The following is a 57,671-nucleotide window of genomic DNA, read 5'->3' as shown; positions in this document are numbered from 1 at the left end:
GATCAACGAGGTGGTGCACACGCTGATCGAGGCGATCATCCTGGTGTTCCTGGTGATGCTGCTGTTCCTGCAGAACATCCGCGCCACCATCATCCCGACCCTGGTGATCCCGGTCGCCCTGCTCGGCACGTTCCTGGGCATGCTCATACTCGGCTTCACCATCAACCAGCTGACCCTGTTCGGCATGGTGCTGGCGATCGGCATCGTGGTCGACGACGCGATCGTGGTGATCGAGAACGTCGAGCGCATCATGACCGAGGAAGGTCTGTCGCCCAAGGACGCCACGCGCAAGGCGATGGGCCAGATCACCGGCGCGGTGGTGGCGATCACCGTGGTGCTGGCGGCGGTGTTCATCCCCTCGGCGCTGCAGCCGGGCGCCTCCGGCATCATCTACAAGCAGTTCGCGCTGACCATCGCGATGTCGATGGGCTTCTCGGCCTTCCTGGCGCTTTCGTTCACGCCGGCCCTGTGCGCCAGCTTCCTGCAGGCGGAGCACGACAAGAAGAAGAACATCCTGTTCCGCAAGTTCAACCAGCTGTTCGACTGGACCACGCACACCTACACCGGCCATATCGGCGGCGCCGTGCGTCACGCGCCACGCTGGATGCTGGCCTTCGTGCTGCTCGCGGTGCTGGGCGGCTTCCTGTACACGCGCCTGCCCGGCAGCTTCCTGCCGGAAGAGGATCAGGGCTACGCGCTGTCGGTGATCCAGTTGCCGCCGGGTGCCACCAAGCAGCGCACCTCGGCGGTGATGGCGCAGATGCGCGAGATCCTGAAGAAGGACCCGGCGGTGGAAGGCGTGCTGCAGGTCACCGGCTTCAGCTTCATCGGTTCCGGCGAGAATGCGGGCATGGCCTTCATCAAGCTCAAGGACTGGGCCAAGCGCGACGTCACCGCCGCCGAATTCATCCAGCGCGCCAACGGCGAGATGCAGCAGATCCACGATGCACGGATCTTCGTGGCCAACATCCCCACCGTGCAGGGGCTGGGCCAGTTCGGCGGCTTCGACATGTACCTGCAGGATCGTGGCGGCGCCGGTCGCGACGCACTCACCGCGGCCCGCAACATCCTGCTGGGCAAGGCCAGCCAGGATCCCGGGCTGACCGGCGTGCGGCCCAATGCGCTGGAGGATTCACCACAGCTGCACCTGGATGTGGACCGCGTGCAGGCGCAGTCGATGGGCCTGCAGGTGGGTGACATCTACAACGCGATCGGACTGATGCTGGCGCCGGTATACGTCAACGACTTCACCTACGGTGGCCGCATCAAGCGGGTGATCATGCAGGCCGACGCGCCGTATCGCATGGGCCCCGAAGCGCTGCAGCACATCTTCACCCCCAGCACCCAGACCACCGCCAGCGGCACACCGGAGATGATTCCGCTGTCCACCGTGGTGCGCAGCCAGTGGGATGTGTCCTCGCCATCGCTGACCCGTTACAACGGCTACTCCGCCGTCGAAATCGTGGGCTCGCCGGCACCCGGACACGCCTCGGGCGAGGCGATGAACAAGATGGAGCAGATCGTCCACAACAACCTGCCCAAGGGTTTCGGCTTCGACTGGACTGGCCAGTCCTACCAGGAAATCCTGTCCGGCAATGCCGCCACCTTGCTGATGATCCTGTCGATCGTGATCGTGTTCCTGGCCCTGGCCGCTCTGTACGAAAGCTGGTCGATCCCGGTCTCGGTGATGCTGGTGGTGCCGCTGGGCCTGCTCGGCACGGTGGTGTTCACCCTGCTGCGCGGCCTGCCAGACGACATCTACTTCAAGATCGGCCTGATCACGGTGATCGGCCTGGCCGCGAAGAACGCGATCCTGATCGTGGAGTTCGCGGTGGCCGAACAGAAAGCCGGCCGCTCGCTGCGTGAGGCCACCATCGATGCGGCCCGCCTGCGCCTGCGCCCGATCCTGATGACCTCGCTGGCCTTCATCCTCGGCGTGTTCCCGCTGTTCATCTCCAGCGGCGCCGGCGCCAACGCGCGCCACGCGATCGGCACCGGCGTGATCGGCGGCATGCTGTTCGCCACCTTCCTCGGCGTGCTGCTGATCCCGGTGTTCTACGTCGTGGTGCGGCGATTGCTGGGCGACAAGCTGGATGGCGATACCGCCACACCAGCCACACCGAGTGGTCACGGCATGCAGTCGTTCGACTCGGATCCGCGGCGCGGAAGTTGAAATAATGTAGGAGCCCGCTCGCGGGCGATGCTGTTGCTCTGAATTTTCCTATCCAACATCAAAGCAACAGCATCGCCCGCGAGCGGGCTCCTACATGACACCGTCAGCGCAACCCGGTCTCGGCGCGCGCAATCACCAGCCGCTGGATCTCGCTGGTGCCTTCGTAGATCTCGGTGATCTTGGCGTCGCGGAAATAGCGCTCCAGCGGCATCTCCTTGGAATAACCCATGCCGCCGTGGATCTGCACCGCCTGGTGGCTGATCCACATCGCCGCCTCCGACGCGGTGAGCTTGGCCACCGCCGCCTCGGTGCCAAAGCGACCGCCATGCTTTTCCGCCTCACCCTTGGCCCAGGCCGCGCGCAAGGTCAGCAGGGTCGCCGCATCCAGCTTGCATTTCATGTCGGCGATCTTGGACTGGGTCATCTGGAACGTGCCGATCGGATGGCCGAACGCCTTGCGGTCACGCGACCACTGCAGCGTAGCTTCGTAAGCGGCGCGGGCGATGCCCACCGCCTGCGAGGCAATGCCGATGCGGCCGGCGTCGAGCACGCCCATCGCGATCGAGAAGCCCTTGCCCTCTTCGCCCAGCAGGTTTTCCTTCGGCAGCACGTAATCGGTGAATTCGATCTCGCAGGTCGCCGACGCACGGATGCCCAGCTTCGGCTCGGTCTTGCCGGCGTGGAAGCCCGGCAGTTGCGTGTCGACGATGAAGGCCGAGACGCCTTTCGCACCGATGCCCGGCGTGGAGATTGCGAACAGCACGATGTAGCGTGCCACCGGCCCGGAGGTGATCCAGCTTTTCTTGCCGTTGATCACCCAGTCGCCGCCGTCGTTCCTGGTGGCGCGGGTGTGCATCGCCGAGGCGTCGGAGCCGGACTGTGGCTCGGTCAGCGCGTAGGCACCGATCGCCTCGCCGGTGGCGATCGCGCGTACGTATTTCTGCTTCTGTTCCTCGTTGCCGTGCTTGAGGATGCCGTTGCAGAACAGCGAATTGTTCACCGACATGATGGTCGAGGTGGCCGCATCGGCCGCCGCAATCTCCATGACTGCCAGCGCATAGGCGATCGAATCCATGCCGGCACCGCCGTAAGCCTCAGGCACCTCGACGCCCATCAGGCCGAGTTGGCCCATCTCGCGGATGTTCTCCAGCGGAAACTCGCCCTTCGCATCGAGTTCGGCTGCCACCGGCACGATGCGCTTTTGCGCAAAGTCGCGGGCAATCGACTGGATCGACAACTGGTCTTCGGTAAAGCGGAAATCCATGGGAGTTCCTGCATGGGGAAAGCCGGCCATTTTAGCCGCGAAGCCGGGTCGACTGCGCATGGGTGCCGTGCCGACAACCGCCATCGCACCGCTTGACGACTTGGCAAACGACGCCTAGCCTGTACATCTTTATATCGCGATACAAGGATAATGATGGACCTGGCGACCGCCTCCAGCGTGCTCCGGTTGCTGGCCGACCCGACCCGGGTGCGGCTGCTGGCGCTGCTTGAAGGCGAGGAGTTGACCGTGGCCGAGCTCGCGGCCGTGTTGCATCTGGCGCAGCCGCGCGTGTCGACCCACCTGGCCAAGCTGAAGGAGGCCGGCCTGGTGCGCGACCGCCGTGCCGGCGTCTCTGCCTACTACCGCGCCAACAACGAAGGCGACCAGGCGCAACACGACCTGCTCGACTCGCTGCGCACCAGCATCGACGACGCGCTGCTGCGCGAGGATGCCGCGCGCCTGCCTGGCGTACTCGCCCATCGTGCCCGCGAGGAAGGCTGGGCCGACACCGTGGCCGGTGACATGGAACGCCACTACTCGCCTGGCCGAACCTGGGAGACGCTGGCGCGCTCGCTGCTGCAACTGCTGGAAACCGGCGACGTGCTGGATATCGCCTCCGGCGACGGCATCACCGCGGAGCTGCTGGCGCCGCATGCGCATTCCATCGTCTGCGTGGACTCCAGCGAGCGCGTGGTCGAGGCTGCCACCAGGCGCCTGAAGGCGTTTTCCAACGTGCGGGTCGTCCAGGGCGACATGCACGCGCTTGAGCTGGGCAAGCAACAATTCGACCTGGTGCTGATGCTGCACGCGCTGACCTACGCCGAACATCCCGCGCAGACGGTGGCCGAGGCGGCGCGCGTACTGCGCCCCGGTGGTCGCCTGCTGGCGGTAACCCTGGGGCAGCACGACCACCGCGCTGCGGTCGAACCGTTCGACCATCGCAACCTGGGTTTCAGCAGCGCCCAACTCGATGGTCACGCGCGTGCCGCCGGCCTCGAGGTATTGAGCTGCAACCGCCTCAGCCGCGAACGCAAGGCACCGCATTTCGAAGTGATCAGCCTGCTGGCGCGCAAGCCCGCCTGAATTTGAGTTTTTGTGAAAGGAAGTTGCAATGAGCACCCTGCCCTGGCTCCACCCCGACCGCGTCGCCCTGCTCGAACAGGCGCTGCGCCAACGCATCCTTATCCTCGACGGCGGCATGGGCACCATGCTGCAGGCGCATGAGCTGGATGAAGGCGGCTTCCGCGGCGAACGCTTCGAACATGGCCACGACGGCCACGCGCATGCCCACGATCACCCTGGCTGCGACCTGCGCGGCAACAACGACTTGCTCACGCTGACCCAGCCGCAGATCATTCGCGGCGTGCACGATGCCTATCTGGAAGCCGGCGCCGACCTGGTCGAGACCAACACCTTCAACTCGACCCGGATCAGCCAGGCCGACTACAAGCTTCAGCATCTGGCACAGGAGTTGAACCGCGAAGGCGCGAAACTCGCCCGTGCCGCCTGCGATGCGATGACCGCGAAAACACCGGAAAAGCCGCGCTTCGTGATCGGCGTGCTCGGCCCGACCAGCCGCACCGCCTCGCTGTCGCCGGACGTCAACGACCCGGGTTTCCGCAATGTCACGTTCGAGGAACTGGCGGAGAACTACACCGAATCCGCCAACGGCCTGATCGACGGCGGCGCCGACGTGATCATGGTCGAGACGATCTTCGACACCTTGAATGCGAAGGCTGCGCTGTTCGCGTTGAGCGAGCTGTTCCACCAGCGTGGTGCGCGGATGCCGGTGATGATCTCCGGCACCATCACCGACCGCTCCGGCCGCACCCTGTCGGGGCAGACCGCCGAGGCGTTCTATTATTCGGTGCGCCATGCGCGACCGCTGTCAGTGGGCTTCAACTGCGCGCTTGGCGCGGACGATCTGCGTCCGCACATCCAGACCCTGGCGAACCTCGCCGAGGTGTACGTCAGCACCCATCCGAACGCCGGCCTGCCAAATGCGTTCGGCGAATACGACGAGACGCCCGAGCACATGGCCGACGTGATCGGCGGCTTCGCCCGCGACGGCCTGCTGAACCTGGTCGGCGGCTGTTGCGGTACCACGCCCGCGCATATCAAGGCGATCGCCGAGGCGGTACGCGACTTTGCCCCGCGCGTCCTGCCATCCGCACAAGCGGAGGCTGCATAACATGGCCCGCCACACCCGCCTGTCCGGCCTCGAACCGTTGGTCATCACGCCCGACCTGCTGTTCATCAACGTGGGCGAGCGCACCAACGTCACCGGCTCGGCGCAGTTCAAGAAACTGATCAAGGAAGACCGTTATGACGAGGCGGTCGAAGTGGCCCGTCAGCAGGTCGCCAATGGCGCGCAGGTCATCGACATCAACATGGACGAGGGCCTGATCGATTCCGAGGCGGCGATGACCCGCTTCGTCAACCTGATCTCGTCCGAGCCGGACATCGCCCGCGTACCGTTCATGATCGACTCGTCGAAATGGACGGTGATCGAGGCGGGCCTGCGCTGCCTGCAGGGCAAGGGCATCGTCAACTCGATCTCGATGAAGGAAGGCGAGGCGGCCTTCCTCGAACAGGCTCGCAAGGTGCAGCAGTACGGCGCCGCGGCGGTGGTGATGGCGTTCGACGAGCAGGGCCAGGCCGACACCTGCGAACGCAAGGTGTCGATCTGCGCGCGTGCCTACGAGCTGCTGACGACGCAACTCGACTTCCGGCCCGAAGACATCATCTTCGACCCGAACATCTTCGCCATTGCCACGGGCATCGAGGAACACAACAACTACGCGGTGGACTTCATCAACGCCGCACGCGAGCTGAAAAAGCGCTTCCCCGACTGCCACATCTCCGGCGGCGTCTCCAACGTGTCGTTCTCGTTCCGCGGCAACAACACCGTGCGCGAGGCGATCCACTCGGTGTTCCTGTACCACGCGATCAAGGCCGGCATGGACATGGGCATCGTCAACGCCGGCGCGCTGGCGATCATGGACGATATCGATCCGCCGCTGCGCGAACGCGTCGAGGACGTGGTGCTGAATCGCCGCGAAGACGCCACCGAACGCCTGCTGGAGATCGCCGACAACTACAAGGGCAAGCGCGGCGCCGCCGAGGTCGAGACCCTGGCCTGGCGCGAGAAGGACGTGCGCGCGCGTCTCAGCCACGCGCTGGTGCACGGCATCGACCAGTACGTGGTCGAGGACACCGAGGAAGCGCGACAGATGTCCACGCGTCCGCTCGACGTGATCGAAGGCCCGCTGATGGACGGCATGAACGTGGTCGGCGACCTGTTCGGCGCCGGCAAGATGTTCCTGCCACAGGTGGTGAAGTCCGCCCGCGTGATGAAGAAGGCGGTGGCCTACCTGCTGCCCTACATCGAGGCGGAGAAACTGCGCACCGGCGACACCGGCAAGAACAACGGCAAGATCGTGATGGCCACGGTCAAGGGCGACGTGCACGACATCGGCAAGAACATCGTCGCCGTGGTGCTCCGCTGCAACAACTTCGAGGTGATCGATCTGGGCGTGATGGTGCCGGCGCAGAAGATCCTGGAAACCGCGATCGCCGAGAAGGCCGACATGATCGGCCTGTCCGGCCTGATCACCCCGTCGCTGGAGGAAATGGGCCAGGTCGCGAAGGAAATGCAGCGGCAGGATTTCCACATCCCGCTGCTGATCGGTGGCGCGACCACCTCGCGGGCGCACACCGCGCTGAAGATCGAGCCGCACTACAAGGCCGGCACCGTTTGGGTGAAGGACGCCTCGCGCGCCGTCGGCGTGGCGCAGTCGCTGGTCAGCAAGGATCTGGTCAAGGACTTCCTCGAAAAAATCCGCCTCGAATACGCCGACGTGCGCGAACGCCACCGCAACCGCGGCCCCGGCAAGAAACTGGTGTCGCTGGAAAAGGCGCGCGAGCAGCGCTTCCGCTGCGACTGGGCCAACTACGAACCGCCGCAGCCGAACCGGCCCGGCGTCACCGTGTTCGCCGACTACGACCTGGCCGTGATTCGCCAGTACATCGACTGGACGCCGTTCTTCCAGGCGTGGGAACTGGCCGGCCACTACCCCGCCATCCTCACCGACGAAGTGGTCGGCCCGCAGGCCAGCGAACTGTTCCGCGACGCCCAGGCGATGATGGACAAGATCATTGCCGAGAAGTGGCTCACCGCCCGCGCCGTGATCGGCCTGTGGCCAGCTGCCAATGTCGGCGACGATGTCGAGGTGTATTCCCTTCTCCCTCCGGGAGAAGGTGCCCAAAGGGCGGATGAGGGTACGGGCGGAGCGCAGCACTTCGCTCCGCCCGTACCCTCACCCACCCCTTCGGGGCACCCTCTCACCCACAAGGGGACTCCCTCTGGGTCGCCGAAGGGAGAGGGGAAACTGCTGGCCACGCTGTGCAGCCTGCGCCAGCAGGCCGACAAGCCGCCCGAGCGCCCGAACCTGTGCCTCGCCGATTTCATCACGCCGAAGGAGTTCAACAAGCCCGACTGGATCGGCGGCTTCGCCGTCACCGCCGGTCTCGGCATCGAGGAACATCTGGCCCGCTTCCAGGCCGACTATGACGACTACTCCTCGATCATCCTCAAGGCCCTGGCCGACCGCCTCGCCGAAGCGTTCGCTGAACACATGCACGAACGCATGCGCAAGGAATTCTGGGGCTTCGTGCCGGACGAATCACTCGACAACGACGCGCTGATCGCCGAGAAGTACCGTGGTATCCGACCGGCCCCCGGCTATCCGGCCTGCCCCGAGCACACCGAGAAGGCCACGCTGTTCAAGCTGCTCGATGTCACGAAGAACACCGGGATCGAACTCACCGAAGGCTTCTCGATGTACCCCGCCGCCGCCGTCTCCGGCTGGTATTACTCGCACCCGGACAGCCAGTACTTCGTCGTCGGCCGACTCGGCAAGGACCAGGTCGAGGACTACGCGAAGCGCAAGGGCTGGACGCTGGCCGAGGCCGAGCGTTGGCTCTCTTCCAACCTGGACTACGAGCCGCAATGACCACGCACACCATGCGCCATCAAGTGGTGGCGTCGCCGGTGATGCTGTTTTTCTGGTGGCGCAGGTGCACGATCAGGTTGTAGACCGACACGAAGACCGGGAAGAAATTGGAGAGGATGCCGACCGAGTCGTTCTTGCCGAACACGAAGTAGGCCAGCAACAGGAAGCTGCCGAAAACCGACAGCCACCAGAAGGACAACGGCATCACCACGCGCTTGTATTTGCGCGTGTAGTACAGCTGCACGAACCAGCGGCTGGTGAACATCAAGGTGCCGGCAAAGCCCACCATCTTCCACGGCGTCAACTCGAACTGTTGCAGCGCGTGGAGGATATGGGCGATCTGGCTGCTGAGGAAATCCATGGTGGCATGTCTGGGCTGGGGTAAACGGCAAGTCTAGCAAGCGTGCCGCACCCCGCGGATCGAGCCGACCCTGATACCCGGGGTCAGCAGGCATTGACCCGCCGTGCATCTCCCCACTAAAATCGCCCGCTCACCACGGCGGGCGGTTAGCTCAGCGGTAGAGCACTGCCTTCACACGGCAGGTGTCACAAGTTCGATCCTTGTACCGCCCACCAATCGATACTGAAACCGGCCCCCGCGGCCGGTTTCGTCGTTCGGATGCCATGAAAAGCGCAGCGTGCGTGTAGCAACGGGCACTTCACACGGCCGCTGTCACACAACGATCCTTGTACCGCCCACCAATCGATACTGAAACCGGCCCCCGCGGCCGGTTTCGTCGTTCGGACGCCATGAAAAGCGCAGCGTGCGTGTAGCAACGGGCACTTCACACGGCAGGTGTCACGAGTTCGATCCTTGTACCGCCCACCACTGGATTCAACGACAAAGGGCATCATTCTCGCGAACGATCAGGCCCGCTCCTCGCCCAGCACGTGCTCGGTCAGCAGCGCCAGAAACGCATGGCGTTCCTGGCGATAGAGCGGATCGGACGGACCGGCCATGGCTGCAGCGTGCATCGTCTCGTGCATGGCAGCGCATGCGGGGGCGCGTTCTTCGCGATGCAGGTATTCGCCCGGGCCGCAATTCGGCTGCGCATGCCTGGCCCAGAACACCGAATCCGCCGGCAAGGCAATGAATTGCTCTTCCCAGCGCAACTCGCCGGCAAGGGCGCCCAACGCGGTCTTCGGCACGGCTCGTGAGCCATGATATTGATGGTTCGCCAGCCAGTCGGGCAATGCCTCGACCGGCATCGGGCGCGCCAGCGCGTAGCCCTGGCCGAAGTCGGCGCCCAGGATCGTGGCCGCCTCGATCAGGCCGGGCGACTCCAGCCCCTCGACCACCACCTCGAGTCGCAGATCGTGCCCGATCCGGATCAGCTGACGGATGAAGCGCAAGGTGCCCAGCGGATCCTGCCGTACCTGGGTGACGATCTCGTGGTCGATCTTTATGCGGTCGAACGGCCATTGGCGCAGACGGATCAGCGAACTGTAACCGGCACCCAGGTCGTCCTCGACCAGTCGCACGCCAAGCGCCTTGAGTGACTGCATGCCGGGCTCTTCCAGCAGGGCAGCGTGCTCGGTGCCGATCGGCGATTCCAGTATCTCGAACAGCAGGGCCTGCGGCGGACAACCGCTGTTCGCGATCACCGCCGCGGCAACCTCCGCGTAGCGCGGATCCTCCAGCGCCGCCGCCGGCGCATTCACCGACATGTCCAGCGTGTGCCCCGCCTGTCGCAGCGATTCGCGGCAGGCGGCGGCCAGCGTCAGGCCCTGGCGGAACAACACGATCAGATCATCGGCGCTCAACGCCGGCAGGAACCGGGCCGGCGCCAGCAACTCCCCGTTTTCGTCACGCAGGCGCGCCAAGGCCTCCAGCTCGGTGATCCGGCCATCGGCGAGCCGGATCAGCGGCTGGTAGTGCATCTGCAACGCCGCGGTGGCGATCATCGCGCGCCAGCGTTCGCGCACGAAGAACGGCAGCAGTTCGGCGCCCTGTCGCGGCGGCGCCAATCGCGCCAGGGCCAGGTCGAGCACGGTCTTGATCTGTTCCACGAACGCCTGCTGATCCTCGCTGTGAAACCCGCCTGCATACGGGCTGTAAAGCGTCAGCACGACGGCCGGTTTGGACAGTGACGGGCACAACGGAATGGCGATGTTGGAGACCACACCCAGGCGCAACGCGATATCGCGCCAATGCGTCATCGTGGGGTCGCTGCCATAGTGCGCACAGCGCTGAATCGTCGCCGTGCGCCACGCGCGTCCACTCGGCCCCTCGCCCTCCGGGTAGCCCGCATCGACCCGGATCGGCGAGGCTTTGCCGGCGCCCAGCGCGCGCAGGTATTCGGCAAAGGCCACCCCGGCCACGGCCTCGTAGGCCAGCTCGCCCGATGCGTCGGGGCGCCCCACGGCGCAGGCACTGATCTCCTGATGCGACACCAGGATATCGACCGCACCTTGAATCAGCTCCAGATAGCCTTCGGCCGACCACGCCAACGCGTTGAGCCGGGCCAGCAGCGCCACCCGAAGACGCTGGAGTTGGCGCATGCTTTCCAGTTGCCATTGCCGTTCCGCGCTCAGCCGTTGCAGCACCACCGCCAGCGCGCGGCGATCACCGTGACCCAGCCCGACCAGCATCGCGGCCAGATTGTCGCGCAACTGCTCGACTGCCTCCAGCAGCCACACCTCTTCGAGCCCGCAGGCGGCGTGGAACAGGCCGTTCCGGATTGCCCTTTCGCGATGACTCGCCAGATCGAGATCCGCCCTCAGCAGATGCTGCAGGTGCCGCAGCATGTGACCCTTCAACGCACCGAACTCCACCGACGGCAACACACCCAGCAGGCTGCCGATACCCTCGTGCCCGAGCAGGGCGGCGCAATAGCTCTGCACGATCGCCGGCAGCTTCGGCACCCACGCCTGACGACATGCGTCCAGCAAGAGCGCAGCCGCCTCGCCATAGGGCGCCACGCCGGCGTCGAAGTCGGCCGTTGCCTCGACCTCGCCATCGGATCGCGCCACCGCCCACCAGCGCGCACGGCCCAGCTTGCGCGACTTCACCTGGTACATGGCCTGATCGGCCCGACGCAACAATTGCTCGCCGCTGGCGTGCGCGTCGCTGGAATACAGCGCAATGCCGAGGCTGGCGCCGACCGAGAGCACGATGCCGTCGATCGTCATCGGTTGCATCAGCGAAGCGCCGATCCGCTCCAGCAAATCGTCGAGATCCGACTCGCGTTCGAGATCCATTATCACCAGCACGAATTCGTCGCCGCCCAGCCGTGCGACGTAGTCGCCTTCACGCAGCATCTGCCGCAAGCGATCCGCCACCTCGACCAGGATGCGATCGCCCACCGCGTGGCCATGGCTGTCGTTGATCGGTTTCAGGTCGTCCAGGTCGAGCAGGCCCACGGCAAACCGTTGCCCGCGACGCCGCGCATGCGCCAGCACCTTGTCCAGATGACGATCCAGCGCGCGACGATTGGGAAGGTCGGTGAGGTCGTCGTGCGAGGCCAGCCAGGTCTGCCGCTCCTGTTCCTGCAACAAGGCATGGCGCTGCACGTGCTGTCGCAAAGCTAGGCCGGCGGCATCGGCGATCTCGTCCAGCAAGCGACACATCTCGTCGTCGAAGGCATCCGCTTCGACGGTCACCACGCCGAACACCCCGACCGGGACCCGCGGCACCTCGGCTACACCTGCCGGTGCATCAAACAGCGGCCAGCAACCCACCGCACCGGCATGCTCCAGCGACTCGCTGCGCCACATGCTGCCGGGCGCAGCGGTGTCGCTCGGGTGACGCCGGATCACCGGCGCCCCCTGCATGAAGGCTTCCGTCGGCGCCGGAATCACCGGCCCTTCGTGGTACCGCGGAGGCGATGGCAAGCCGAGCATCACGTCGGCGATCGGGCCGATCAGGGCGACCCGGCGCAGCATGCCGTCCGCGCCATCCGCCGCGAACACGTCGACCGCGGCGGCACCCGCGATATCGACCAACGCCCGCGCCAGGGTCTGGAATACCGCCTCCGGATCGGGCTGCTCGAGCAGGGCCCGCTGGATCGTGCGCTGGGCCTTGCGGTATCGACTCATCCGGAGACTGCGCCCGAGCAGGATCTGGTGATCCCAGAACCGGCTCAATTCGTCGACCAGACGCTGCGCCCAGTCGAGCAACTCCTCGCCCAGCGCCGGGCCGCCGTCGCGGGAATAGGTCGCCAGCACCAGCTGGCCGTTATCGCGCGTCCGCGATGCCGCCACGATGCAGGCGCCGAAGCCATGGCGGCCCGCGGCTTCCCGCCAGGACGCGAATTCCGGGGCAGCCACCGGCATCGCCCGGGCACGCCCCTCGCGCAGCACGATACCCACCGGCCCGCGGCCGCCCGGCTCGCGTTCGTCGTTACTCAATCGCAACGTCGATGCGTAGGCTTCGGCAGAACCTGCCGCGGCCAGCACATCCACCCCGGCAAGGCCAGGCGCACGCCGCCCGATCCATACCAGCGGCAGATCCATCGTGCTCGCGAGAATGCGGCTTACCTCAAGCAGGGTCTGCCGACGGTCGTCACCAGGTGCCGTCCGCAGCAAGCTCAAGGTTTCCGCCACGCTTCGATAGAAACGTTCGCGCAGCTCACCCGGCATCTGCTGTCGATTCGACATCGCCTTCCCCAGCCGCCCCTCGCAAACCGTGGAGTTTTCCGGCATCCCCGCAGCCGCCCTGCTGGTCGCCCCGATCCCGTTGCCTGTCCGCGTCGATCGCCGCCGCTGGCCGGACGACCAGCCTCCCCCGAATCCGCTCCGTGATCAAGCAAAAGCTCGGCGGAATCCGGTGCGGTCCATCGTCACCGGCGGCCTCGAAGGCTCGATCCCCCACCGATACGTGTTTCAGGCGATATCGGTTCCCTGATGCCCGTGGCGATGCTCCTCCGAAAGCGCGCGCTCGACCAGCAGGGAGAGGAACCGGTCACGCCGCAGGCCATAGTCCGGATCGAACGGTCCGTTCGCCGCTGCCTTCAGCATCGCGTCGTGACTGGTACGCAGGGCCGTGGAGACATCGTCCACGCCGCGCAGGTACTCCGCCGCGCTGCCACCGGCTTTTACATGGCGCTCGCGGGAATGGGGTTCGTCGAACAGTTCGACGAAGCGTTCCTCCCAACGCAGCGCGCCCGCCAGGGCGCCAAGCGCGCTGAGCGGGAACGTGCTGCGTACGACCGACTTGAAGCCGGCCAGCCAATCCGGCAGCGCCTCCGGCGGCATCGGGTGGGCCAGCGCAAAACCCTGGCCGAAATCCGCACCCAGGATTGACGCCGCCTCGATCATGCCCGGCGATTCCAGGCCTTCGACGACGACCTCCAGGCCCAGCGCATGGCTGGCGCGGACAAGCTGGCGGATCAGGCGCAGGACACCCAACGGGTCGTGCCTGACCTGGGCGATGATCGCCTGGTCGATCTTGATGCGATCGAACGGCGACTGGCACAGGCGGGCCACCAGACTGCGACCGAGCGCCACGTCGTCCTCGAACGAATGGATATCCAACGACTTGAGCGACTGCACGCCGGTTTCCGCCAGCAAACCCCAGCAGCCGACTCCTCCGGTCGAGTCGAGCGCTTCAAAGCGCAGCGATCCGACCGGACAGCCGCTGGCCTGCAAAATGGTCTCCACCGTCCGCGCATAACGGGCGTCGCGCAGCGCGGCCACCGGCACGTTGACCGACATGCCCAGCGCCAGACCGGTCCGCGACAGCGACTGCCGGCACGCCACCGCCTGGATGATGCCATCGCGAAACAATCGCATCAGGCCGCTGGCGCCGAGCGCCGGCAGGAAGTTGCCGGGTAGCTGCAGGCTGCCCAGGTCATCGCGCAATCGCGCCAGTGCCTCGAACCCGGCAACCTCGCGGTCGGCCAGCCTGACCATCGGCTGATAGTGCATCCGCAGCGCGCCGTCGGCGAGAACGGCGCGCCAACGCTCGCGCACGAACGCCGGCAGCAGTGCGGCGAGCTGGCGCCGCGGCGCCAGGCGTATCAGGGCAAGCTCCAGCACCGCCTTGATCTGGTCGACGAACGAGCGCTGGTCCTCGCTCTGGAATCCGCCTGCAAACGGGCTGTACAGGGCGAGTATCGCCACCGGCGTGCGCGGCGGCAGGCACAGCGCGATCGCGACATGCGAAACGACGCCATGACGCATGGCGGCATCACGCCACGGGGCCATCGTCGGGTCGCTGCCGTAGTGGGCGCATCGCTCGATGCCCGCCGAATGCCAGGCGCGAAGAATCGGCTCGTCGTCCTGTGGCGCGGCCCGGTCGAGCTGGACCGGCGGTGCCGCGCCACGATTGGTGATGCGCAGGTATTCGGCGGGAACCGCACCGGCCACCAGTTCCTGGATCATTTCGCCCGAGGGGTCCGGGCGGCCGGCGGCACAGACGATGACTTCCTCATGCGCAGCCAGCGCCGTCACCACGCCTTCAAGCAATTGCAGATAGTGGTCCGCCGACCAGGCCATGGCCTGGATCCTGGCGAGGATCGCGCCGCGGCGACGTTGCAGGTCGCGCATGCTCTCCAGTTGCCATTGCAGTTCCATGCCCAGTCGCTGCAGCACGATCGCCAGCGCCTGTCGATTCGCCCGCGCGCCCTGGCCCAGGGTGCTGGCGAGGACCTCGCGCAGCAGCTCGATCGCCTCCGGCAACCACGCCGGCTCCAGCCCGCAAGCCGATACGCAGACGCCGGACTTGACCGCAGCGGCGCGCTGGGCCTCCAGATCGAGATCGGGGTAGAGCAAGGTGTGCAACTGATGCGACAGGCGCGCCCTGAAGGTATCCAGCGCGTACGGCGGAAAGTGGGCGAGCAGCCCGGCGATACCGGGGTGCAGTCGCAGCGCGCCGTAAAAGCGCTCCACCACGGCGGGCAATTGCGCCTGCCACGCCTCGACGCACGGTCGCAGCAGCGCCGCGGCGTGTTCGCCGTGCGGCGTGGCCACGGCGGCATCCTCCTCAGGCACGACCCCCGCGTCGCCCCCGTTCTGCGCCAGTCCCCACCAGCGGGAACGCTGTTGCTTGTGTGCCTTGACCTGGTACATCGCCTGATCGGCAAGTCGCAGCAGTTGCTCGCCGCTGGCCTGGGCATGCGTCGGATACAACGCCACACCGAGGCTGACCGTGATGTCGATGCTGGACTCGCCGAGCACGATCGGCTGCTGCAACGATTGCCGCAACCTGTCCAGCAGCACGGCGAGATCGTCCTCGCTGGCCAGATCCTCGAACACCAGCACGAATTCGTCGCCGCCCAGGCGCGCCACCGAATCCTCGGAGCGCAGCGAAGCATGCAGGCGTCGCGCCACTTCGATCAGCACGCGATCGCCGGCCGCGTGCCCATGCTGATCGTTGATCGGCTTGAGGTCGTCCAGATCGAGCATGCCCACGGCGACCATGCGCTGATGCCGCGCGGCCCGGGCCAGCGCACGCTCAAGGTGATAATCCAGCGCACGGCGGTTGGGGAGATCCGTCAGCGCATCGTGCAAGGCCAGATAGGTCTGGCGCTCCTGTTCCTGGAACAAGGCCTGGCGATTGCCGTGCTGACGCAGCGCCAGGCCGACGGTGTCGGCGATCTCGTCGAGCAGACGGCGCATGTCGGCATCGAACGCATCGATCTCCGCGGTGGCCAGCAGCAGCACCGCCGCGGCCCGGCGCTCGACTTCCGGTTCACCCGTCGACGCCGAAAAGATCGGCCAGCATCCGATCGCGGCCATCTCCGCCAGCGGTGCGCTGCGCCAGGCCGGTGACACATCGGGATGCATCGAGGGTCGCAAACGCACGATCGGTGCGCCTTCCATGTAAGCCAGCGTGGGGGTGAGGATCGAAGGGCCGTCGGCGTGCGTCGGTGGTTCGGGCATGCCTTCGATGGCATCGGCAATCGAACCCACTACCACCGCCCGCCGCAAGGTTTCGCCGGTGGGAACGTAGACCACCACGGCCGCCGCCGCCGCGACGTCCACCAGGATCGTGGCCAGGGTCAGATAGATGGTGGCGGGTTCGGGATGATCGAGCAGCGCACGCTGGATCGTACGGTGGGCATCCCGGTAATGGCTCAGGCGCAGGTTGCGTTCAAGCTGCGCCTGGTCGTCCCAGAACCGGGCCATTTCGTCGGCCAGCCGCTGGGCCCAGTCGAGCAACTCGTCGGTGAGCGCCGGACCGCCTTCGTGCGAATAGGCCGCCAGCGCCAGTTGCCCGCCGTCGGCGGTCCCGGACGCCGCCACGATGATCGAATCGAGCCCGTGACTCCGGGCCGCCTGGCGCAGGGACGCATATTCGGGGTCGTCAACCGAGGCCAGCCGCGGGCGGCCCTCGCGCAAGGCCAGGCTCACCGGGCCGCGCCCACCCGGTTCACGCGGATCGTCGCTGATCCGCAGCGACAATCCGTAGGCCGCCGCGGGGCCGGCCGCAACGATATCGAGCATGGACTGGCCAAGCTCGCGTCGCCCGATCCACACCAGCGGAAGATCCATGGTGCTGACCAGGGTCGAAGCAACTTCAAGCAAGGCCTGCTTCCGGTCGTAGCCGGCGGACGGGTGCAGCAGGGTCAGCGTCTCCGCCACGCTCTGGTAGAAGCGTTCGCGAAGTTCGCCATGCCGCCGGTCATGCCCCTCCATCCCCATGTCAAATCCTTGCTCATAACACCCAAACCCGGCAACCTGAAAATCCGCCCGGCAGCTGGCGGACGGATCACGTCCGGATTGCTGGGGTCAGGCAAGGTTCCGGACCCGCCCACGGCAGGTCTCGGAAGACCTTCCTAGCAAGCATCAGGCCAATTGGCCATGGCCACCGCAAACCCTTGCAGCGCGGCCTTCTGGCGCCCCGCCGCCCCACGCGGTCAAGCGCCGGCCGACGGAATCGAGGCCTTTTCGGTCAAACTTGGGTAGGTCGGGGCCAACCACCCGGAGCGCGCTCAGGTGCGGTCACAGGCGCGCGCACGCTCACGCATCAGTTTACGCTCGCGCCGGTTCTGCGTCAGCGCGGCCGCCCTTTCGAACTCCTCGCGCGCCTCTGTCGCGCGACCCAGCCTGGCCAGCAGGTCGCCGCGCACCGCCGGAAGCAGGTGGTAACGCTGCAGGCTCGGTTCGTCGGCCAGCGCATCGACCAGTACCAGTCCTTCCGCCGCACCGTTCGCCATGCTGACCGCCACCGCACGATTGAGCTCCACGATCGGCGACGGCATCACCCGCGCCAGCACCGCATACAACGCGGCGATGCGCGCCCAGTCCGTGTCCGCTGCGGTCGGCGCACGCGCGTGGCAGGCCGCGACCGCCGCCTGCAAGGCATACGAACCGAGTTCGCCACCCAGCCTGCGCGCCTGTTCGAGGGCGGCCAGTCCGCGTCCGATCAGCAGGCGATCCCACACCGTCCGATCCTGATCGAGCAACAGCACCGGATTGCCGCGAGCGTCCGTGCGTGCCCGGGCGCGCGAGGCCTGGATTTCCATCAGCGCCACCAGGCCATGCACCTCGGGCTCGCGCGGCATCAGGCCGACCAGGACCCGACCCAGGCGCAGCGCATCCTCGCACAGGCTCGGGCGCATCCAGTCGTCGCCGGCCGTGGCGGCGTAGCCCTCGTTGAAGATCAGGTAGATCACCCCGAGCACCGCGGACAGACGCTCGACCAGTTCGTCGCCGCGCGGCACCTCATAGGCCACCGCGGACTTGGCCAGGCTGCGCTTGGCGCGCACGATGCGCTGGGCGATGGTCGGTTCGGGCACCAGGAAGGCCCGCGCGATCTCGTCCGTGGTCAGGCCGCCGAGCAGGCGCAGGGTCAGCGCCACCCGCGCCTCCATCGACAGCAGGGGATGGCAGGCAGTGAAGATCAGCCGCAGCAGGTCGTCGCCAAACGGATCGTCCAAGGCCATCTCCGCAGCGGATTCGGCGGATTCACGCTCATGCTCGAGTTCATGCATCAGCTGCACATGCTTGCGTTCGAGCAGCTTGTTGCGGCGCAGCCGGTCGATCGCGCGGCGCTTGGCCGTGGTCATCAGCCAGGCACCGGGGTTGTCCGGCACGCCGGTTTGCGGCCATTGCTCCAGTGCGATCACCAGCGCATCCTGGGCCAGTTCCTCGGCCAGTCCGACATCGCGCAGCATCCGCGCGAGGCCGGCGATCAGCCGGGCCGATTCGATCCGCCAGACGGCGTCGATGGTGCGATGGGTGTCGGTCACGCTCATGACGCCCGATCACACCACCCGCTCCACGCCGACGCAAGACCTGTCCTGCCGCCGGAAGGCGCCGGTCGCTCGCTACGGCACCATCTGACGCCGCGGCCACCGATACCGGAAGCCTTCAGCGCTTGCCTTCCAACTGCGCGCGCAGCCGCTCTTCCTGCTCGCGCAGCTCCGGGGTGAACACCTCGCCGAAGTCCTCTGCCTCGAATACCGGGCGAATCTCGATGACCGACTCGCCCGCCATCGGGTTCGGGCAACGCCTGACCCAGGCGATCGCCTCGTCCAGCGATCGCACCTGCCACAGCCAGAAACCGGCGATCAGCTCCTTGGTCTCGGCGAACGGCCCGTCGACCACTTGGCGCTGGCTGCCGGAAAACCGCACCCGCGCACCCTTCGCGCTGGGCGCGAGTCCCTCGCCCGCCAGCATCACGCCGGCCTTGACCAGCTCCTCGTTGAACTTGCCCATCGCGGCCAGCAGTTCCTCGCCAGGCATCACGCCAGCCTCGGAATCGGCGGTGGCCTTGACTATCACCATGCATCGCATCGTCGTGCCTCCTGGTGCTTGTGTGCGGGGAGCCGGAGTGCGCACCGGTCCTGTCCAGTCGACGAACGGGCCTCGCGCGGATCGACAGAACTTGCTCACCCGTGAAGAACAAATCTCGGGTGGTGCGACCGCAGCTCGCTATGCTGTGGCTCCTGATGTCTGCGGATTCCGCCGTGCCGCCACCGACCCTCGACAACCCGGGCCAGCTGATCGTCCATCGCGGCAGCCGCACCGAGCGGCTGGCGGATGAACTGGCCCGGCAACTGGAAGCGCAGCGGCCGGCCAATCCACTCGTCGCGCAGACCGTGGTCGTTGCGCACCCGGGGCTGCAGCGCTGGCTGCTGGGTCGGTTTGCGCAGCGACGCGGCGCGGGCGGCGCACACGGCATCGCCGCCAACTACGACATGATCCTGCCGTGGCAGTGGTTCGAGCGCAGCGCCCGCCGCGTGCTCGGCGACGAGGCGCTGGTCGGCGGCGCCTACCGGCATGAGCTGTTGCGCTGGCGTCTGCTGCAGGCGCTGCCCGCACTGAAATCCACCGAAGTCGCTGCCTATCTTGCCGGCGACGACGCCGCGCGCCGGCGTTTCCAGCTGGCCGAGCACCTGGCCGGCGTCTACACCCAGTACCTGCTCTATCGACCGGACTGGATCCTCGCCTGGGAACAGCCGGGCGCACACGGTCCTGACTGGCAGGCCGCGCTGTGGCGGCAACTGCAGGCCGGCATCCAGCGACCGCACCGGGCGCGGCGCAGCGCCGCCCTGCTCGATGCGCTGGCCGCCGAACCCGATCCGTCGCCCACACCCCTGCACGTGTTCGGCGTCAGCCACCTGCCACCGGACGTGCTGCAGGCCCTGCAAGTCACCGCGCAGCGCACGCCGGTGCACCTGTACTTCCCCGACCCCTGCCGCGAATACTGGTCGGACTTGCGCAGCCGTCGCTTCCAGCTGAAGCAGGCCGGCGACCCGGAGGCGCTGTACTACGAGATCGGCCATCCGCTGCTGGTGGCGCTGGGCCGCATCGCGCAGGACTTCTGCATCACCCTGGACGCCTGCGATGCGATCGAATTGCGCGACCCGCTGGACGAGGCGGAGCCGTCGGCCGATGCCGATACGTTGCTGGCTGCGCTGCAGTCCAGCATCCGCTGCCTGCAGCCGGATCTCGTCGGCGCGCCGATCCGCGCACGATCGATCGACCGCGACACATTGCGGGGCCTGCTGCCGGCACTGCGTCATGACGGCAGCCTGCGTGTACACGCCTGCCACACGCGCTTGCGCGAACTGGAAGTGCTGAAGAACGCCCTGCTGCGTTGCCTCGCCGACGATCCCGACCTGCAGCATCGCGACATTGTGGTGATGGCGCCGGACATCAGTGCCTACGCTCCCTACCTGGCCGCGGTCTTCGGCGAACCGGCAAAGTATCGCGATGAGCCCGCACACATCCCCTGGCACCTGGCCGATGTCGGCATGGCGCGCATGCATCCGCTGCTGGGCGCATTCGCCCAGGTGCTGGACCTGGCCGAGAGCCGCTTCACGGTCAGCGAAGTGCTCGACCTGCTCGACGTGCCCGCGCTGGCGCGCCGCTTCGCGATCGACGACGCTGCCCGCGATGCGCTGGAATCCTGGCTGCGTCGCGCCCGGGTCGCGTGGGGGCTCGACGCGACGATGAAGGCCGAGGCCGGCGCCGAAGCCATCGACGCGAACAGCTGGCAGTTCGGCCTCGACCGCATGTATGCCGGCCTGATCGTCGGCGACGATGGCGGGGATCGACTGCTCGACGACATCCTGCCGCTCAAGGGCGTTTCCGGCGGCGCAATTGAGGCGCTGGGCCAGCTCGATCGCCTGCTCGGCGAGCTGCGCCGCGCACGCGCCGCGTTCGCCGGCGAGCGTCCGCTGGCCGGCTGGAGCGAATGGCTGCTGCAGTTGATCGATGCCCTGTTCCTCGCCGACCCGCGCGACGAGGCGGAGAACCACGCACTCGATGCCTTGCGTCGACTCGTCGCCGACCTCGGCAACCAGGCCGCGGAGACCGGCCTGGTCGCGACCCTGCCGTGGGGCGTGGTGCGCGAAGCCTTGCTCGGCGCACTCGGCGCGGTGCCGGAACGGCAGCCCTTCCTGCTCGGCGGGGTGACGTTCTGCGGGCTGGTGCCACAGCGTTCGATTCCGTTTCAGGTGGTCTGCCTGCTCGGCATGAACGAGGGCGAGTTTCCGCGCGCGGGCCAGGATGCCGGCATCAATCGCATCCTCAGCCAGCCGCGCCACGGCGATCGCGACACGCGCAACGAGGATCGCTATCTGTTCCTCGAGGCGCTGATGTCAGCGCGCGAGGTGCTGCATGTCAGCTACATCGGCGAAGGCGTGCGCGACGGCAAGCCACGCAACCCCGCCGCACCGCTGGCCGAGTTGCTGCAGTTCCTCGACGAGCAACACGGCATCGCCGGTGACGACCAGGCTGATCGGCCCTGGCTGGTCCGCCATCCGCTGCAGCCGTTCGATGCGCGCTACTACGAACGCGATGCCGCGGGTCAGCCACGGCATGATCCGCGGTTGTTCTCCTACGACCCCGCGTTCGTGGCCACGCCGTCCAGTCGGGCCCAACCACACTTCCTCGACATCCACGCCGCCACACCCTTCACCGCCGCCGGCGAAATCTCGCTGGACGGCCTGCGCCGCTTCTGGCGCGACCCGACCCGGGCCGCCCTGCTGCGCGGCCACGGCATCAGCCTGCAGGCACTCGACGACACCGGCTGGCCCGATCGCGAGCCGCTGGAAACCGGTCTTGCCCGCATCGAGCGCATCGACCGGCAGTTGCTGTTCGAGGCGCTCGCTGCCGGCACCCGCACGTTCCCGACACAGCCGCCGGCCTGGCTGGCACGTTCGGGCATGCTCGCGGGCGGCGCCATCGGCGAACGCAGCTGGGACGATCTGCGCGATCAACTGCAGCCCCTGCTCGACGGCGCGCGCGGCCTGTTTGCCGACGAGCGTGCGCAGCGTCTGCCGCAGGCGATCGACCTCGATCTCGGCGACGGCCTGCGTCTGACCGGCACCGTGGAGCGGGTCTTTCGCGGCGCCACCGGCGCCCCGCTGCTGTTCGACGTGCAAGCCGCGCGGATGGCCGGGCTGAAAGACCTGCTCGACTACCACATCGATTGGGCCGCGCTGCAGCTGAGCCAGCCTGGCATCGTGCAGGGCGACTATCTCGAACCGGGCACCAGAACCCAGCCGGTGCGCCGCGCCGGCTTGCTGGAAGTCATCCATGCGCAGCCGGAAGAACAACTGCGGCACGGCCTGCGCAGCCTGATCGAGGCATGCCGCCGTGGCGAACAGCAGCCGCTGCTGTTCTTTCCGAAAACCGCGCTGGCCTGGGCGCTTGCCAGGCCGGACGATCGCCTGCAAAAGGCCAGGTCGGCGTGGGAAGGCGACGGCCACAACCAGATGGGCGAACGCGACTACGCACCGGGCTATGCGGCCTTGCTGACCCGCGGACTGGATCTGTTCGACCCCGCCAGCAGCGCCCACCACGCCTTCGTCGCCGCCACCGAAACCATCTGCCATGTGCTCGACCCCATGCATGAAACCCTGCTGAAACCCGAGTCGACGGACACCCCATGACGGCCACCACCCTGCCCATCCTCGACTGGCGCCGGATGCCCCTGGACGGACGCATCCTGATCGAAGCCAGTGCCGGCACCGGCAAGACCTGGAACATCGGGGTGATCTATCTGCGCCTGCTGCTCGAACGTGATTTGCCGGTGGAGAAGATCCTGGTGGCCACGTTCACCGACGCCGCTGCGCAGGAACTGCGCGAGCGTCTGCGCCGGCGTCTGGTCGAAGCCGAACACCTGCTCGAATCCGGTGCGCTCGACGCGGTCAGCGACGACCCGCTGCAGGCCTGGCTCGCCGCGTTGTGCACCAACGAGGAACAGACGCGGCAGGCCCTGCGCCGGATCCAGCTGGCGCGCACCGACCTCGATCGCGCCCCGGTATCGACCATCCACGCGTTCTGCCAGCGCATCCAGCGCGACTACCCGCTGGAGAGCGGCGCCACCTTCGCCAGCGACAAGCTGTTCGACGAATCGCAGTTGCAGCGCGAATGCGTGGAGGACTTCTGGCGCCGCCGCTACCTCGCCGGCGCGGTCGATCCGCGCGAAGCCGAGCTGCTGCTGAAAGACGGCCCGGAAGGCCTGCTGCGCGATCTGGGCGGTCTCGGCAACAACACCGATGCGCGGATCGAGTCGGGCGGGCTGGTCGAGCTTGAGCGGCAAGTTGCGACATTGAAGTTGCCGGAAAACGTCGCCGGACTGCAGCGACTGGTCGACGACGCCGCGCTGTACAAGCGCAGCAATGCCGCCCTGCGCAGCCGACTGTCGGAAATCGTCACGGCCTTGCGCGAGGACGACGAGGCGCAACTGGCCACGTCGCTGTCCGAGGTCTTCGAACCCGAAAAACTCGCTGCCCAGGAATCAACTGCGCACACGGGCGAACTCTCCACCCATCCATTGATCCTTGCCTTGCAGACACTGCGCCCGCTGCTCGGCCTGCGCGACGTCTTCACTCGCGGCGCCGTGCTCGCCGATGCCGCCCGTTTCTGTCGCGAGGAAATCCCGCGACGCGCGCGCCAGCGCCATGTACTCACCTTCTCGATGCTGATCGATACGGTGCACGAACGCCTGTGCGGTGCAAAGGCAAGCGACACGCTGGCCAATCGCCTGTTCGACGCGTTTCCGGTCGCGCTGATCGACGAGTTCCAGGACACCGATCAGCGCCAGTTCGCGATCTTCGATCGCATCTATCGCGGGCGCGGCAGCCTGGTGATGATCGGCGACCCGAAGCAGGCCATCTACAGCTTCCGCGGCGGCGACATCGCCGCCTACCTGCGCGCCGCCGAACAGGCCGACCATCGCTACTCGCTGGGCACCAACCATCGTTCCAGCCGCGCGCTGGTCAGCGCACTGAACGCCTGGTACGGCCATGTCGATGGCGGCTTCGAACACCCGCAGATTCGCTACCAGCCAGTCACGCCGGCCGGCAAGGCCGACGAGAAGCCGTACACCGTCGACCATCGCGCCGTGATGCAACCCCTGGTGCTCCACCCATTCCGCGGCGGCGCCACGGACCGGCACGGCAATCCGCTGAAGGCGCTGGGCGAACTGGAATCGCTGGCGCTGGACGATTGCGCCAATCGCATCGCCGAACTGCTGAACGATCCGCACCAGGAGATCGCCGGCGCGCGCGTTGGCCCCGGCGATATCGCCGTCCTGCTGTCGACCAATCCGCAAATCGTGGCCTTGCGCGAGCGTCTGGTGGCTCGCGGCGTTCCCTGCGTCGGCAGCGGGCGCGGCAACATTTTTTCAGGTGGGCTGGCCGCCGAGCTGGAACTGCTGCTGTCCGCTGTCCTGCATCCGGACGACGACCAGGCCGTTCGCGGTGCGCTCGCGACCCGCCTGCTCGGCGTCACGCTGGCACAATTCACCGACTGGCAGGAACATCCCGACGCGTTCGAACAGCAACTGGAACGCTTCGAGGCCTGGCGCGCGCTGGTGCGCCAACGCGGCGTGCTGGCACTGATCGAAGCCGTGCTGGCTGCACGAGCCACCGCGCTGCTGGCGCTGCCCGAAGGCGAGCGCCTGCTTACCGATCTGCGCCATCTGGGCGAGCTGCTGGCCGAACAGGAAAGCATGCAGCAAGGCCTCGACGGCCTGCATGCGTGGCTGCGCGAGATGCGCCTGGAGGGCAGCGATGGCGATATCGAAGCCGCCGACGAACGCCAGTTGCGCATCGAAAGCGATGCGCGGCGCGTCCAGCTGCTGACCATCCACGCCAGCAAGGGACTGGAATTCCCGATCGTGTTCCTGCCGCTGGCCTGGCGCATCCGCACCAGCGACGGGAAATACGCGCCCGAGCTGCTGCGCTATCACGACGCGACCGGCCATCGTTGCATCGACCTCGGTTCGACGGATTTCACCGCCCATCGCGGCCGGCACTTCCATGAGGATCTGCAGGAGCGTCTGCGCCTGCTCTACGTGGCGATGACCCGTGCCGTGCACGGCCTGCATGTGTACTGGGTAGATCGCGGCCCGCTGCCGGACAACGACGACCAGGCATGGAACCGCGCCGCCATCGACCTGCTGATCGTCCAGGCCCAGCGCAGCCTCGAACTTGCCAACGACGAATCCTCGCTCGATGCACTCGCATCAAAGCTCGGTGGCATCCGCACTGCACCACCGTTTGCCCACGAAGGCATCAGCTACCAATCGCCGGGCGAGCTCCCCTCCCCGCGCGCCACGCAGGCACCCTTGCCGCGCCCGCGCCCGTTCCAGTGGCTGCACAGCTTCAGCGGACTGAGCCGCTATGCCGCGGCGGCCGCCACCGTGGACATCAGCGACGACATCGACGAACCCACACAGGAACAACCACCGCCCGACGTCGAGGTGGCGATCGAAGACGCGCGCCTGCTCGCGCTGTACCCGCTGCGCGGCCCGCGCTTCGGCGATGCCGTGCACAAGCTGTTCGAACTGGCCCGGCCCGGTCCGTTGTGGCCCGACCAGCGCCAGTTGTTGCGCCACGAGCTCACCGCCCAGGCGCTGCGCAGCGACGCGATGGAAGCGGACGAGGCGCTGGAGCGGGTCGGCCGGATGGTGGACCGCGCACGCCAGGCCGATCTGGGTGACGGGCTGCGCCTGGGCGACCTCGCCCCGGACCAGCGCATCGTCGAGTTCGAATTCCAGTTCCCCGTGCAGCAGGTTTCGCTGGCGCGGTTGCGCTCGCTCTGCATCGCCCACGGCTGCGGCGAGGCGATTCCGTCCAGCCTGGACACGGCAACCCTCAACGGCATGCTCACCGGCTTTGCCGACCTGATCCTGACGTGGGAGGGCCGCTTCCACGTGCTCGACTACAAGACCAACTGGCTCGGCCCACGTCTCGACGACTACCGTGGCACCGCGCTGGACGCGGCGATGGTCGAACATCACTACCCGCTGCAGGCATTGATCTACACCGTCGCCCTGCATCGCTACCTGCGTCAGCGTATGGACGGCTATACGGCTGAATGCCATCTTGGCGACAGTCGCTATCTGTTCGTGCGCGCGCTCGGCCTCGACGCGGGCCTCGGCGTGTGGCGCAAGCAATGGCCACCCGGCCTGGTCGAGGCGCTCGATGACGCCTTCGCCGGCATGCAGGAGGCTGCCGCATGAACGTGCATCCCGCAGTTTTCGCCGGCTCCGACGAACGGGCCATCGACCAGCAACTGGCGCATTGGGTGCACGTCCGCACCGGATCGGCGCTGCTGGCTGCCGCGGTGCGTGCGGCCAGCCGGGCCGAAGGCCACGGTCACGCCTGCGCCTCGCTGGACGACCCCGGGGCCGATCCCGGCTTCGACGTCGACGCCCTGGATGCGCTGCGCCGGCACGCCTGGGTCGGCGACGGCTCGACGTTCGCGCCATTCGTGCTGGACGCGCGGCAGCGCTTCTACCTGTGGCGCAACTGGCAACACGAGGCGAGCCTGGCCACGGCGATCCTGCAACGCTGTGCGGATCGGCGCCTTCCGATTTCCACCAACATGCTGGTTGCCGATCTCGATGCACTGTTCGCCGGCATGCCGGCGGGCCCGACGACCTGGCAACGGGCCGCCGTGGCCGCCGTGCCGGGCGCGCGCCTGTTCGTGCTCACCGGCGGCCCGGGCACCGGCAAGACCACCACCGTGGTGCGCATGCTGCTGATGCTGCTGCGTCACGCCGAAGCCTGCGGCCTGCCCGCGCAACCGTCGATCGCGCTGGCCGCACCCACCGGCAAGGCCGCGCAGCGACTGGCCCAGGCAATCGCCCGCGGCAAGGCGGAGTTGCAGGGCGTGGCGGATTTCTCTGCCCTGCTGCAACACATTCCGCATGCCGATGCGCGCACGCTGCATCGCCTGCTCGGTTACCAGCCACGCGACAACGGCTTTGGCCACGACGCACGGCATCCGCTGGCGGCCGACATCGTGGTGGTCGACGAAGCCTCGATGGTGGACCTGGCGATGATGCGGCAGCTGCTCGATGCGCTGCGCCCCGAAACCGTGCTGATCCTGCTCGGCGATCCTGGCCAGCTCGCTTCGGTCGACGCCGGCTCGGTACTGGCCGATATCGTCGCCGGTGCGCCGGGCAACCTGATGCCGCCGGCGCTGGCCAGCCGGCTCGCGCCGTTACTGCCACAGGCGCCAGCAACTGGCGAGGACAACCCGCCACTGGCGGGCCAGGTGATCACCCTGTTCCACAGCTGGCGTGCCGGCAGCGGCCTGCAGCACGGCATCGACGCGCTGCGCGATGCGCCTGACCCGGCCTGGCTCGACCGCCTGCTTGGCGAACGCGCCGATGGCGAGCTGCGATGGCGCGATTGTGCCGACCCGCGGCAACTGCAGCGCTGCGTCGACCAGTGGATCGCGGATCACGCCGCCGTGCTGCAGCCACTGTTCAAGCCCGGCGCCGAAGCAGCGCAGGCATTGTCGCAACTGCGCCAAGGCCAGATCCTGTGCGCGCTGCGCGATGGCCCGTTCGGTGCGCAGGGCATCAACGCCTTGTTCACGCGTCGACTCGCTGCCCGCTTCGAACTCGACCCTCGCCAGGCCTGGTACCACGGCCGTCCGGTGATCGTGACCCGAAACGACTACGCCCGCGGCCTGTTCAACGGCGACGTCGGCATCGCATTGCAAGGTGCGCAAGGCCTGCGCGTGTGGTTCGAGGTCAGTGACCGCGACGGCAACAGCGGCCTGCGCAGCTACTCGCCACGCGCCCTGCCCGCCCACGAAACGGCCTGGGCCATCACCATCCACCGCAGCCAGGGTTCGGAATACCACGACGTCGCCGTGGTGCTGCCGCCGGATGCGGACAACCGACTGCTCTGTCGCGAACTGGTCTACACCGGCGTTTCGCGCGCCCGCCAGCGGGCCGAACTGTGGTGCAGCGAGGCATCGCTGCGCGCAGCCCTGCACCGACCGATCCGGCGCCAGGGCGGCTTGCGCGAGCGGTTGCGGGAAGGGCTACGCTGATCTGGCGCCGCTGACCTGGCGCCGGACACCAAGGCAATCAGCCCTGCAGAGTGCTGCCCGATAGTCAGCTCGGCGTGCAACTCGCTCCGGCGGCCAGCGATGTTGTGGTGGCACTACCCGAGCCATTCACGTTCAGCTGCACACCCGGCGCCGCTGTCGTGTTCTCGCCGACGCCGCTGCTGCCGCTGCGGTAGCAGGTGATGAACTCCAACGGGGTAGCGGGCACAAGCTGTCCCTGCTGGCCGAACGTGATCACCGTATTGCCCAGTGCCTGGATCGACACGCCGGACTGCAGGGGGATTGCCCGCAACAGCGTCGCGCTGGCCGCGTTATAGGCAAGGTTGGCGCTCGCCGCCCCCGCCGGATAGGTGTACACCAGCCAGCCAGGCTCGAACGCCGTACCCGTGGAAGTGCAACTGGCCCCATCGGCGCTGGGACACATCGACACCAATTGACTGCGCGTGACCGACTCGGACCGGGCATAGGACACGCTCGCAAGCAGCGCGTTGCTGGCCGAACTGACTTCATTGCGGTGGATGACGTCGCGAAAGCTTGGCACGGCGATGGCCAATAGAATCGCCATCACGGTGATCGTGATCATCAATTCGAGCAGGCTGAAACCACGTGAACGGGCGGGCATGTCAATCATGGCGCTCACCAGCAGCTGCCGTTGCTGTTGGAGGAGGCCGACGCCGGACCGGGCGTCTTCACTCCGGCATTGGTGATCGTGAGCGGGCCGCACACATCGTTTGCCTGCGCACCGACCGGCGTGGCCGTCGCCGTAAATGTCTGTGAACCGCTGCTCGCAGGTACATCCACGGCGACCGTCACCTGGTAATAGCCTTTCTCCGAAATCGCCGGATCGCCATATCCCAATCCACCCAGCGCACCGTAGCTGTTATTGGTTGAATAGAACCGCTCCTGCGCATTGGCGATGCGCAGCAGCAGCTCCTGGCCGTCCACTCGATGCGCGCGGTACGCGTAGCGCCCGTAAGCCGGGATCGCGATCGCTGCAAGCAGCGCGATGATCGCCAGCACGATCATCAATTCGAGCAGGGTGAAACCATGCGATCGGCTCATGCCATATCCCCTGTCATTGCCCATTGTTCAACTCCAGCCAGGAACGTCGGCGCCAGATCGGCGTGTCAAGCGCCAGCGGCTTGTCCTTGTTGTTCTTCTTGCCTGTCAGCGTAAGCCCGGGCAGAAGCAGGCTGCCACCGCCGACCTGGCTGGCCACCGGCAACGAGCCGCTGGTGCGCACGTTGTCGACACGCGCCCCGACGTAGGGCACGCCACCCAGCGACGATACACCCATGCCCGGGCCGCCCGTGGTGGCATCGAACGCCATCACTGCACCCTGCACCGTCGGGGTGCACGGATCGGTGCCGCCGGGAATCAGCGTGGGAATGATCACCGTGTTGCTGCTGAAGATCGCCGCCGGTGTCACCACCACGCGCTCGCCCGCCGCCCCGGAAAGGTTGAGGTCGATGTACCAACCGCCCTTGCTCGACGGCACCGGATTGCTAGTCACACTGCGCAGGATGGCTCCCGCATTGTCGCCGGTGCCCGCGCTCTCGGTGAGCGTCTGCTGCACCAACTGCTCGGTGGCCGCAACCCCGGTGTGGGTGATCGTCACCGGATTGCCGCTGCTGTCCAGCTCGTCGCGAATGCCGTAGATCGACTGTACCTGTGCGCTGACGCTGGTGTTGTCGCCGGCACCCAGATACTTGCCGGTGCCGAACACCACCATGAAACGGTTGGTGGCGGGATCGGGGAACAGTCGCGGCATCACGGTGATCGGCTGGTAGCCAGGATTGGTCGGCGCATAAGCCTGGGTCACCGACCACTTCGATGGATCCGAGCTGCTGAAGTCGAAACGCCACAGGTTGCCGGCCAGGTCGCCGGCAAACGCCACGTCGTCGATCTGATCGTTGTTGTAGTCGCCGAGCACCGGCGAAGCCAGGCCATAACTGGCGATGGTATTGGGCGTTTTCAGTTCCCGGATCACCGCGCCGGTCTGCGCATCCAGCACGAACAGCGAGCTGTATGTCTTGCTGGTCGAGGAGTCCGTCGGCTGCGACGGATAACCAGGGCTGTTGCAGACCACCGGCCGGTCGGTCTGGCTGCAATCGGGGAAATAGCCGCTGGGCACGATCACCACCCACTTGCCATCAGCCAACCGTCCGACGTTGGGCTGCCCGTAGGTATAACCGAGATCCGCCGGGTTGTACGCGGTTGCGCCATCGGCCACTGCCGTGGTGCCGGCCGGTGCATCGGCATCGAACTCCCACAGCACCTTGCTGGCGGCGTTCGCCTCGGTCACCGTGCTCGGGTCGGTGATGTCCAGCGCATACACGCCGCGCCCACCCAGACGCAGGCCGCCGACGAGGATCGAATGCCACTCGTTCGCACTGTTTTCGCTGAAGAACACGTCGCGTACCACCGGCGTGCCGTCCACGGTCGGCGCGAAGCTGAAACTGCTGGCGCTGGTGAGGTTGCCGAGATTGGCGTAGACGGCACGTGGCACATAGGCCCAGGTCTCGTTGCCCGCACCCGTAGGATTCGTATAGCCGGTGCAGACGCCCGTGGTCGGATCGGTTGTCGAACAGGTCGGTATCGGTGCCGAGAACGCGTGCAGCATGCCGTCGTTGGCGCCGACATAAAGCGTCGGGTTGCGATTCTGGTGATGGGTGACGAACGTATCGTACGACTTGTCGTCCGTCGTGCCATTGGTCGCCGCGGCGGCCGTTGCTTCCGGCGAGCCGACCGGCCAGTTGTTGGTGTAGCCGCTGCTCGGATAACTGACGTACACGCCCTGGGAATTGATGATGGCGCCAAGCAGGCTGTTGCGCTTACGCATCACGCCGCCGGTTTCCTGGGTGCGCACGCCGCGCAGATAGTTCACCCGGTTCGCCTGGGTATCGTTGGTGGTGTCGGTGGGTGCCGGCGTCATCAATCCCGACTTCTGACTGGCGTCGAATGCGGAGGCGGCCTCGAAGGCCATGCCGGTGACGGTGCCGCTGGCACTCATGTTCGCCGTGAGGATTTGTCGGCCGGCCGGCGGCGTTATCCCGGCATCGCTCAGGTTTGCGTTGCCGTCCCACAGCAGGCTGCCGGTGGTGCCGTCGGCATTCAATGCATATGCCTGCAGTACGCCAGTCCAGTCGATCGAGCTGTAGCCGGTGGTGAACGCCAGCGCACCGGTGGTCAGCACGCTGGCATTGATCGCACTGATGGTCGGCGTGGCGCCGCGGGCGCTGATGTTGCTGAGCACGCTGCTCAGCTGGTCGACCAGGTTCTGCGGGTTGCCGGCGCTGAAGAACTGGCCGCGGCCGGCCAGCGCCGCATGCCAGGTATCGTCGATGTTGGCGGCAATGCCGCTGCCCGACCCATTCGGGTTGGGCCAGCCCACGCTGCCTCTGGAGTTGGCTAGTCCCTTGCGCAGATTGCATGCGTCGCTGGAGACGCCGGTGGTGGCAGTGCAATCGGTGTTGTCGGAAATGTTCAGCACGCCGCTGACGCCCAGGCCGACCAGGTACTCGGACATGTGCGGCCAGTTGGCCGGGTCGTTCTTCGGATTGAAATAGATCTCGTTGTTGACGTTGGCGTTGTTGAGCGCGTTGTAGGAATTCGTCGTGGTCGGCGTAACCCCGGTGCGCGTATCGGGCAGGTAGGGCGCCACGAACTTGCCATTGGCCGGATCGTACAGGTCGGGGCGCAGGTCGGTCGCCCAATAATGGAAGGCGATATCGGACAGCGAGGCATAGCCGGTGTCTCCGCTGTCGTGCACCGGGCTGTAGATCGAGGTGACCCCGGCCGACGTCGGATCGGGAAATGGCGTTTTGTCCGGCAGCGTCAGGCTGGCTGTCGGCAGGGTGAGGGCGGACGCCAGCGGGCCATCATTGCTACCGTTCCACAGACCGTCGGTGACCAGCACATGGAAGTTCTGTCGGCAGCTTAATTCGTCACCGTCACCGGTACCGGTGGCCGGTGGTTGCCAGTAGGGGTCGTGCAGATCGCCGGTGCCACCGGTGTTGCCGCTACCTCGCGTGAAGAACTGGCCAGCACGAGCGGTGGCGCTACGCGTTGGCGTGCCGCTGGTGGCAGGAACCTGGAAAATCCAGTTGAAGAAATCGCTGCGATAACAAGACGGTGGGGTCTTCACCGTGCCCGCCTGCACCCCCTGCGACCCCAGCGTCAGCGAACCACCCTTGCTGCTGCTCATGCAAGTCGTCGGCGTAGTATCGATCAGACTACTGATGAGCGTATTCGCCTGCAGGACAAAGAAATCGGTAGTGTAGAGATTCTGCCACGCGACCCGGATCGTGCTGCCGTAGCCACCGCTCGAGGTGGTGGCCGCCAGCGTGGTGGAACCGAATACGCGCGACAGCGAGGTGCGCGCCATCAGGTTGCGGGTGTGGTAGTAGGCCCACCAGTTGGCCCAGTTCTGGTACTGGCTGGAAGGCACCGCCACCGCGGTCCAGTTGGACGTGGTGTACAGGGCGCCAGTGTTGGACGGATTGCCGAAACCGTCATCGGTCAGTGTCGGACCGGTATAACGATAATAATAAGGGCCGTTGCCAGCAGTAGCTGGGCTGGAACTGTCGTAAGGGCAGGTCCAACCTTTTGGAGCGGTACTTTTCGAAGGGTTGGTGGTCGGCGTATTCAACGTCGTGCCATCGGCTTTGTAATGGCTAATGGTGGAATACCAGTAGATGCTCCCGGAAGGAAACGGCCCCCACGTCCACGTCCCGCCACTGGTGGTCTTGTACCAGCCAACACCCTTCAAGAAATTGGTGGTGGTACCGGATCCTGAAGGGTTGAGCGGACGATTGGCCTTGACGCCATCGTTCCACACCGCCGCCAGGGTGGCATCGGCATTGGGAAAACTGGTGCCGTCGGCATTGACCGGCGGCGTATAGGTGACATTGGGGTTGTAGTACACGCCGTTCATCGGCAGCGTGCCAAGACCAGTGGTGGCGGAGGCGTCGATCGCACCGGCGCAGTACCAGGGTCCGCTGGTCCAGGACTTGCCACTGACGAACGGCGCGGTGTCGCTCATGTAATCCCACGCCATCGAGCCCGAGTCATCAAAGGTCACCACGATGTTCGGTGGCACAGCCTGGGTCTGATTCGGCGGGGTGGGACTCAACTCCACCGAACCGGTGGTGGCGGTAGGAGTCGCCGCATGCACGACCGGCGTGAACGGAGCGGACAGTCCACCCGCCAGGGTCAGCAGCAACGCCAGCGTGGCGGGCTTGCCGTGGCGCAGGACGGGACGGGAGATGACTGGCATGGTGTGGATGCTCCGACTCAATTGTTGGCTTGCGCGTCGAACGTGGTCTGCAACACCTTGACCGTGTTCGCATTGCCGCCGGTGGCCCGCGCGGTGATGCGGTAGATATGCACGCTCACGCTGCCCGTGCCGCCGTTGTTGGGGCCGCTGGCACCCGACTCGTGCTGTGAGCCGCTGACGCCGGGAGGCATCTCCAGACCCAGGTCCTCGATGATGTACACCGGGTTCCTGGCCAGCTTGGCGGTGGCGAGGCTGGTGGAGGTATAGCCGTTTTGCCCGGTGGGGCCGGTGTAGGCGAGACCGACACCGGAAACCCAGCCCTGGCTGGTCAGGAACTTGGTGATGTCGCCGGTGGGGCCATACGGCGCGTTGCTGGCACTGTAGGTGGTGCAGCCATCGTCGGTCGAAATGCTGCCGTTGAGGCAGTTCATGTGAGATCCGACGGTAAGGGTGCGCGCCCACAGCTGCCACTCGGCGCCGCGCAGTGCGGTATTCGCACTCATGGTTGCCTGCTGGGCATTGCGCAGGCCGCCGACCATGCGTTCCTGCAGCAGCGAACGGCCACTGGCGCTGAGCGCGAGAATGGTCAGCAGGATCAGAAAGATCAGGGCCACCACCAGCACCGCGCCGCGCTGGCCGCGCCTACCGAGGGGACCGAAAGATTGCCACTGGATACGATATGAGGTGATCACGCTGGGTTCCTCGCGCATCATGGGTTGTAGTTGCGCACGGCGATCAGCGCCGTGAATTCACGCCGCAACAGCTGGTCGGGGAAACCCTGGTCGCTGCTGGGCTTCACTGCATGGGCGCTTGGCGCGGCGAGCGCCGTGGTAGTCGTGTCGAAGGAGTAGGTGTACCGCTCTTCGTCGGGACTCAGGGTATAGAGCGGCACCTGCCCATCCATCAGCAAATCCACCTCGACGCTTTGCACCGCGCGCCACAGACAGCCCTGGATCGCCCCGGTGACCACGGGATTGGCCGAACCAGGTGGGCAGGTAATCGCGTTGCCGCTGGCATCGGTCGCCGTATCCACCTGATTGGCGGTGAGGAACTGGGTCTCGCCGGCGCTGTTGACCACGCCATAGCGAAAATCCATCCGCTCGACGCCGCGCACCAGCTCGTCTTCGGTGCCGCCACGCGTCGCGGCATTGGGAATGCCTCCATTCACCCGCCGCACCAGGGCGCCCGTGGTATGGCCGTTGCCCGCATCCACCACCTTCAGGTAATAGGTGACGGTCTGGAAATCGCGATTGAGGTCGAACACCTTGACCGCACTCGTCCCCACCATCGCCGTGGGTGTCGTGAAGTTGCTGGTGGCCGGCGTCAGCGTAGCCGAGCCCTGGCCAGTCACCGCGAAAATCTGCGCATTCGAATAGTTGGCCAGCATGATCAGATCGCCACCCTTGATGTTGCCGATCGGTGGTTCGCTGTAAGCGGTTATCGGCACCAGGTTGATCTGCTTGAGAGTATTCCCGTCGGCATTGGTCGTGACCGTGGAGCCGGTGACGCTGCTGCCTGGCGGCTCGATCGTCCAGCCGGCCGAGGGGTTGAGGTAGCGCATGGTCAGCACGGCGGCACCGACCACCCGATTGTTCACTGCCTTGCCCATCGCAGGTATCGAGCTGATTGCGGTATTCGGATCGACCGGCGTGCAGGCGGTGAGCGTGCAGTCGTAGCCACGCAGCATCAGGAACGACGGCATCGAATACGGCCCGGTGACCGGCTCGGCCGGATAAGCCCCACCCCACGGCGTGGTGACGTCACTCAGTGCGGCAGTGAGGGTCGAACCCTTCACGTACACCGAAGGTGAGCGCAGACCATCCAGGAAGGGCAAGCCGGCGCCACTCTGGCTGGCGTTGCCGCCGGTGGTGGTGCCGTACTGGCTGTTGATGCTGCCGACGTCCATCTTGATGCGGGCCACCGCGAAGCGCCCTTCCTCCTGCAACGTCGCCAATTGGGTCTGCGCCTTGTTGCTGCTGGATGTGGACGCAAACACGGTGACGATGCCCGCGGCCACCAGCAGGCCAAGCACCATCGCCACCATGAGTTCGATGAGGGTGAAGCCACCCTGACGGGAGGATCGGATGAAGGCCGTCACGGCTGGAACTCCCAGGCAAAGGTCTGAGTCGGCGCGGGCGCGCTGAGATGGGCGTTGTCACCGGCGCTGCGCTCGCCCCAGGTGATGCTCATCGCGCAGGTGCCGCCGTATGGTGGACGTTTGTCCACCTGGCCGGCACTGACCGGATTGAAGCTGCCGGTGCCAGGGGCACATGTGATCTGGGCCGTCGCCCCAGGCGGCAAAAACGTCCTCAGCTGGCTACTCCACATCTGCTGGTCGTATGTCGCCAGCTCAGCCGGTGTGCATCCCGCGGAACAATCCTGCGTGACGCTGAGCGGATAAGCCGTGCTGTTGTAGCTGTTGCTCCATACGCCAATCGGGTTGGCGCTCATGCGATCGGCCATGCTGTGGGCAAGATACGTCACCTGGGTACGCAGGTAGGCGGCCTGATTGGAGCGCGTGGCCACCACCATCAGGCTGGCCAGGCCGATCAGGCCGATGCTGAAGATCAGCACGGCCATCATCACCTCAATCAACGAGATACCTCGCTGACGCGACAGGACTTGCATGGAATTCTCCCTGATACCCCTGCATGCACTGTACCCATCCGCCCTACGGCGGCCAGCCCCCAGCCGACCAGCGGTAGCAATTGCCCGACAAGCGGTGGGCCGGGTGTGGGAAAGAGTGCTTGCGGTCACGTTGATGGCGGGAAACCATATCGTGTGACCCGCGTCGTGGCCCAGTCGTTATCCCTTCTCCCTCCAGCGCTGGTCAACTGCCGAAGCCCGGATCCTTCTCCCCTCGGGAGAAGGTGGCGCGAAGCGCCGGATGAGGGTACGGGCGGAGCATGAAGTTTCGGCCCCCGCCCGAACCCTCTCCCCAACCCCTCTCCCAGAGGGAGAGGGGTTTTCATTGCGCTTGCGGGCGATAATGAGCCGGTCGCGCGGCTCACTGCACACCACCATCAAGCACCCATCATTCCGGAAAAATCCGCATGCGTCTTCGCTACAGCCCTTCCGCCGATCATCCGACTGCGCGCCTGTGTGTGGAGTCCGGCCGATGACCCCCACCCGCCTCGACCTCTGCCGCCCCGACGACTGGCACGTGCACCTGCGCGATGGCGCAGCGCTGGCCTCGGTCGTCGCCGACACCGCGCGCCGGTTTGCGCGCGCCATCGTGATGCCGAACCTCAAGCCGCCGGTGATGACGGTGGCGCAGGCCGAAGACTATCGCCGACGGATTCTGGCCTGCCTGCCGCCGGATGCGCGCTTCGAACCTTTGATGACGCTGTACCTCACCGAAGCCACACCGGCCGAGGAAATCGAGCAAGCCAAGGCCAGCGGCACCGTGTTTGCCGTCAAGTACTATCCGGCCGGCGCCACCACCAACTCGCAGGACGGGGTGCGTGATCTCACCCGCATCTATGGCGTGCTGGAAGCGATGGAACGGCATGACCTGCCGCTGCTGCTGCATGGCGAGGTGACCGACCCGGGCATCGACATCTTCGATCGCGAGCGCGTGTTCATCGAGCGCCACCTGATGCCGCTGCAAGCGAGGTTCCCCAGCTTGCGCATGGTGCTCGAACACATCACCACGCGCGAAGCGGTCGATTTCGTCAGCGAAGGTCCTGCCAACCTGGCGGCCACGATCACGGCGCATCATCTGCTGCTGAACCGCAATGCGTTGTTCGAGGGTGGCGTCAACCCGCACCACTACTGCGCGCCGATCCTGAAACGCGAAACCCATCGCACGGCCCTGCTGCAGGCCGTCACCAGCGGCAACCCGCGATTCTTCCTCGGCACCGACAGCGCGCCGCATCCGCGTCACGCCAAGGAATCGGCGTGCGGTTGCGCGGGCGTCTACACCGCGCACGCCGCCATCGAGTTGTATGCCGAAGCGTTCGAACAAGCCGGCAAGCTCGACCGCCTGGAGGCCTTCGCCAGCTTCCACGGCCCGGACTTCTATCGCCTGCCGCGAAACCGGGAGCGCCTCCTTCTGCAGAAGCAGTCGTGGACGGTGCCATCCGACTTCGCGCTGGGCGATGCGACCTGCGTGCCGATGCGCGCGGGGAAGACGGTGGCGTGGTCGCTGGTGGAAGGCTGAGCATCGGGCCACGCTGCCTCACCCAGGTTTGCACGCCCGGCAGCGGATTGTGACGCTGTATGTGGCATTGCGCGCCAAGTGCCGGAGTGACGGCGAGCAAGCGTTGACAGGGCAATTATTGGGGGTACAACAAATGCTATGAAAGTCAGCTACGACCCGGCAAAGAACGCCGCCAATATCGCGGCAGGCCGCCTGTCCTTCAGATGAGGTGGCACGGTTCGACTTCCAGACAGCGGTGTTCACGGTAGACGACCGCCGCGACTAAGGCGAGACCCGGTATCGAGGGTTCGGGTTTCTTGGCCAGCGCCTGCATGCGTTGGTGTTCGTGGAAACCGTCAATGGCATCCGGGTTGTGAGCTTCCGCAAGGCCAACGATCGCGAGGTGAAACGGTATGAAAAAGCACGCAACGCATGACGAAAACCCGGAGTGGACAGGTGCGGATTTCAAGCGCGCCGTGCCGGTGTCAGGCTTGCCAAAGTCGCTGCAAGGGAAGCTGCGAGGCCGGCCCAAGGCAGCGGTGACCAAGGAGGCCGTGAAGCTTCGCCTTGATCCGGACGTGCTGGCCGTGCTGCGCGCCACCGGCCCGGGCTGGCAGACCCGCGTCAACACGATGCTGCGCGAGCGATTCGCGCTGTAGGCAATGCTCGCGGGCAAAGGCTTACGCAGGCGTTCGAGCGGGCGCCACAGCGCGCCCGTGCTGCGTACCTGGAGGAATGTGCGGAGCGCAGCCAAGTGCGCGGTCCGACGTTCCTGCGCGACCTGCGATTCCACGACCCGCGCCACGAGGCGATCAGTCGCGTTGCCTCGCGCTTCCAGCTCCACGAGCTGGCAAAGATCACGGGACACCGGGATACGCGGATGCTGCCGCGCTACTACCACCCGGATGCCGCCGGCCCCGCCAGGCGGTTGCTTTGACGAGTATATATAAAATATATATAATCGTGTCATGCACCACGAAGCCGACCCCGCGAAAGCGGACGCGAATCTTGCCAAGCACGGCGTGGCTTTCGACGAGGCCGCGACCTGCCTGCTCGATCCGATGGCGCTGGTCATGGAAGACGAAGCGCCGGATGAGGTGCGTTGTGTGCTGGTGGGCACCAGCGAACGCGGCGCGTGCTGACCGTGGTGTACACGATGCGCGGCGATGTGCCGCGCCTGATTTCGGCCCGTAAGGCCACTGCACGGGAGAAGGCGAGCTATGAAGACTGAGTACGATTTCAGCAAGGCCAAGCGTGCGAAGGATGTGCCGCACCTGGCAAAACTGCAGGCGGCGGCTGCCACGGGCAAAACACGCATCTCGATCATGCTGGACGATGACGTGATTGCTGGGTTCCGTGCCCGCGCCGCCGTCGATGGCATGGGCTACCAAACCGAGATCAACCGCGCTCTGCGCGCCAGCCTGCAGGGCGAGCCGGTGACGCTGGAAACCCTTCGCAAGCTCATTCGCGAGGAACTGCACGCGACCTGACGCTCTGCTGCCATCAGGAAAAAATGGCGCCGCGGCAGTCCTGGGGAACCCTCTAATTCCCCAAGACTGCCGCGGCGTTTTGACAACAAAAAAAGCGGGTTTGGCGTGGAAGGGGGAGGTGGAGCGCTGGGGTGGGCAGTGCAGCCCAAGCTACGCTCAGCGCGAACGGGATCCACGCTGATGCTTCCTCGCCTACCCGAAAAAAAACGGCCCGATCCGGAGATCGAGCCGTTTGCACACGCTTGCAACTGGTGCGGAAATAGGAATCGCATTATGTCTCGCAAAGCCTTGTCTTATGCGATTTTCTGACCTGCTTACATCGAAGATACCCCCAAAAATACCCCCTGCCTTAAACCCCTAGGCTAGAACCTCTGCAGTCAGTGCTCCTTGAGCCGCCCCACGATTTAGACAGTGGGTGCATCCGAAATGTCGGCTTGGACCGAGCGGCGCTAGAGCCCTTAGAGCCCTCCCCCATGCGGACCAAGCCATCAGGACACCCCCTCGCTGTCATCGCGGCCCACCAAGGGGCATGCATACGTGATAGCCCCCAAAATTTTCCGCCCCTTCAAAAACTTAGGCTGTGCAGTACATGCTGTCATCGTGTCATCAGCAAAAATGAAGTTCCGGCAGCGGCGCGGCGGATGGGGGCAGCACAGGGGGCGCTTCTTGTTCTCTTTATTTTTCTACCAACTACGAAAAATAGTGATGACAGTGATGACATGCTCACAAAGCCTCGCGCTTACTAGCTTTGGTCGTCATCGCCTCCTTGATGACTTGTGATATCAGCCGCGTACAGGCTTGCGTTTAGCGCGTGGCGACGGAGCTATCTTGCCCCGTGCTGTTCCTGTCTTGGTTTTGCTAGTGCTTTTCTTCGTGCGTGTTGCAGGTTGTTGCACCTGACTGCTGGTGCTCGCGGTCGTCTTCCGTACCTCGCGTATGCCAGCCTCTACGGTCTTCCCGAACTGCTCCATGTCGCTACCGCAAGCATGTACCCAGTCCCACAGTTGAAGACCGTCTAGCCGCTTGTAGCCCAGTTCGGCTTGGCTGACAAAGTTCTGGCTACGCCCAAGGCGTTCCGCAAGGTCGATTTGCGTCAAACCTGCTTCTAGTCGCATCTCCCGCAATGTTTGGTGGATCGCCTTGTACTCGGCACGGTAGTGCGACTTCTGAGCAGTCTTGCTAGGAGCCTTGGGTTTCAACCGTTTCACGGTGCCCACCTATCTATGACAGTGGACACACAAGCTATACACGGTGTGAATGTACGCCTAGATCGTCTACACCTAGACGCTATATAGTGCGAAGCACTGACCTAGAGTAGGCTGTGAAGTGTTGCCTGGGGGATGACCCTAGCGGGCTGGCTATGGGCGAAAAATTACGGCTGCGCAAGTGGGGCGAGTGCAATGCATTTCGTAATTATTGGGTTACACACATTGGCAATCTACGGAGGGACGTCATGCATAAGATCATTACATTGATTCTGGTGGCCGCACTTTTGGCGAGCTGCGTCACGGTTCCAGCAGATCGCGTTTTTAACGGTCGAGTCTACAATCTCTCAACGGGTGAAGTTATTCCGTTCGTTGCTCATACCAATAGAGATGGCAAGAGCGTATTAACTGCCGGACCCACGGCATCTGGGGAAAGCTTCTCTGGCGAAGCTACTTCGATTCAGAACGCAACGCAGACTTCATCATATGGAAGCGCCGTGGCTTCTAATCCGAGTGATGCTTTTAGCACTTACGTCACGAACTCCAGCTACTCCGTCTCGCGCCCGGGGTATCAGAATGGTGCGGCCATACTGGTCGGAAACAAAGGTACGGTGATTGATGTTGTCTACCAAGTAACGTATTCCGGCACCGGCGAGGGTGAAGGCAAAGACAACAAGGGCAATCACTACAGGCTAATGCTTTAACTGCCGCTACTTCCCGGCTTGGTCGATCTGGGTTAGGCCCGCTTCGATCTGCGTTTCGCAACGTGGGAGGTTCTATGGGATTAATAAGTACCTTCAAAAGGTCTCTCGCCAGAACACGTGCCGCACAGCAAGCAACAAAGTTGCTGGTGAATGGGAGAGGTGTTGACGCATTTCATACTGTAAAAGCATTTATAGAGGATGATGAAACACTTTTGAGTGTTCTGACCCACTTTAAAGTGGACCTTGATACGGTTCACACCATCTATCATATTTTGCATGGATTTATTGGTGATGATATTTACAGGGGCATATCCGTACCAATCTCAGCCATTCTAGACGCGGACACTCTTTCGTATATGCTTCGCGCGCATCATGGCGATATCAACAGGTGGGATGCGATCCAGTTAATTCAAAAACACTTTCATTCCAGTGCGTCCGTATTCATACCGGAAAGACAGTACCGCATCGCAAATGGATGCTAGGGGCCGGCGCGCGCGGCAGGCCCATTCATGCAAACACGATCACACTAGACCCGGACGCTTCTTAATGACGGCTTCTTCGTAGTGCTCGTATAGCGCAGAGATTCCAGCATCCTGCCATTTCTTGATGCTCCGCAGGACGATGACACGCTTTGTCTCCGTCTTCCCAACCTTCGTCTTGCGTTGCGCTTGAATGCTGACAGCCCCATCGGCTAGGTTGAACAGTTCGTCACGGATGACCTTGTCTGAAGGCATAGGGTGAAACCTCTCTCCCATTGCGGTCTTTACGTCATCAACGGCTACTGCATCTCCGACAAACGGGTACTCGCGCGCTTGAAACTTGTCGTTTAGCCATTGCGCCCACTCACTACGGTTCGCTTCCATCATCACACGCTTGGCTGCCGTCTGCGGCGGCGGGGCATTCGGGTCGAACCCATCTCCATTCATACCGTAGTGAAGTACTAGGTAAAGCAGCGCACCAGGTCGATTCTTGATGAGATCGTGAACACGGTTTGCCAAGTCCTGTGGCACCTTCGGTGCTTCGGTTGAAATCACGTGATAACGCCGATCATGTGCACCAAAGAAAGCTGCATCATCGTAATTGCTGCTAGCGAAGATCGTGCACACGTTCTCTATGTCTCGCCCATCCTTGCCCTTCCTGACGACGGAAACCCGGTTATCCGTTATGAGGGGCTTCAGATCGTTGGCCCGTGCTTGGGCATCCTTCCTGTTACCTAACCATAGCTCCGAGATACTTAGTATGCGATGACCCTGCGCATACCCGTTGAAGTCAGAACTTACTTCGCGCGTCTCAACAGAGCGAACGTTGTCATTTCCAAATAATGCTCGTGGCATGTCTAGCAAGAGAGTGCTCTTGCCGCTACCCTCCGTCTTACCTATGAGAAGTGTCGCATGACGAATCCTTTCTGATGGGTGCTTGTAGAGGTAGGCGTACTTGACGAAAATCGACTTGAGACCTTCTTTGGTTTCAGCATTGTTGCTAGCCAAGTGCAACAAAAAATCACGGAACGTCCGCACATCTTCGGGACTAGGCGTTATCGGTACTACGTCGTGCGGACTATACGTATTCGCAACTGTGCGCCCGTTGGTATCGAGAAATGTGCGCAGCGCTCCCGGCCTGTAGTCGGTGTAATCAGCAAATACGGCGGCTCCTTCCTTCACAAGGGTGCTAGCAGCAACAGAACGCCCGGATGGTCGAGGCATGTGGCGCGCTAAGCTGGTGTCCAGCGATTCTTTGCACAACAGCAACCCATCATGGATGTATTGGTTTTCAGTGCTCACATAAATCACGTGATCCTTTAAGTAGGCATTCGCTTGCTCGATAGTCCATCGTTCGCCGCTAGCCGCATGTGCGGCGACTACGGCTTGGTGCGCGGCCGGGTCTTCTGTGTTGTCGCGGAGCATGTCGGCGTACCACCCCGCTTTATAAGCGCGCGCAATGAGTGCACCGATGCCTGAGCGGTTAAACCCATCAAATCGACGGCGTTGCTGCTCTAGTGATTCTTCCCGCCAACTCTCGACACCTTCCGGCGTGCTCTGTGACCATTCGGCCCATAGCTGGAAAGTCACGTCACGTGAAAGATGCCCCTCACAAGCGAGTGCCATACCTACGGCTAGCCAGTCGCAGCGGTTGTTGACTTGGTTCGCAGGCAGGGATGCAAGCATGGAACGTAACGTCGGCTTCCTCGCTTTATCAGGAAGTTCCTCGTACCACGACGGCACGTGATCGGGGATGGCAGTAACACCGGTCACCACGGCTCCAGTCGGTGGCGCTGTGCCGCTGATCCCAAGACCATTGTCCCTGAGCCGATCGCACGCAGCTTCAAATGCTTCCAAAGCCACGCTACCGAAACGGCAGCGATAACCTGTTACAGGTCGCCCGTCGTTGCCGAACTTTGGCTTCTTGTTCGTTGTTCGTACAGGGCGTAGAAGTGATGCCGCATCAGCGGTGCGCGATGGGTCTGCTAGCAAGCCGGCCAATCTAACCGCATCTTTGAATTTCAGCGCAATAGAGTCCCACTGGTCACGCGAAACGCTTTCATCTAGCAGCCAGTACACGTGTAGGCCGCCACCGCTATGCACTATGAGGTGATACGGCTCGCCAAATGCTTGTACGAACTCGGCAAGCGCGCGCTCTGCATCTTCAAGAGTGGCATACGCCTTCCCCGGCTTGTCGGGGTCTACGTCGATATCGAGGAAGTAGGTACGTAGCTTGGAGACGTTCTCTTTCTTCCTGCCCCAGCGCTCATTGTCGCCCTTCACCTCATCATGAGGATGCGCGTACGAAGCAACGGCTTGCCATACCTCCATGCCGCCAGCATCAAGTTCCGTGCACCTTGCGGCCATCGCTTCGGCGCTATCGAACGAATCGTGATTCATACGCCCGTTAGAAGGGTGCTTATACGCAAGCACCCAATATGGCCCTTCCTCTGGAAGTATTAGTTTTAGAAAGGCTCCAAGCTCAAGCGGATGCGTAGGTCGGATAGATGTTATTGGTAGTGCGTCAGTCTGTGCCATGGTCACCACGACTATTGTTTCTGAAAATTGCAAGCAGGGCATTAGCGACGCGTCGCGTCTTCAGAAGTTTACGAAGGCGTGGGTATTTGATTTGTGTTGCAACAAGATCTTCTTCACCAGAATGCATTCTGCGTATGACAAGACCTTTTGACTTCAGCTCGAATATATAGTCGAAGTATTCTTTGTCGGCTCTGTCAGCAAAGATGTTTAATTGGTCACGAAGAGGGGCCAGCGTGTACTTCGGTAATAGGCGATTAAATTTCGACAATTCATGGAAGCACTTCTCACCATAAACATGCGCATATGGATCACTATCAATCACCTTCCTGCTGGTCATTTGAACGCCTCCTTGGCATCGTGCTGCGAAATACAGTTGTAGATACGCCTCTAGGCGGCTCGCTGTTGGTCGCGCTTGGCGACGCAGTCCTGCATGTACGCATCTACTTCCGCACTGGAATAAACGACGCAGCGCAGTCCCATCCGAATAGGCAGGGGCCAGTTAGGAATGGTGTGTGCTCGCCGAAAGAATTCACTGCGGCTAATACCTAGACGATGAAGGACTTCAGGGAGTTTTAGGAAGCGTATAGGTTGAGCGGCGGGGATATCAAAATGTCCCATGGAACTCTCCGGGGCTATGCGGAATGAATGGGAATACCCTAGCCCCGAAATGCTGTGCGGTCGAACCCTTGGAATATTAGTTTCTTCATACGCCTCAAAGGGGCGCATGTTTGCTACTCATCCGACACATGTTGTCTAGCCAACTCCGCATTCCAAGCTTGCATCCAGACTAATATGGTTCGTTGCTTTGCAATGATTGGATATGCCTTCAGCACACGGTCTGCGAATTTCGTTTTTGTACCTCTCACTCGAAAGTGCCCTTGTTTTGCAAGCGCCTTATATTCTGGCTCAAATTCGCGCCTAGCCTTGTCGTAGTCGGTACCTGCATAGCCTTTGCCACGTAGTGACTTGGGTATGCTTTCTTCAATTACGAATGTCGGCTGACCTTTCCTAGCCATTGCTCTGCGCCTTTTTGCCCATCGTGACTACGTTGCTGGTGTTGTCTCGCAGTACGTCTAGATAGTCTGCCCACTCCTGCATCATCTTCTGCCGTTCCTGCAGGTACTGTGCGCGGTTGTAGGCTGCACGCACCTTGTTGCGCTCGGCGTGTGCAAGCTGGCGTTCGATCACGTCCGGTTTCCAGCCCATTTCGTTCAAGCGTGTAGATGCCATCGCGCGGAAGCCGTGGCCGGTCATGGTGTCTTTGTCAAAGCCCATCCGACGCAAGGCTGCATTCACTGTGTTTTCTGACATGGGGCGGCTTGTGCTGCGCTCTCCGGGGAATACATAGCGGCTACGTCCGGTCAGTGGGTGCAGCTCACGAAGGATTGCTATCGCTTGCAGTGGCAAAGGAACGATATGTTCCTCGCGCATCTTCATCTTCCCGGCGGGGATACGCCAAACCGCACCATCCAGATCAAATTCTTCCCACTCGGCATGGCGAAGCTCACCCGGCCGAACAAATACCAGCGGCGCAAGTTTCAATGCGGAACGCGCAACCAGTCCGCCGCTGTAACCATCAATGGCACGTAGTAGCTCACCTACTGCATGTGGGTCAGTGATTGCTGCGCGTGACTTTGAGACTACGGGTGCCAGTGCGCCGCGTAGATCGGCGGTAGGGTCATGCTTGGCTCGACCTGTGGCGATCGCATAGCGAAAGATTTGACTGCAACGCTGTTTTGTACGGTGTGCAGTCTCGTGCGCTCCCCGTTCCTCTATCCGACGAAGAACGCGCAGCATTTCCGGTGCGTCAATTTCGGTAATGGGTCGGTTACCCATCCACGGTGATACCAAGTCGTCTAGGGTCCACTGAGCCTTCGTAAACGTAGCCTTAGCCATACGAGGCTTTTGCTTTTTCAGCCACTCTGCGGCAATAGCATCAAAAGTGTTGGCAGCCGCCACTTTGTCGGCCACCTTACGCACACGCTTCATTGCGCCGGGATCATTGCCATCACGCAGCAGCGTCCGTGCAGCGTCGCGGCGTTGGCGGGCCTCACTCAGGCCCACTTCTGGGTAGACGCCAAGCGCTAGCAGCTTCTCCTTGCCCCCATGGCGATATTTCATGCGCCAGTAGCGACCGCCTTCCTGCACATGCAGGTACAGGCCGCCGCCGTCGAAATGTTTACCGGGCTTCGCAGCCTTGATCGCCAATACGGTTAGCTTGCCGGTGTCGCTTGCCATGACGAATTCCCAGCCAGATACCCCCACGGGGTCTTTGTACCCCCGAACATACCCCCGCGTCGCGCGGGCTGCAATGGGATGCCCTGAAACGTATAGGCACAAAAAAACCCGCATTTCTGCGGGTTTTAGTGGTTTCGTGGGTTGTCGTGGGACGACCTGAAACGTATAGATGGTGCCGGAAATAGGAATCGAACCTACGACCTACGCATTACGAATGCGCCGCTCTACCAACTGAGCTATTCCGGCAAAGAACCGCGGATTTTACGGGGCGTGCCGCGGCGACGCAAGCGCGGCCGGTTCGCTCAGAAGCTCGCGGAACCGGCGCCCCCCAGCAGGCGCAGCTCCCTGGGCAGGGCAAAGGTGATGTTTTCCGGCTCGCCGTCGAGTTCGCGCACGTCGCCCGCGCCCCATGACTGCAGCCGGGCGATCACGTCGCGCACCAGTTTGTCCGGGGCCGACGCGCCGGCGGTCAGGCCGATGTGCTTGACGCCGTCGAGCCAGTGGCGCTCGATGTGTTCGGCGCCGTCGATGAGGAACGAGCGCACGCCCTGCTTCTCGGCCAGTTCGCGCAGGCGATTGGAGTTGGAGCTGTTGATCGAGCCGACCACCAGCATAAGGTCGACCGCGTCGGCGAGCCGGCGCACCGCGTCCTGGCGATTCTGGGTGGCGTAGCAGATGTCGTCCTTGCGCGGACCCTCGATGTCGGGAAACTTTTCGCGCAGCGCCCCGATGATCGCCTTGGTGTCGTCGACCGACAGCGTGGTCTGGGTGACATAGGACAAGGCATGCGGGAATTTCGGGCTCAGCCGCGCGACCGATTCCAGCGATTCGACCAGCACGATCTCGCCGCTGTTGGCGGTGTTCCACTGCCCCATCGTGCCTTCGACTTCGGGATGGCCGGCGTGGCCGATCAACACCACGCTGCGACCGATGCGGCCCAGCCGCGCCACTTCCATGTGCACCTTGGTCACCAGCGGACAGGTGGCGTCGAACACCTTCAGGTTCCGCTGGTCAGCTTCCTCGCGCACCGCCTGCGACACGCCATGTGCGCTGAAGATCACCGTGGCTCCGTCGGGTACCTCGTGCAGTTCCTCGACGAACACCGCGCCGTCGGCGCGCAGCTTGTCCACCACGTAGCGGTTGTGTACCACTTCGTGGCGCACGTAGATCGGCGCGCCATACGACTCCAGCGCACGCTCGACAATGGCGATCGCGCGATCGACGCCGGCGCAGAAGCCGCGGGGGTTGGCGAGCAGGATATCCAAGACGACCTCGTTCTTGATTCACGTAGGAGCCCGCTTGCGGGCGATGCACTTGTCGAAGCATCAAGGCAAGAGCATCGCCCGCAAGCGGGCTCCTACAGAAGAGGCAATTATCGCACGCCGCCTGCGGACTTGCCGCCGAACAGGCCGAACGCCACGAGCATCACGGCGCCCACCGTGATGCCGCAATCGGCGAGATTGAATACCGGGTAGCTCCACTGGCGGAAGTACACCTGGATGAAGTCGGTGACCTGCGCCGCATGCAGCCGATCGATGAGGTTGCCGATGGCGCCACCGATGATGAAGGCCAACGGCATCGCGGTGCGCCAGTCGCGCCGCGGCGTGCGTCGCAGCCACACCACCAGCACCGCGCTGATCACCACGGCAAGCGCCACGAAGAACCAGCGCTGCCAACCGGCGCCATCGGCGAGAAAACTGAACGCGGCGCCGCTGTTGAACGCCAGCGTCCAGTTCAGGAAACCGGGAATCACCGCATGCGGCATGCCCATCGGCTGCAGCGCGTGCACCGCCCACCATTTGCTGAGCTGGTCGAGCGCGATGACGGTGATGGAAAGCCACAGCCAGATGAGTGCGTTGGGTTTGGTGGTCATCGAAAGTCTCTCAAGACTGATTCCTTCTCCCTTCGGGAGAAGGTGCCCGCAGGGAGGATGAGGGTTCGAGCGGAGCGAAGTGCCGCGCTTCGCCCGAACCCTCACCCCTCTCCCGACGGGAGAGGGGCCATGTTGTCAGAACCAGCGGCGATCTTCGCCCGGCCCTTCGACATTGCCGACGCAGCGCCCGCACAACTCGGGATGATCGGCATGACTGCCGACATCGTCGCGTCGATGCCAGCAACGTACACACTTGGAGGCTTCGCTGACGCTCGCGGACACCCAGGCCTCGGCGCCCTCCAGTTCAACCCGGGCCGAATCGTCGGGACGCGGCGTCAATGACGCCAGCTCGAGTTCGGAGGTGATGAAGAAGAAGCGCAACTCGTCCGCACTTTCCGCATAGCGCTTCTGCAGCGCCGCATCGATATGGATGACGAGCTTCGCTTCGAGCGCCGCGCCGATCCGCTCGGCCTTGCGCATGCCCTCGAGCACGCGCGAGGCGGCATCGCGGATCGCCAGCAGATCGGTCCAGTAGCGACGTTGTTCGGGCGATCCCTGACAAGACACCAGTCCGTCGTACCACGTCTCGAACAGCACGCTCTCGCCGCGTTCGCCCGGCATCGCCTGCCAGATTTCTTCGGCGGTAAAGCTCAGCACCGGTGCCAGCCAGCGCACCAGCGCTTCGGCGATGCGGTACATCGCGCTCTGCGCGCTGCGCCGGCCGCGACTGTCGCTCGGCATGGTGTAGAGCCGATCCTTGGTGATGTCGAGATACAGGGCGCCCAGTTCGTTCGTGCAGAAATTCTGGATGCGCGCCACGACCTCCGGAAAGTCGTAGCGCTCATAGGCAGCCAGCACCGCCTGCTGCACGTCGTACGCCTGCTGGATTGCCCACTGATCCAGCAGCAGGCTGTCTTCGACGGACACCAGATGCTTGATCGGATTAAAACCGTCGAGATTGCCGAGCAGGAACTTCGCCGTATTGCGGATGCGTCGATACGTGTCCGATACGCGCTTGAGAATCTCGTCCGAAACGGTCATCTCGTTGCGGTAGTCGGCCGACGCCACCCACATGCGCAACACGTCGGCGCCCAAGGTGTCCATCACCTTCTGCGGCGCCACCACGTTGCCCAGCGACTTGGACATCTTGCGGCCGCTCGCATCCACCGCGAAGCCGTGGGTGAGCACGTCGTCATAGGGCGCGCGACCGTGGATCGCCGACGAAGTCAGCAACGAGGATTGGAACCAGCCGCGATGCTGGTCGGAACCTTCCAGATACATCACCTTGTACTGCGATGCCGAGCCCTGCTGCAGTTCCGGACGCTGGCCGATCACCGCGTAATGGGTGACGCCCGAATCGAACCAGACGTCCAGCACGTCGGTGACTTTCTCGTAGTCGTTCGCCTGATCGCCAAGCAGCTCGGCCGCATCCAGCGTGAACCACGCATCGACGCCGCCCTGCTCCACTTTCTTCGCGACCTGCTCCAGCAACGCGACGGAATCGGGATGCAGCTCCTGCGTGGCCTTGTGCACGAACAACGCGATCGGCACGCCCCAGGTGCGCTGGCGCGAGATGCACCAGTCCGGCCGCCCGGCGACCATGCCGGCGATGCGTTCCTCGCCCCAGCCTGGCACCCAGCGCACATCCTTGATCGAGGCCAGCGCCGTCTTGCGCAGATCGGCCTGCTCCATCGAGATGAACCACTGCGGCGTGGTGCGATAGATCACCGGCGTCTTGTGCCGCCAGCAGTTCGGATAGCTGTGCTCGATCTTCGCGAACGCGAGCAGCACGCCACGCCGGCGCAGCAGCTCGACGATGGCATCGTTGGCCTTCCAGATATGCATGCCACCGAGTTCGAGGCCGTCGGCGACCGGCGTGTCGGCGCGGTAGGTGCCGCGCGACTCGATGTAGTTGAGCAGGCCGATGCCGTACTCGCGCGCCACCACGAAATCCTCGACGCCGTGATCGGGCGAGGTGTGCACGGCACCGGTGCCGTCCTCGGCGCTGACGTGGTCGCCGAGGATCACCGGGACTTCGCGCGGGTAGAAGGGATGGTGGAGTTTGAGGTTTTCCAGGGCAGAACCTGTGGCATGGCCGAGGGCCTGAGCACCCTCATCCGCCCTTCGGGCACCTTCTCCCGGAGGGAGAAGGGAGTAGCGTGCGCGCACCTTCTCGACCAGCGCACTGGCAATCACCAGCAGCACGCGCTTGCCGTCGCGTGACGGGCCTTCGATCAGCGCGTATTCCAGCTCCGCGCCGAGCGACACCGCCTGGCTTTCCGGCAGCGTCCACGGCGTGGTGGTCCAGATCGGGATGGCGACGATGGCGTCGCCGGAATCCACGCCGAATTTCGCCGCCAGCGCCTTGCCATCCACGGCGTCATACGCCACGTCGACCGCGGGCGAGACCTTGTCGCCGTACTCGATCTCGGCCTCGGCCAGCGCCGAAGCGCAGTCGAAGCACCAGTACACCGGCTTGGCGCCGCGCATCACATGGCCATTGGCCACGATGCGCGCCAGCGCGCGCAGCATGTCGGCCTCGTAGCTGAAATCCATGGTGCGATACGGCTTCTGCCAATCACCGAGCACACCCAGACGCTTGAAATCGTTGCGCTGGGTGTCGACCTGCTCGGTGGCATATTCGCGGCATTTCTGCCGGAACTGCGCGGCATCGAGCTTGTCGCCCGGCTTGCCGAATTTCTTCTCGACCGCGATCTCGATCGGCAGGCCATGGCAATCCCAACCCGGCACGTACGGCGCACGATGGCCTGACAGCAGTTTCGACTTGACCGTGACGTCCTTGAGGATCTTGTTGACCGCATGGCCGATGTGGATCGCGCCATTCGCGTACGGCGGACCGTCATGCAGCACGAACACGCTGTCGCGCCCCGCCGTCTTCTGCTGGATCTGCGCATAGCGATCCACCCGTTCCCACTCGGCCAGCCATACCGGCTCGCGCTTCGGCAAATCGCCGCGCATCGGAAATTCCGTTTGCGGCAGGTTGATCGTGCTTTTGTAATCCTTGGTCATTGCCTGATGCCATCACTTGAGGTGTTGCGCCCGCCGGGCGCCGGCAGGCAAAGAGTGCAACGTTAAACGATACGCGGGCGCACCGGAATACTTGAGAGGCTGTCGAACTCCTACGCGCCAGCCAGCCGCGGATTCATGCCCAGCACCTCGCGCGCCATGCTCGAATCCAGCGCCATCTGCGCCTTCAGCGGCTCCAGCCCGTCGAACTTCTGCTCGTCGCGCAGCTTGGCCACGAACTCCACCGCCATGCGCTGGCCGTACAGATCGCCCTCGAAATCGAACAGATGGACTTCCAGCAAAGGCTGGCTGACCTGGTTCACGGTCGGGCGTACGCCCAGGCTGGCCACGCCGGGCCAGCTGCATGCGCTCTCGCCCAGACCCACGCGCACCGCGAAGATCCCCTGCACCGGACTGACCCGCGCGCGCAAGTGGATGTTCGCGGTGGGATAGCCCAGCGTGCGACCGAGCTGGTTGCCATGCTCCACCTTGCCGTCGATCACGAAGGGACGACCGAGCAACGGCTCGGCGCCGGCGAACTCGCCCGCGGCCAGCAGCGCGCGCACGCGACTGGCCGACACCCGCGCGCCATGCAACTGGATCACCGGCAGCGTGCAGGCACTGAAACCCAGTTCCGCGCCCATGCGTTCCAGCAACGCCACATCGCCGGCCCGCTTGTGGCCGAAGCGGAAATCGCCGCCGACCCAGACTTCACGCGCCGCCAGCCGATCGACCAGCACGCGCCGCACGAAGTCCTCGGCCGACATCATGGTCAGCGCCCGGTTGAAGTGCAGCAGCAAGGTGTGCTCCATGCCGGCGGCGGCAAAGCCACGCAGCTTGTCGCGCACGCTGGACAGGCGCGGCACCGGCTCGGGCGAGAAGAAAGCACGTGGCAGCGGCTCGAAACTCACCACCATCGGCGTGCACTCCAGCTCCCGGGCACGCTCGTGCACCTGTGCCAGCAAGGCCTGGTGACCGCGGTGCAGGCCATCGAACGCGCCGACCGCGACCACGCTGCCGCGCGGCGCCAGGCAGGGGCCGGCAACATCCCTGGAAAGTCTCATCATCGCCTGAGTATAACGGGCGGGCAGCCCGCCCAAGTCGGCGACCGGGTCGTCAGGCGCCACGCAGATCGCGCAAGCGCAGACCGGCGACAAGCAAGGTGCCGACGTAGCTCAGGCCGCCCGCCAGCACCAGCACGGCCAGATGCCAGACCCGGGTAAGGATCGGCACGCCCGTCCAGTGCGGCCACAGCCAGCGACCCAGCACCAGCACCAGCACCATCACGGCGCAGGCCAGCGCCAGCCGTCGCCAGTGGCGCGCCCAACCCGGTTCACGTTGATAGACGCCGGACCGTTTCAGCCAGCGCCACAGCAGCAGGAAATTGACATAGCTGGACAGACTGCTGGCGATGGCCAGCGCAACATGCAGGCCCGGCACCTGCGCGATGCCGTCCAGCCAGCCAACCTGATGCAGCGCAGGCGGCGCCATCAGCTCGAACAGCAGCACGATGAACACCCCGTTGAACAGCATGTTGGTGACCAGCGCCGCCACGCCGGCGCGCACCGGCGTGCGGGTGTCCTGGCGCGAATAGAACGCCGGCAGCAGGATCTTGACCAGGGCGTAGGCCGGCAAACCCAGGCTCAGCGCCATCGTCGACAGCGTGGTCATCTGCGCATCGAACGCGGTGTAGTGACCGTTCTCGAACAAGGTGATCACCAGCGGCCCGGCCAGCACCAGCAGCGCCAGCGTGGCCGGCAGCGCGATCAGCCAGGTCAGTCGCAGACCCCAGTCCATCGCCCGCGAGAAGCCCGCATGGTCGGTGCCGACATGATGGCGCGACAACGCCGGCAGGATCACCGTGCCCAGCGCCACCCCGAACACGCCCAGCGGCAGTTCGAGAAAGCGCGTGGACTGCCATAGCCAGGTCTGCGAACCGGTGACCAGCAGCGAGATCACCGCCGTATCCAGCAGCAGATTGAGCTGGGCCACCGAGGAGCCAAACAGCGTCGGCACCATCAGCCGCATGATTCGGCGCACCGTCGGGTGCGTCCAACCCCAGCGCGGCAGCCCGAGCAGATCGATGCCGCGCAGCGCCGGCAACAGGAACAGCCACTGCAGGACGCCGGCGAGCAGCACCGCCCAGCCCATCGCCATGATCGGCGTACCCAGGTGCGGCGCGACCCATAGCGCGCCCACGATCATGCACAGGTTGAGGATCACCGGCGCCAGCGCCGGCAGCGCGAAGCGATGGAAGCTGTTCAGCGCGCCACCGGCCAGCGCGGTCAGCGACACGAACAGGATGAACGGGAAGGTCAGCCGCACCAGGTCGGTGGTGAGATCGTACTTGTGCGGCTGGTCGATCGCGCCCGGCGCGAACGTTCCCGCCACCTGCGGCGCGAAGATCAGGCCCAGCGCCACCACCACCAGCAGCACGCCGCCGAGCGTGCCTGAAACGCGGGCCATCAGCTGCTTCAGATCGGCGTGCGTGCCGGTTTCCTTGACCTCGGTGAACACCGGCACGAAGGCGGTGGAAAACGAGCCCTCGGCAAACAGCCGGCGCATGAAATTGGGGATGCGGAACGCGATCACGAACGCGTCGGTGGCGGCGCTGGCGCCGAACACATGGCTCATCGAGATGTCGCGCAGCAGGCCCAGCACCCGCGAAACCATTGTCATGCTGCTGAACGAGAGCAGCCCGCGGAACATGCTGGGAGACTTCATCGGGGGCTGGTTACCTTGCTGCAAGCGTCGAGCTGCGAAAGGCATAGTTTGACAGTGGCCGCGGGCCGGAGGACAGCCCGCCATGTGGCAGAATGCTGGCCGCGCCGCCGCCAGGATGCCAGCCGACAAAGCGCGAACGCTGCCGATCGTCGCCCAAGTGATTGACGCAATGGCGAATCGACCGCATAATTGGCGTCTTTTTCCAACCCCAACACTGCATTCCGGAGTTCTACCTTGGCCAACATCAAGTCCGCGAAGAAGCGCGCGCGCCAGTCCGAACAGCGCCGCCTGCGCAACATCAGCGCACGTTCCATGGTCCGCACCGCCCTGAAGAAGGTCGTCAAGGCCATCGAGGCCAAGGACAAGGCCGGCGCGATCGCCGCGTTCACCGTCGCCCAGCCGGTGATGGATCGCTACGCCGCCCGTGGCCTGATCCACAAGAACAAGGCCGCCCGCCACAAGAGCCGCCTCAACGCGAAGATCCACGAACTGGCGTAAGCCGACTCGACGATTCGGGTTGAAAGAAAAGCCGGCGCAAGCCGGCTTTTTTGTGCCTGGTTTTGCGGAGCGGGCACCGCCTGCCGGCGTTCCCGATGATGGGAGCGACGGCTGCCGCCACCTCAAACCCGATCACCCTGAGCGTAGCGAAGCGAAGTCGAAGGGTTTCGCCGTCCCGGTGTGCAGCCCTTCGACTTCGCTTCGCTACGCTCAGGGTGATCGGGTGGAGGCCGATTTGGAGCTGGTGACGGACGAAATCACCTTAGTGCCGCGAGCGAAACTCCAACGGCATCGGCTCGACCTTGGCCGCTGCCGGCGGCTTCGGCCCGCATGCGCCGCAGGTGCTGCAGCCGTCGCTGCAGTTGCCGGTGGCCTGCTTCGGCTGCAGGCTTCGTCCGAACGCACGCACCCACCCCGCCCGTCCGGGCTGGCTGAAATGGATCGAGGCGGCGGCGAACCAGCGATTGGTGAGCTTCGGCGCCAGCTTGCGAAAGACGATCAGCACGCTGGCCAGCACGATCAGCCCGACGATCACGTATTGCAGCAGCAGTCCCGTGCTCATGCCATGACCCTCGCCACCTGGTAGACGATGAACGACGCCGCGTAGGCCAGCACGAACATGTAGCCGAACGAGATCGCCACGTTGCGCCATGAATTGGTTTCGCGACGGATCACCGCCAGCGTGGACATGCACTGCGGCGCATACGCAAACCACACCAGCAGCGACAGCGCGCTGGCCAGCGAAATCTGCCCGGCCAGCGCATGGCCCAACCCGCCCACGGCCTCGCCACCGACCAGGTAGACGGTCGCCAGTGCCGCCACCGCGGTTTCGCGTGCGGCAAACGCGGGGATCAGCGCCAGGCTGATCTGCCAGTTGAAGCCGATCGGCCCGAAGATGAACTGCAGGCCGCGCCCGATATAGCCGGCGAAGCTGTAGTCGATCGCCGGCCCGGGCGCGCCGGCCGGCGCCGCCGGGAAGGTGGAAAGGAACCACATCAGCACGGTCAGCCCGAGGATCACCCCGGTCAGCCGCTTCATGAAGATCGCGCCGCGCTCGTACAGGCCGATCGCCACGTCGCGCAGCTTCGGCATCCGGTACGAGGGCAGCTCCATCAGCAGCGCGTGTTCGCTCTTGTCGCGGCGGATGCGCTTCATCACCCAGCCCACGGCCATCGCACCGAGGATGCCAGCCAGGTACAGCGCGAACAGCACGATGCCCTGCAGGTTGAACAGCTCCAGCACCTTGCGCGACGGAATGAACGCACCGATCAGCAGCGCATACACCGGCAGGCGCGCCGAACAGGTCATCAGCGGAGCGATCAGGATGGTGGCGAGGCGATCGCGCGGGTCCTGGATGCTGCGCGTGCCCATGATGCCGGGGATCGCGCAGGCGAAGCTCGACAGCAGCGGGATGAACGAGCGCCCGGTCAGGCCGACCGACAGCATCAGCCGATCCAGCAGGAAGGCGGCGCGCGGCAGGTAGCCCGATTCCTCCAGGGTCAGGATGAACAGGAACAGCACCAGGATCACCGGCAGGAAGCCGATCACCGTGCCCAGGCCACCGAACAGGCCGTCGACGACCAGGCTTTGCAACGGTCCGGCCGGCATCAACGCGGCCACGTGCCCGCCCATCCAGCCGAAACCATCGCCGATCAGGTCGCTCATCGGCTTGCCGGCGGCGTACACCGCCTGGAATACCAGGAACATCACCACGGCAAGAATCGCCAGGCCGAAGACCGGATGCAGCGCCCAGCGATCCAGCGCGTCGTCCAGCGCCGCGGTGGTGCGCGGCATGCTCACCGTGGCGGCGAGCAGTTCGCGCACCTGCGCGTGCAGGTCGGCGTGGCTGGCCGCATCCTCCGGCTGCGCCGGTGCCGCCGTCGGCACGTTGCCGTCGACACGTTCGATCAGGCCGCGCGCGCCACCGCGCTTCACCGCCACCGTCTCGACCACCGGCAGGCCAAGCCGCCGCTGCAGCTCGGGCACATCGATGACGATGCCGCGCGCGCGCGCGGTGTCCATCATGTTCAAGGCCAGCACCACCGGCCGGCCGAGGCGCTTGATCTCCAGCACGAAACGCAGGTGCAGGCGCAGGTTGGTTGCATCGGCCACGCAGACGATCAGGTCCGGTACGGCTTCGCCGGGGAAGTTGCCGGCACACACATCGCGGGTGATCTGCTCGTCCGGGCTGTTCGCCTCGAGGCTGTAGGTGCCCGGCAGGTCGAGGATCTGCAACACCCGGCCCGAAGGTGCGGTGAAACGGCCCTCCTTGCGCTCCACCGTGACACCGGCATAGTTGGCCACTTTCTGGCGGCCACCGGTGAGTTGGTTGAACAGCGCCGTCTTGCCGCAGTTCGGGTTGCCGACCAGGGCGATGCGCAGGGTCGATGCGCTCATGCCGCCACCTCGGTGCGCACGCTGATTCGCGCGGCCTCGGCGCGGCGCAAGGCAAACCGGGTGAAGCCGATCTGGATCAGGATCGGATCGCCGCCCATCGGGCCCACCGCCACCACTCGCACCGGCTCGCCGTCGACGAAGCCGAGATCGCGCAGGCGCCGCGCAATCGGATCCACCGCATGCGCGTCATGCACGCGGTCGACCACGGCGGGAGCTCCCTTGGGCAGTTCGGACAGGCGCACAGGCACCAACTCAAATAAGAATTGTTCGCATTGTAACCATTTGTCCGTCATGCTGCATCACGCAGGAACTCACGAATCCGCCAGCGTTTATCATGGCGCTATTTGCCGGGACGCCCGATGACCGATTCCATCCTCAGCGAACGCCGCGGTGCCGTAGCCTGGCTCAGCCTGAACCGGCCGCAGATCCACAACGCGTTCGACGACGCACTGATCGCCGCGCTGACCGAGGCCCTGGTCGCAGCCGATGCCGAGCCGACCGTGCGTGCGGTGGTGCTCACCGGCAACGGCAGTTGCTTCTCGGCCGGCGCCGACCTTAACTGGATGCGCGGCATGGCCGGCGCCAGCGAGCAGGAGAACCGCGAGGATTCGCTGCGCCTGGCCAGACTGATGCGAACGCTGCAGTTCCTGTCCAAGCCCACCATCGCGCGGGTCAACGGCGCGGCGTACGGCGGCGGCGTGGGCCTGGTCGCCTGCTGCGATATCGCGATCGGCGTCGACACCGCCAAGTTCGCGCTGTCGGAAGTGAAGCTTGGCCTGGTGCCGGCGGTGATCTCGCCGTACGTGATCGCCGCGATCGGCCTGCGCGAGGCGCGCCGACTGTTCATCACCGGCGAGGTGTTCGATGCCGCCACCGCGGCACGCATCGGCCTGCTGCATGCGGTGGTA

Annotated in this window: 39 protein-coding genes and 2 tRNA genes (2 of these 41 cut by a window edge); 16 read left to right on the top strand and 25 right to left on the bottom strand. The window is 64.7% G+C overall.

What is annotated here, in order from left to right; translation table 11 throughout:
* Nucleotides 1-2,173: the 3' portion of an efflux RND transporter permease subunit gene (locus tag B0E47_RS10720; protein ID WP_077514219.1), read on the top strand. Its footprint begins 1,007 nt before the window's first position; only the last 2,173 of its 3,180 coding nucleotides appear in the window; the start codon falls outside the window, past its left edge; it ends in the stop codon at nucleotides 2,171-2,173.
* Between the two features lie 103 nt (nucleotides 2,174-2,276).
* Here the strand turns inward: B0E47_RS10720 and B0E47_RS10715 are convergent, their stop codons facing one another.
* A complete protein-coding gene (locus tag B0E47_RS10715; protein ID WP_077514218.1) occupies nucleotides 2,277-3,437 on the bottom strand; it encodes an acyl-CoA dehydrogenase family protein in 1,161 nt (386 codons plus the stop codon).
* Between the two features lie 153 nt (nucleotides 3,438-3,590).
* Here B0E47_RS10715 and B0E47_RS10710 point away from each other — a divergent pair, with 153 nt between their 5' ends.
* The 3 genes from B0E47_RS10710 to B0E47_RS10700 are packed head-to-tail and all read left to right on the top strand — an operon-like array spanning nucleotide 3,591 to nucleotide 8,452.
* The gene (locus B0E47_RS10710) at nucleotides 3,591-4,520 is read left to right on the top strand and encodes a metalloregulator ArsR/SmtB family transcription factor (RefSeq protein WP_077514266.1); all 930 of its coding nucleotides are present in this window, start codon (nucleotides 3,591-3,593) and stop codon (nucleotides 4,518-4,520) included.
* 28 nt (nucleotides 4,521-4,548) lie between these two features.
* A complete protein-coding gene (locus B0E47_RS10705) occupies nucleotides 4,549-5,628 on the top strand; it encodes a homocysteine S-methyltransferase family protein (RefSeq protein ID WP_077514217.1) in 1,080 nt (359 codons plus the stop codon).
* A 1-nt stretch (nucleotide 5,629) separates the two neighbouring features.
* Entirely contained in the window at nucleotides 5,630-8,452 is a 2,823-nt protein-coding gene (locus B0E47_RS10700) for a vitamin B12 dependent-methionine synthase activation domain-containing protein (protein ID WP_084775372.1), read from the top strand.
* 19 nt (nucleotides 8,453-8,471) lie between these two features.
* Here the strand turns inward: B0E47_RS10700 and B0E47_RS10695 are convergent, their stop codons facing one another.
* Nucleotides 8,472-8,813, bottom strand: coding sequence for a lipid-A-disaccharide synthase N-terminal domain-containing protein (locus B0E47_RS10695; RefSeq protein WP_077514216.1), 342 nt, complete (start codon nucleotides 8,811-8,813; stop codon nucleotides 8,472-8,474).
* 140 nt (nucleotides 8,814-8,953) lie between these two features.
* Here B0E47_RS10695 and B0E47_RS10690 point away from each other — a divergent pair.
* Nucleotides 8,954-9,028, top strand: a tRNA-Val gene (locus B0E47_RS10690).
* Nucleotides 9,029-9,319: 291 nt separating this feature from the next.
* Here the strand turns inward: B0E47_RS10690 and B0E47_RS10685 are convergent.
* The 4 genes from B0E47_RS10685 to B0E47_RS10670 all read right to left on the bottom strand — a co-directional run bounded on the left by B0E47_RS10685 (nucleotide 9,320) and on the right by B0E47_RS10670 (nucleotide 19,135).
* Entirely contained in the window at nucleotides 9,320-13,051 is a 3,732-nt protein-coding gene (locus B0E47_RS10685) for an EAL domain-containing protein (RefSeq protein WP_077514215.1), read from the bottom strand.
* 225 nt (nucleotides 13,052-13,276) lie between these two features.
* A complete protein-coding gene (locus B0E47_RS10680) occupies nucleotides 13,277-17,038 on the bottom strand; it encodes a diguanylate cyclase (protein WP_254422895.1) in 3,762 nt (1,253 codons plus the stop codon).
* 290 nt (nucleotides 17,039-17,328) lie between these two features.
* On the bottom strand, nucleotides 17,329-18,594 hold the full coding sequence (locus tag B0E47_RS10675; RefSeq protein WP_077514213.1) for an RNA polymerase sigma factor: 1,266 nt from the start codon (nucleotides 18,592-18,594) through the stop codon (nucleotides 17,329-17,331).
* A gap of 115 nt (nucleotides 18,595-18,709) precedes the next feature.
* Nucleotides 18,710-19,135, bottom strand: a complete 426-nt coding sequence (locus B0E47_RS10670) for a YciI family protein (protein ID WP_077514212.1) — start codon at nucleotides 19,133-19,135, stop codon at nucleotides 18,710-18,712.
* A gap of 155 nt (nucleotides 19,136-19,290) precedes the next feature.
* Between B0E47_RS10670 and recC the strand changes: the two genes are divergently transcribed.
* The 3 genes from recC to recD are packed head-to-tail and all read left to right on the top strand — an operon-like array spanning nucleotide 19,291 to nucleotide 28,153.
* Entirely contained in the window at nucleotides 19,291-22,743 is a 3,453-nt protein-coding gene (recC, locus tag B0E47_RS10665) for an exodeoxyribonuclease V subunit gamma (RefSeq protein ID WP_077514264.1), read from the top strand.
* Entirely contained in the window at nucleotides 22,740-26,324 is a 3,585-nt protein-coding gene (locus tag B0E47_RS10660) for a UvrD-helicase domain-containing protein (RefSeq protein ID WP_077514211.1), read from the top strand. The genes recC and B0E47_RS10660 overlap by 4 nt, the downstream gene beginning before the upstream one ends.
* Entirely contained in the window at nucleotides 26,321-28,153 is a 1,833-nt protein-coding gene (gene recD, locus B0E47_RS10655) for an exodeoxyribonuclease V subunit alpha (protein WP_077514210.1), read from the top strand. Before B0E47_RS10660 ends, recD begins: the two co-directional genes overlap by 4 nt.
* Nucleotides 28,154-28,217: 64 nt before the next feature.
* Here the strand turns inward: recD and B0E47_RS17160 are convergent, their stop codons facing one another.
* Genes B0E47_RS17160 through pilV form a run of 6 tightly spaced genes read right to left on the bottom strand, consistent with a single transcriptional unit; the run spans nucleotide 28,218 to nucleotide 36,077 of the window.
* Nucleotides 28,218-28,802 carry a GspH/FimT family pseudopilin gene (locus B0E47_RS17160; protein ID WP_077514263.1) on the bottom strand — a complete coding sequence of 195 codons (585 nt, stop codon included), beginning with the start codon at nucleotides 28,800-28,802 and terminating at the stop codon, nucleotides 28,218-28,220.
* A gap of 5 nt (nucleotides 28,803-28,807) precedes the next feature.
* On the bottom strand, nucleotides 28,808-29,257 hold the full coding sequence (locus tag B0E47_RS17255; RefSeq protein WP_077514209.1) for a type IV pilin protein: 450 nt from the start codon (nucleotides 29,255-29,257) through the stop codon (nucleotides 28,808-28,810).
* Entirely contained in the window at nucleotides 29,247-33,449 is a 4,203-nt protein-coding gene (locus B0E47_RS10640) for a PilC/PilY family type IV pilus protein (protein ID WP_077514208.1), read from the bottom strand. The genes B0E47_RS17255 and B0E47_RS10640 overlap by 11 nt, the downstream gene beginning before the upstream one ends.
* A 17-nt stretch (nucleotides 33,450-33,466) precedes the next feature.
* Nucleotides 33,467-34,141: a PilX N-terminal domain-containing pilus assembly protein gene (locus B0E47_RS10635; RefSeq protein WP_168171052.1), complete on the bottom strand. Its 675-nt coding sequence runs from the start codon at nucleotides 34,139-34,141 to the stop codon at nucleotides 33,467-33,469.
* A gap of 17 nt (nucleotides 34,142-34,158) precedes the next feature.
* Complete coding sequence (locus B0E47_RS10630; RefSeq protein ID WP_139351429.1) at nucleotides 34,159-35,547, bottom strand: PilW family protein; 1,389 nt, start codon at nucleotides 35,545-35,547, stop codon at nucleotides 34,159-34,161.
* Complete coding sequence (pilV, locus tag B0E47_RS10625; RefSeq protein ID WP_077514206.1) at nucleotides 35,544-36,077, bottom strand: type IV pilus modification protein PilV; 534 nt, start codon at nucleotides 36,075-36,077, stop codon at nucleotides 35,544-35,546. Before pilV ends, B0E47_RS10630 begins: the two co-directional genes overlap by 4 nt.
* Nucleotides 36,078-36,567: 490 nt before the next feature.
* Here pilV and pyrC point away from each other — a divergent pair, with 490 nt between their 5' ends.
* The 5 genes from pyrC (at nucleotide 36,568) to B0E47_RS10595 (ending at nucleotide 39,080) form a co-directional block, all read left to right on the top strand.
* Nucleotides 36,568-37,611 (top strand): dihydroorotase, encoded by a 1,044-nt coding sequence (gene pyrC, locus B0E47_RS10620; protein ID WP_077514205.1) that lies wholly within the window; start codon nucleotides 36,568-36,570, stop codon nucleotides 37,609-37,611.
* A gap of 392 nt (nucleotides 37,612-38,003) precedes the next feature.
* On the top strand, nucleotides 38,004-38,249 hold the full coding sequence (locus B0E47_RS10610) for a BrnA antitoxin family protein (protein WP_077514204.1): 246 nt from the start codon (nucleotides 38,004-38,006) through the stop codon (nucleotides 38,247-38,249).
* Nucleotides 38,250-38,344: 95 nt separating this feature from the next.
* Nucleotides 38,345-38,527: a hypothetical protein gene (locus tag B0E47_RS10605; RefSeq protein WP_077514203.1), complete on the top strand. Its 183-nt coding sequence runs from the start codon at nucleotides 38,345-38,347 to the stop codon at nucleotides 38,525-38,527.
* Nucleotides 38,528-38,558: 31 nt separating this feature from the next.
* Nucleotides 38,559-38,732 (top strand): BrnT family toxin, encoded by a 174-nt coding sequence (locus tag B0E47_RS10600; RefSeq protein ID WP_217318923.1) that lies wholly within the window; start codon nucleotides 38,559-38,561, stop codon nucleotides 38,730-38,732.
* Nucleotides 38,733-38,810: 78 nt separating this feature from the next.
* Nucleotides 38,811-39,080 (top strand): BrnA antitoxin family protein, encoded by a 270-nt coding sequence (locus B0E47_RS10595; protein ID WP_077514202.1) that lies wholly within the window; start codon nucleotides 38,811-38,813, stop codon nucleotides 39,078-39,080.
* Between the two features lie 782 nt (nucleotides 39,081-39,862).
* Here B0E47_RS10595 and B0E47_RS10590 read toward each other — a convergent pair.
* Complete coding sequence (locus B0E47_RS10590; RefSeq protein ID WP_217318921.1) at nucleotides 39,863-40,288, bottom strand: helix-turn-helix transcriptional regulator; 426 nt, start codon at nucleotides 40,286-40,288, stop codon at nucleotides 39,863-39,865.
* A 245-nt stretch (nucleotides 40,289-40,533) separates the two neighbouring features.
* On the opposite strand from B0E47_RS10590, the gene B0E47_RS16875 reads away from it, so the two are divergent.
* Nucleotides 40,534-40,989, top strand: coding sequence for a hypothetical protein (locus B0E47_RS16875; RefSeq protein WP_139351428.1), 456 nt, complete (start codon nucleotides 40,534-40,536; stop codon nucleotides 40,987-40,989).
* A 521-nt stretch (nucleotides 40,990-41,510) separates the two neighbouring features.
* Here B0E47_RS16875 and B0E47_RS10585 read toward each other — a convergent pair.
* The 9 genes from B0E47_RS10585 to murJ all read right to left on the bottom strand — a co-directional run bounded on the left by B0E47_RS10585 (nucleotide 41,511) and on the right by murJ (nucleotide 53,868).
* Entirely contained in the window at nucleotides 41,511-43,868 is a 2,358-nt protein-coding gene (locus B0E47_RS10585) for a DUF5906 domain-containing protein (RefSeq protein ID WP_168171051.1), read from the bottom strand.
* A gap of 124 nt (nucleotides 43,869-43,992) precedes the next feature.
* Complete coding sequence (locus B0E47_RS16870) at nucleotides 43,993-44,343, bottom strand: hypothetical protein (protein ID WP_139351427.1); 351 nt, start codon at nucleotides 44,341-44,343, stop codon at nucleotides 43,993-43,995.
* Between the two features lie 671 nt (nucleotides 44,344-45,014).
* Nucleotides 45,015-46,244 (bottom strand): integrase arm-type DNA-binding domain-containing protein, encoded by a 1,230-nt coding sequence (locus B0E47_RS10575; RefSeq protein WP_077514198.1) that lies wholly within the window; start codon nucleotides 46,242-46,244, stop codon nucleotides 45,015-45,017.
* A gap of 170 nt (nucleotides 46,245-46,414) precedes the next feature.
* Nucleotides 46,415-46,490: transfer RNA gene (locus B0E47_RS10570), tRNA-Thr, on the bottom strand.
* A gap of 56 nt (nucleotides 46,491-46,546) precedes the next feature.
* Nucleotides 46,547-47,509: a 4-hydroxy-3-methylbut-2-enyl diphosphate reductase gene (gene ispH / locus B0E47_RS10565; protein ID WP_077514197.1), complete on the bottom strand. Its 963-nt coding sequence runs from the start codon at nucleotides 47,507-47,509 to the stop codon at nucleotides 46,547-46,549.
* Between the two features lie 107 nt (nucleotides 47,510-47,616).
* The gene (lspA, locus tag B0E47_RS10560) at nucleotides 47,617-48,117 is read right to left on the bottom strand and encodes a signal peptidase II (protein ID WP_077514196.1); all 501 of its coding nucleotides are present in this window, start codon (nucleotides 48,115-48,117) and stop codon (nucleotides 47,617-47,619) included.
* A 135-nt stretch (nucleotides 48,118-48,252) separates the two neighbouring features.
* Nucleotides 48,253-51,147, bottom strand: a complete 2,895-nt coding sequence (gene ileS, locus B0E47_RS10555) for an isoleucine--tRNA ligase (RefSeq protein ID WP_077514195.1) — start codon at nucleotides 51,145-51,147, stop codon at nucleotides 48,253-48,255.
* A 110-nt stretch (nucleotides 51,148-51,257) separates the two neighbouring features.
* Entirely contained in the window at nucleotides 51,258-52,211 is a 954-nt protein-coding gene (locus tag B0E47_RS10550; protein WP_077514261.1) for a bifunctional riboflavin kinase/FAD synthetase, read from the bottom strand.
* Nucleotides 52,212-52,260: 49 nt separating this feature from the next.
* Nucleotides 52,261-53,868, bottom strand: a complete 1,608-nt coding sequence (gene murJ / locus B0E47_RS10545; RefSeq protein ID WP_077514194.1) for a murein biosynthesis integral membrane protein MurJ — start codon at nucleotides 53,866-53,868, stop codon at nucleotides 52,261-52,263.
* Nucleotides 53,869-54,102: 234 nt separating this feature from the next.
* Between murJ and rpsT the strand changes: the two genes are divergently transcribed.
* Nucleotides 54,103-54,366, top strand: coding sequence for a 30S ribosomal protein S20 (rpsT, locus tag B0E47_RS10540; RefSeq protein ID WP_077514193.1), 264 nt, complete (start codon nucleotides 54,103-54,105; stop codon nucleotides 54,364-54,366).
* A 262-nt stretch (nucleotides 54,367-54,628) separates the two neighbouring features.
* On the opposite strand, the gene B0E47_RS10535 is transcribed toward rpsT, so the two are convergent.
* From B0E47_RS10535 to B0E47_RS10525, 3 genes are read right to left on the bottom strand one after another with little or no spacing between them, the layout of a single operon-like run.
* Nucleotides 54,629-54,928, bottom strand: coding sequence for a DUF6587 family protein (locus tag B0E47_RS10535; protein ID WP_077514192.1), 300 nt, complete (start codon nucleotides 54,926-54,928; stop codon nucleotides 54,629-54,631).
* A complete protein-coding gene (locus B0E47_RS10530) occupies nucleotides 54,925-56,763 on the bottom strand; it encodes a ferrous iron transporter B (RefSeq protein ID WP_077514191.1) in 1,839 nt (612 codons plus the stop codon). The genes B0E47_RS10535 and B0E47_RS10530 overlap by 4 nt, the downstream gene beginning before the upstream one ends.
* Nucleotides 56,760-57,005 (bottom strand): FeoA family protein, encoded by a 246-nt coding sequence (locus tag B0E47_RS10525; RefSeq protein ID WP_077514260.1) that lies wholly within the window; start codon nucleotides 57,003-57,005, stop codon nucleotides 56,760-56,762. Before B0E47_RS10525 ends, B0E47_RS10530 begins: the two co-directional genes overlap by 4 nt.
* Before the next feature lie 117 nt (nucleotides 57,006-57,122).
* Between B0E47_RS10525 and B0E47_RS10520 the strand changes: the two genes are divergently transcribed.
* Nucleotides 57,123-57,671, top strand: the 5' portion of a protein-coding gene (locus B0E47_RS10520) for an enoyl-CoA hydratase/isomerase family protein (protein ID WP_077514190.1). 258 nt of this gene lie beyond the right edge of the window; 549 of the gene's 807 nt are visible here — the first part of the coding sequence; it begins with the start codon at nucleotides 57,123-57,125; its stop codon lies off the right edge, out of view.

This window comes from Rhodanobacter sp. B05 (genome assembly GCF_002001085.1).
GTDB lineage: Bacteria > Pseudomonadota > Gammaproteobacteria > Xanthomonadales > Rhodanobacteraceae > Rhodanobacter.
This window is presented reverse-complemented; position numbering and strand designations above follow the sequence as displayed.

Coding starts and splice junctions, on each gene's coding strand:
- B0E47_RS10715 (WP_077514218.1), bottom strand. CDS start 3,437: ATGGATTTCCGCTTTACCGAAGACCAGTTGTCGATCCAGTCGATTGCC.
- B0E47_RS10710 (WP_077514266.1), top strand. CDS start 3,591: ATGGACCTGGCGACCGCCTCCAGCGTGCTCCGGTTGCTGGCCGACCCG.
- B0E47_RS10705 (WP_077514217.1), top strand. CDS start 4,549: ATGAGCACCCTGCCCTGGCTCCACCCCGACCGCGTCGCCCTGCTCGAA.
- B0E47_RS10700 (WP_084775372.1), top strand. CDS start 5,630: ATGGCCCGCCACACCCGCCTGTCCGGCCTCGAACCGTTGGTCATCACG.
- B0E47_RS10695 (WP_077514216.1), bottom strand. CDS start 8,813: ATGGATTTCCTCAGCAGCCAGATCGCCCATATCCTCCACGCGCTGCAA.
- B0E47_RS10685 (WP_077514215.1), bottom strand. CDS start 13,051: ATGTCGAATCGACAGCAGATGCCGGGTGAGCTGCGCGAACGTTTCTAT.
- B0E47_RS10680 (WP_254422895.1), bottom strand. CDS start 17,038: ATGGGGATGGAGGGGCATGACCGGCGGCATGGCGAACTTCGCGAACGC.
- B0E47_RS10675 (WP_077514213.1), bottom strand. CDS start 18,594: ATGAGCGTGACCGACACCCATCGCACCATCGACGCCGTCTGGCGGATC.
- B0E47_RS10670 (WP_077514212.1), bottom strand. CDS start 19,135: ATGCGATGCATGGTGATAGTCAAGGCCACCGCCGATTCCGAGGCTGGC.
- recC (WP_077514264.1), top strand. CDS start 19,291: ATGTCTGCGGATTCCGCCGTGCCGCCACCGACCCTCGACAACCCGGGC.
- B0E47_RS10660 (WP_077514211.1), top strand. CDS start 22,740: ATGACGGCCACCACCCTGCCCATCCTCGACTGGCGCCGGATGCCCCTG.
- recD (WP_077514210.1), top strand. CDS start 26,321: ATGAACGTGCATCCCGCAGTTTTCGCCGGCTCCGACGAACGGGCCATC.
- B0E47_RS17160 (WP_077514263.1), bottom strand. CDS start 28,802: ATGATTGACATGCCCGCCCGTTCACGTGGTTTCAGCCTGCTCGAATTG.
- B0E47_RS17255 (WP_077514209.1), bottom strand. CDS start 29,257: ATGGGCAATGACAGGGGATATGGCATGAGCCGATCGCATGGTTTCACC.
- B0E47_RS10640 (WP_077514208.1), bottom strand. CDS start 33,449: ATGCCAGTCATCTCCCGTCCCGTCCTGCGCCACGGCAAGCCCGCCACG.
- pilV (WP_077514206.1), bottom strand. CDS start 36,077: ATGCAAGTCCTGTCGCGTCAGCGAGGTATCTCGTTGATTGAGGTGATG.
- pyrC (WP_077514205.1), top strand. CDS start 36,568: ATGACCCCCACCCGCCTCGACCTCTGCCGCCCCGACGACTGGCACGTG.
- B0E47_RS10610 (WP_077514204.1), top strand. CDS start 38,004: ATGAAAAAGCACGCAACGCATGACGAAAACCCGGAGTGGACAGGTGCG.
- B0E47_RS10600 (WP_217318923.1), top strand. CDS start 38,559: ATGCACCACGAAGCCGACCCCGCGAAAGCGGACGCGAATCTTGCCAAG.
- B0E47_RS10595 (WP_077514202.1), top strand. CDS start 38,811: ATGAAGACTGAGTACGATTTCAGCAAGGCCAAGCGTGCGAAGGATGTG.
- B0E47_RS16875 (WP_139351428.1), top strand. CDS start 40,534: ATGCATAAGATCATTACATTGATTCTGGTGGCCGCACTTTTGGCGAGC.
- B0E47_RS10585 (WP_168171051.1), bottom strand. CDS start 43,868: ATGAATCACGATTCGTTCGATAGCGCCGAAGCGATGGCCGCAAGGTGC.
- B0E47_RS16870 (WP_139351427.1), bottom strand. CDS start 44,343: ATGACCAGCAGGAAGGTGATTGATAGTGATCCATATGCGCATGTTTAT.
- B0E47_RS10575 (WP_077514198.1), bottom strand. CDS start 46,244: ATGGCAAGCGACACCGGCAAGCTAACCGTATTGGCGATCAAGGCTGCG.
- lspA (WP_077514196.1), bottom strand. CDS start 48,117: ATGACCACCAAACCCAACGCACTCATCTGGCTGTGGCTTTCCATCACC.
- ileS (WP_077514195.1), bottom strand. CDS start 51,147: ATGACCAAGGATTACAAAAGCACGATCAACCTGCCGCAAACGGAATTT.
- B0E47_RS10550 (WP_077514261.1), bottom strand. CDS start 52,211: ATGATGAGACTTTCCAGGGATGTTGCCGGCCCCTGCCTGGCGCCGCGC.
- murJ (WP_077514194.1), bottom strand. CDS start 53,868: ATGAAGTCTCCCAGCATGTTCCGCGGGCTGCTCTCGTTCAGCAGCATG.
- B0E47_RS10535 (WP_077514192.1), bottom strand. CDS start 54,928: ATGAGCACGGGACTGCTGCTGCAATACGTGATCGTCGGGCTGATCGTG.
- B0E47_RS10530 (WP_077514191.1), bottom strand. CDS start 56,763: ATGAGCGCATCGACCCTGCGCATCGCCCTGGTCGGCAACCCGAACTGC.